Origin of the sequence: Bradyrhizobium sp. NAS96.2, assembly GCF_001908235.1 — a bacterium.
GTDB lineage: Bacteria > Pseudomonadota > Alphaproteobacteria > Rhizobiales > Xanthobacteraceae > Bradyrhizobium.
Genome location: NZ_LGHK01000162.1, coordinates 1 through 45,986 on the forward strand (window position 1 = coordinate 1; position 45,986 = coordinate 45,986).

At 65.2% G+C, this 45,986-nt stretch carries 36 protein-coding genes and 1 pseudogene; 21 read left to right on the forward strand and 16 right to left on the reverse strand.

Annotated elements, in window-relative coordinates; all coding sequences use genetic code 11:
* The first annotated feature begins 458 nt into the window (after positions 1 to 458).
* Genes AC628_RS30000 through AC628_RS30010 form a run of 3 tightly spaced genes read left to right on the forward strand, consistent with a single transcriptional unit; the run spans position 459 to position 4,370 of the window.
* Entirely contained in the window at positions 459 to 2,201 is a 1,743-nt protein-coding gene (locus AC628_RS30000) for an ABC transporter permease (protein WP_074130382.1), read from the forward strand.
* 24 nt (positions 2,202 to 2,225) lie between these two features.
* The gene (locus AC628_RS30005) at positions 2,226 to 3,251 is read left to right on the forward strand and encodes an ABC transporter substrate-binding protein (RefSeq protein ID WP_245321394.1); all 1,026 of its coding nucleotides are present in this window, start codon (positions 2,226 to 2,228) and stop codon (positions 3,249 to 3,251) included.
* A 15-nt stretch (positions 3,252 to 3,266) separates the two neighbouring features.
* A complete protein-coding gene (locus AC628_RS30010) occupies positions 3,267 to 4,370 on the forward strand; it encodes an ABC transporter ATP-binding protein (RefSeq protein ID WP_074130385.1) in 1,104 nt (367 codons plus the stop codon).
* Between the two features lie 7 nt (positions 4,371 to 4,377).
* On the opposite strand, the gene AC628_RS30015 is transcribed toward AC628_RS30010, so the two are convergent.
* Complete coding sequence (locus tag AC628_RS30015; RefSeq protein WP_074130387.1) at positions 4,378 to 5,358, reverse strand: Bug family tripartite tricarboxylate transporter substrate binding protein; 981 nt, start codon at positions 5,356 to 5,358, stop codon at positions 4,378 to 4,380.
* 45 nt (positions 5,359 to 5,403) lie between these two features.
* Positions 5,404 to 6,192, reverse strand: a complete 789-nt coding sequence (locus AC628_RS30020) for an IclR family transcriptional regulator (protein ID WP_074130389.1) — start codon at positions 6,190 to 6,192, stop codon at positions 5,404 to 5,406.
* 103 nt (positions 6,193 to 6,295) lie between these two features.
* Here AC628_RS30020 and AC628_RS46030 point away from each other — a divergent pair.
* From AC628_RS46030 to AC628_RS30035, 4 genes and pseudogenes are all read left to right on the forward strand, one after another.
* A pseudogene (locus tag AC628_RS46030) lies at positions 6,296 to 6,868 on the forward strand (acyl-CoA dehydrogenase family protein); the annotation flags it as partial.
* Positions 6,869 to 7,088: 220 nt separating this feature from the next.
* Positions 7,089 to 7,541 (forward strand): acyl-CoA dehydrogenase family protein, encoded by a 453-nt coding sequence (locus AC628_RS45565; RefSeq protein ID WP_502689791.1) that lies wholly within the window; start codon positions 7,089 to 7,091, stop codon positions 7,539 to 7,541.
* 47 nt (positions 7,542 to 7,588) lie between these two features.
* On the forward strand, positions 7,589 to 9,409 hold the full coding sequence (locus tag AC628_RS30030) for a flavin-containing monooxygenase (protein ID WP_083633199.1): 1,821 nt from the start codon (positions 7,589 to 7,591) through the stop codon (positions 9,407 to 9,409).
* 49 nt (positions 9,410 to 9,458) lie between these two features.
* Positions 9,459 to 11,402 carry an alkyl/aryl-sulfatase gene (locus AC628_RS30035; protein ID WP_074130390.1) on the forward strand — a complete coding sequence of 648 codons (1,944 nt, stop codon included), beginning with the start codon at positions 9,459 to 9,461 and terminating at the stop codon, positions 11,400 to 11,402.
* 168 nt (positions 11,403 to 11,570) lie between these two features.
* Here AC628_RS30035 and AC628_RS30040 read toward each other — a convergent pair whose 3' ends face one another.
* The 6 genes from AC628_RS30040 to AC628_RS30065 all read right to left on the reverse strand — a co-directional run bounded on the left by AC628_RS30040 (position 11,571) and on the right by AC628_RS30065 (position 17,523).
* Positions 11,571 to 12,275, reverse strand: a complete 705-nt coding sequence (locus AC628_RS30040) for an ABC transporter ATP-binding protein (RefSeq protein ID WP_074130391.1) — start codon at positions 12,273 to 12,275, stop codon at positions 11,571 to 11,573.
* On the reverse strand, positions 12,268 to 13,017 hold the full coding sequence (locus tag AC628_RS30045) for an ABC transporter ATP-binding protein (protein ID WP_074130393.1): 750 nt from the start codon (positions 13,015 to 13,017) through the stop codon (positions 12,268 to 12,270). Before AC628_RS30045 ends, AC628_RS30040 begins: the two co-directional genes overlap by 8 nt.
* A gap of 10 nt (positions 13,018 to 13,027) precedes the next feature.
* Entirely contained in the window at positions 13,028 to 14,014 is a 987-nt protein-coding gene (locus AC628_RS30050) for a branched-chain amino acid ABC transporter permease (protein WP_074130394.1), read from the reverse strand.
* Positions 14,014 to 14,883 carry a branched-chain amino acid ABC transporter permease gene (locus AC628_RS30055; RefSeq protein ID WP_074130395.1) on the reverse strand — a complete coding sequence of 290 codons (870 nt, stop codon included), beginning with the start codon at positions 14,881 to 14,883 and terminating at the stop codon, positions 14,014 to 14,016. Before AC628_RS30055 ends, AC628_RS30050 begins: the two co-directional genes overlap by 1 nt.
* A 16-nt stretch (positions 14,884 to 14,899) precedes the next feature.
* Positions 14,900 to 16,153 carry an ABC transporter substrate-binding protein gene (locus AC628_RS30060; protein WP_074130397.1) on the reverse strand — a complete coding sequence of 418 codons (1,254 nt, stop codon included), beginning with the start codon at positions 16,151 to 16,153 and terminating at the stop codon, positions 14,900 to 14,902.
* Between the two features lie 302 nt (positions 16,154 to 16,455).
* Complete coding sequence (locus AC628_RS30065; RefSeq protein ID WP_050423402.1) at positions 16,456 to 17,523, reverse strand: glycosyltransferase family 4 protein; 1,068 nt, start codon at positions 17,521 to 17,523, stop codon at positions 16,456 to 16,458.
* 311 nt (positions 17,524 to 17,834) lie between these two features.
* Between AC628_RS30065 and AC628_RS30070 the strand changes: the two genes are divergently transcribed.
* The 5 genes from AC628_RS30070 (at position 17,835) to AC628_RS30090 (ending at position 25,619) form a co-directional block, all read left to right on the forward strand.
* Positions 17,835 to 19,598 carry an ABC transporter ATP-binding protein gene (locus AC628_RS30070; protein WP_074130399.1) on the forward strand — a complete coding sequence of 588 codons (1,764 nt, stop codon included), beginning with the start codon at positions 17,835 to 17,837 and terminating at the stop codon, positions 19,596 to 19,598.
* Between the two features lie 84 nt (positions 19,599 to 19,682).
* The gene (locus AC628_RS30075) at positions 19,683 to 21,884 is read left to right on the forward strand and encodes an amylo-alpha-1,6-glucosidase (protein ID WP_074130400.1); all 2,202 of its coding nucleotides are present in this window, start codon (positions 19,683 to 19,685) and stop codon (positions 21,882 to 21,884) included.
* Between the two features lie 91 nt (positions 21,885 to 21,975).
* Positions 21,976 to 22,503, forward strand: coding sequence for a PRC-barrel domain-containing protein (locus AC628_RS30080; protein ID WP_074130402.1), 528 nt, complete (start codon positions 21,976 to 21,978; stop codon positions 22,501 to 22,503).
* 88 nt (positions 22,504 to 22,591) lie between these two features.
* Positions 22,592 to 23,830: an MFS transporter gene (locus tag AC628_RS30085; RefSeq protein ID WP_074130404.1), complete on the forward strand. Its 1,239-nt coding sequence runs from the start codon at positions 22,592 to 22,594 to the stop codon at positions 23,828 to 23,830.
* Between the two features lie 163 nt (positions 23,831 to 23,993).
* A complete protein-coding gene (locus AC628_RS30090; protein ID WP_074130406.1) occupies positions 23,994 to 25,619 on the forward strand; it encodes a L,D-transpeptidase in 1,626 nt (541 codons plus the stop codon).
* A 58-nt stretch (positions 25,620 to 25,677) separates the two neighbouring features.
* Here the strand turns inward: AC628_RS30090 and AC628_RS30095 are convergent, their stop codons facing one another.
* Positions 25,678 to 26,736, reverse strand: a complete 1,059-nt coding sequence (locus tag AC628_RS30095) for a class I SAM-dependent methyltransferase (protein WP_074130407.1) — start codon at positions 26,734 to 26,736, stop codon at positions 25,678 to 25,680.
* A 181-nt stretch (positions 26,737 to 26,917) separates the two neighbouring features.
* Positions 26,918 to 28,345 carry a glycogen synthase GlgA gene (gene glgA / locus AC628_RS30100; RefSeq protein WP_074130409.1) on the reverse strand — a complete coding sequence of 476 codons (1,428 nt, stop codon included), beginning with the start codon at positions 28,343 to 28,345 and terminating at the stop codon, positions 26,918 to 26,920.
* A 277-nt stretch (positions 28,346 to 28,622) separates the two neighbouring features.
* On the opposite strand from glgA, the gene AC628_RS30105 reads away from it, so the two are divergent.
* The 8 genes from AC628_RS30105 to AC628_RS30140 all read left to right on the forward strand — a co-directional run bounded on the left by AC628_RS30105 (position 28,623) and on the right by AC628_RS30140 (position 37,802).
* Positions 28,623 to 29,855 (forward strand): CaiB/BaiF CoA transferase family protein, encoded by a 1,233-nt coding sequence (locus AC628_RS30105; protein ID WP_074130410.1) that lies wholly within the window; start codon positions 28,623 to 28,625, stop codon positions 29,853 to 29,855.
* Between the two features lie 236 nt (positions 29,856 to 30,091).
* Positions 30,092 to 31,633 carry an ABC transporter substrate-binding protein gene (locus tag AC628_RS30110; RefSeq protein WP_074130412.1) on the forward strand — a complete coding sequence of 514 codons (1,542 nt, stop codon included), beginning with the start codon at positions 30,092 to 30,094 and terminating at the stop codon, positions 31,631 to 31,633.
* Positions 31,634 to 31,639: 6 nt separating this feature from the next.
* Complete coding sequence (locus AC628_RS30115) at positions 31,640 to 32,590, forward strand: ABC transporter permease (protein WP_050629654.1); 951 nt, start codon at positions 31,640 to 31,642, stop codon at positions 32,588 to 32,590.
* Positions 32,577 to 33,446 carry an ABC transporter permease gene (locus AC628_RS30120; protein ID WP_050423411.1) on the forward strand — a complete coding sequence of 290 codons (870 nt, stop codon included), beginning with the start codon at positions 32,577 to 32,579 and terminating at the stop codon, positions 33,444 to 33,446. Before AC628_RS30115 ends, AC628_RS30120 begins: the two co-directional genes overlap by 14 nt.
* The gene (locus AC628_RS30125; RefSeq protein WP_074130413.1) at positions 33,443 to 34,429 is read left to right on the forward strand and encodes an ABC transporter ATP-binding protein; all 987 of its coding nucleotides are present in this window, start codon (positions 33,443 to 33,445) and stop codon (positions 34,427 to 34,429) included. The genes AC628_RS30120 and AC628_RS30125 overlap by 4 nt, the downstream gene beginning before the upstream one ends.
* A complete protein-coding gene (locus tag AC628_RS30130; protein ID WP_050423413.1) occupies positions 34,426 to 35,394 on the forward strand; it encodes an ABC transporter ATP-binding protein in 969 nt (322 codons plus the stop codon). Before AC628_RS30125 ends, AC628_RS30130 begins: the two co-directional genes overlap by 4 nt.
* Before the next feature lie 126 nt (positions 35,395 to 35,520).
* Positions 35,521 to 36,591: an alcohol dehydrogenase gene (locus AC628_RS30135; protein ID WP_074130414.1), complete on the forward strand. Its 1,071-nt coding sequence runs from the start codon at positions 35,521 to 35,523 to the stop codon at positions 36,589 to 36,591.
* Between the two features lie 128 nt (positions 36,592 to 36,719).
* Positions 36,720 to 37,802 carry an isocitrate/isopropylmalate dehydrogenase family protein gene (locus tag AC628_RS30140; RefSeq protein ID WP_074130416.1) on the forward strand — a complete coding sequence of 361 codons (1,083 nt, stop codon included), beginning with the start codon at positions 36,720 to 36,722 and terminating at the stop codon, positions 37,800 to 37,802.
* Between the two features lie 73 nt (positions 37,803 to 37,875).
* Here AC628_RS30140 and AC628_RS30145 read toward each other — a convergent pair whose 3' ends face one another.
* The 4 genes from AC628_RS30145 to AC628_RS30160 are packed head-to-tail and all read right to left on the reverse strand — an operon-like array spanning position 37,876 to position 42,167.
* Positions 37,876 to 39,204 (reverse strand): hypothetical protein, encoded by a 1,329-nt coding sequence (locus tag AC628_RS30145; protein WP_143201878.1) that lies wholly within the window; start codon positions 39,202 to 39,204, stop codon positions 37,876 to 37,878.
* Positions 39,201 to 39,482: an acyl carrier protein gene (locus AC628_RS30150; protein WP_074130419.1), complete on the reverse strand. Its 282-nt coding sequence runs from the start codon at positions 39,480 to 39,482 to the stop codon at positions 39,201 to 39,203. The genes AC628_RS30145 and AC628_RS30150 overlap by 4 nt, the downstream gene beginning before the upstream one ends.
* The gene (locus AC628_RS30155; protein ID WP_168193476.1) at positions 39,479 to 41,053 is read right to left on the reverse strand and encodes an amino acid adenylation domain-containing protein; all 1,575 of its coding nucleotides are present in this window, start codon (positions 41,051 to 41,053) and stop codon (positions 39,479 to 39,481) included. The genes AC628_RS30150 and AC628_RS30155 overlap by 4 nt, the downstream gene beginning before the upstream one ends.
* 43 nt (positions 41,054 to 41,096) lie before the next feature.
* The gene (locus AC628_RS30160) at positions 41,097 to 42,167 is read right to left on the reverse strand and encodes an LLM class flavin-dependent oxidoreductase (protein ID WP_074130423.1); all 1,071 of its coding nucleotides are present in this window, start codon (positions 42,165 to 42,167) and stop codon (positions 41,097 to 41,099) included.
* 254 nt (positions 42,168 to 42,421) lie between these two features.
* Here AC628_RS30160 and AC628_RS30165 point away from each other — a divergent pair, with 254 nt between their 5' ends.
* Positions 42,422 to 44,188, forward strand: coding sequence for a carbamoyltransferase family protein (locus AC628_RS30165; RefSeq protein WP_083633200.1), 1,767 nt, complete (start codon positions 42,422 to 42,424; stop codon positions 44,186 to 44,188).
* Between the two features lie 53 nt (positions 44,189 to 44,241).
* Here the strand turns inward: AC628_RS30165 and AC628_RS44340 are convergent, their stop codons facing one another.
* Entirely contained in the window at positions 44,242 to 44,565 is a 324-nt protein-coding gene (locus AC628_RS44340; RefSeq protein WP_074130425.1) for a hypothetical protein, read from the reverse strand.
* Between the two features lie 240 nt (positions 44,566 to 44,805).
* Positions 44,806 to 45,986, reverse strand: a 1,181-nt coding sequence (locus tag AC628_RS30175) for a L,D-transpeptidase family protein (protein WP_083633201.1), incomplete at its 5' end; no start/stop codon positions are given.

Consider the following 45,986-nt stretch of genomic DNA (forward strand, 5'->3'; position numbering starts at 1 on the left):
TGAAGAGCCGATCGCGATCTTGCTCAGGAGCAGTCCAGGCAGACTGTGGTGCAAACGATCCGACGATCGACCGGCTCGATCCGGGTGGCCACCCGGATCGAGCCATTCCTTGCGGAACGCAACAAAGATAGCAGAGCCTTCCAGTACAAGGTGCGAGCGGAGCGAGCCTCGAAGGATGAATCGGCCCCGCTGGTGGCCGTCGATCCTTCGAGGCTCGCAAGGGCTCGCACCTCAGGATGACGGTCTGATGGCAAGGCATGTTCAGCTAGAATTCCGGCTTTGAAGAATTCAATTCGTGTTCCCGTGCTGTGTCACACAACCGCACGCAGACGACTTTCGGATAGCTTGCGTCACAGGCTCGATCGACTACCCTTGGTATACAAGCAGGGCCGACGTCAGATCGGGCCGCAAGAGGGAAGAGCGCATTGCACGGACAGGCCGACCGGCGTAGCGAAGCCATGCGAAGCGCCGGTGAGAGAACCCGGCGCCGCGCATTCGCCGGCCTCTGGGTCGCGGCATTGCTGGCGATCCTCACCTTCCTGGTCATCTATCCCGTCCTGATGCTGCTGCTCGGCGCGCTCACCGACACCAATCCGGTGGTCGACGGCATCCGTCTCAGCCTCAGTCATCTGTCGATCGCCAATTTCCTTGCCGTGCTTGCCAATCCGAATGTGGGGGAAGCGCTGCTCAACACGCTGATCGCCTGCGGCGGGGGCACGCTCATCGCGGTCGCGATCGGGCTGCTGTTCTCCTGGATCGTGGTTCGCACCAACACGCCGTTCAAGGGCTTCATCGCCGCGGCCAGCATCCTGCCGCTGTTCGCGCCGCCGCTGGTGGCGGGCGTGGCCTGGGCCATCCTCGGCTCGCCCAAGACCGGGCTGATCAACACGATGTTCAAGTGGATGGGCTCGGACCTCCGCATCGATCTCTATTCGATGTGGGGCCTGGTGTTCGTGTTCGGCATCTACTACGCGCCCTATGTCTACATGTTCACCTCGTCGGCGCTGCGCAACATGGACCCGAGCCTGGAGGAGGCCGCGGAAATCTCCGGCGCCAGCCCGTTCGCCACCCTGTTCACGGTGACGTTCCCGCTGATCATGCCGGCGATCGTTTCGGGCATGCTGCTATCGTTCATCGTGATGCTCGGCATCTACGGCATCCCGGCCGTGCTCGGCGCGCCGACCAATTTGAACGTGCTGACGACCTACATCTTCAAGCTCACCAACTGGTCGCCGCCGCTTTACAACACCGCAGCCGCCGTCGCGATCATCCTGATGGTGGTCACGGGGCTGCTGGTCTATCTGCAGCAGAAATTGCTGAGCGGGCGCAGCTACACCACCGTCGCGGGCAAGGCGTTCCGGCCGCGCAACCTCGATCTCGGGCCGTGGCGCTGGCTGACCTTCGCGCTCGGGATCGTCTATCTCCTCGTCGTCGTGGTGCTGCCCTCGCTGGCATTGATCGTCGCGGCGTTCCGCAAGTTCATGTTCATCCGCGACGCGGCCAGCCTGTTCGACATGCGGCAATACTCGCTGATGCATTTCGAGAGCATCTTCGACAATCCGCTGACCTTGAAGTCGATCTACAACGCGATCGAGGTCGGAATCATCACCGCCGTTGTCGGCGGCGCGCTGGCCTTTGCGATCGGATACACCATCCATCGAACCCGCGTCGCCGGGCGCGGCGCCATCGACCTGATCTCGACGCTGCCGGTCGCGATCCCAGGCCTCGTCGTCGGCGTCGCCTATCTCTGGGCCTGGATCGGCGTGCCCGGCGGGCTTTACGGCACGATCTGGATTCTCGCGCTGGCCTTCATCGCGCGCTTCATGCCCGACACCGTGAAGGCGCTGTCGACCTCGTTCCTGCAGATCCACCGCGAACTCGAGGAGGCCGCCTGGGTCTGCGGCCGGGGCATGCTCGGCACCATCGCGACGATCGTGCTGCCGCTGGCGCGCCCGGGCGTGTTGGCGTCGATGACGCTGCTGTTCGTGCTGGCGATCCGCGAGCTCGGCTCGTCGCTGTTCCTCTACACGAGCAACACCATGGTGATGTCGGTGCTGCTGCTCGACTACTACGAGGGCGGCAATATCGGCAAGACCGCGGCCTTCAGCCTGGTGCAGACGGTGCTGCTCGGGGTCCTGATCGGCGGCGCCAACTGGCTGTCGCGCGGGTCCGCACAGCGCAACGTCGCACGGACCGGATAACAATAAACGAGGGGAGGATTGGCGATGGACAGACGGACCTTCACCACACTGGCGCTGGCAAGCTTGGCGACGCTTGCGTTGGCGCCGGCGGCACGGGCGCAGGAGTTCGGCTCGGCGGAGCTGATCGCGGCGGCCAAGTCCGAAGGCAAGCTCGTCTACTACACGGCGAACTTCGCCGAGATCGAACAGCAGGTGATCAAGGCCTTCAACAAGCGCTTTCCCGAGATCACGGTCGAGATGGTCCGCGCGCCCGGCGGCCAACTCATCACCCGCGTGAAGACCGAGGCTGCGGCCGGCAAGCTGATCGCCGACGTCGTCGACCACTCCGATCGCGCGCTGATGCGGCCACTGGAAGATCTGTTCCAGGACTACGCGCCACCGAATGCGGCCGACTACGATCCGCATGCACTGATCTCACCGAAGCTGTGGCCGCGCGCCACCATCGCCTGGTCGATCGCCTACAACACGGAGCTGGTGAAGGATCCGCCGAAATCCTGGATGGACCTGACCAAGCCGCAATATGACAAGCTGATCGGCCAGGTGTTCGCGCAGTCCGGCGGCACCACTTGGACACGGATCATGTTCGAACGCCAGGTGCTCGGCGAAGACTATTGGGCGAAGCAGGCGGCGACCCATCCGGTGCTCTATCCCTCCGGCGCGCCGACCGCCGACGCGCTGGTGCGCGGCGAGATCGCGATCGCGCCGCTGCTCTACAACGTGGCCTATCAAAAGAAGAAGGACGGCGCGCCGATCGAAATCTTCTTTCCGCCGGAGGGAGCTCCGGTCAATCCCTACGCAAGCGGCATTCCGAAGACGGCCGCCCATCCCAATGCGGCCAAGCTGTTCCTGAACTGGTGCCTGTCGAAGGAGGGGCAGACCTTCATGGTCAAGGAGCTCGGCAATCTCACCTCGTTGAAGGAGCCGCCGGCGTTCCCGGAGGGATTCGATCCCAAGGTGGTCAAGCTCTGGTATCCGAACTTCGACGACTACGTGAAGCTGCACGCGGCGTGGGTTGCGGACTGGGACAAGACGTTTGGTTACCGGCAATAGGCGGCGAGGCCAGCGATGACGGCGACGCTCGAAGTCACCGATCTCAGGAAGCAGTTTGCGATCGGCCGCCCGGCGATCGATGGCGTCAGCTTTGGCGTGCCGGCCGGCGAGATCGTGGTGCTGCTCGGGCCGTCCGGTTGCGGCAAGACCACGACGCTGCGCTGCGTCGCCGGGCTCGAGCATCCGACCGGTGGCGAGATCGGCATTTCCGGGCGGGTGGTGTCGTCGCCGGCGCGCGGCGTCCTGGTGCCGCCGCGCGCGCGTAACCTCGGCATGGTATTCCAGTCCTATGCGGTGTGGCCGCACATGACGGTGCGGCAGAACGTGATCTATCCGCTGAAGCACCGCACGGTCGGGCGCACCGATGCCGCCCGCATGGTCGAGGAGGCGCTGGCGCTGGTTGGACTGTCCGACTATGCCGACCGGCCGGTGGTGGCGCTGTCGGGCGGGCAGATGCAGCGCGTCGCGCTGGCGCGCAGCATGGTGTACCGGCCGCAACTCTTGCTGCTCGACGAGCCGCTGTCGAACCTCGATGCCAAATTGCGCCTGCGGTTGCGCGACGACCTCCGCGTCATTCTCAAGCAGACCGGAATGACCGCGCTCTATGTCACCCATGACCAGGCCGAGGCGGTCGTGCTCGGCGATCGGATCGGCGTCATGCGCGACGGCAAGCTGTTGCAGATGGACACGCCCGACGTGATCTACAACCGCCCGGCCGATCTGTTCGTGGCCAATTTCACCGGCGCGACCAACGAGCTCGCCGGCACGCTCGTCGGATGCAACGGCAAGTATGGCGTGGTCGATTTCGGCGATGGCCGACAGGGTGAGGTTGCCCTGTGCCAGACGCTGGCGCCTGACGAGAAGGTGCGGATCGCGCTGCGGCCCGAGAACATCGCGATCGGCCGGCCCGACGGCGCCAACACATTTTCGGCGAAGGTGCTCGACCGCCGCTACCAGGGCACGCAGACCGCCTACGGCATCGAGCTGTTCGGCAAACGGCTGGAAGCGATCGAGCTCGGCACCGCCGCGCGCCATCAGGTCGGCGTCGAGGCGCAAGTCGCGTTGCCGCGCGAATGCCTGTGGGCCTATCGCGACACCGGGCCGTCATCGCAGGACTAACTTGAATCTACTGCAACGCCATTCCAGATGTCTTGATCACCGTCGTCAGCTTCTGCTGATCGGCGTTCATCAGCACGGCGAGCTCATCGAGTGACATCGGCTTGCCCGGGATGTTGGCGATCGAGAGTTGTCGTTGCACGTCGGGGTTCTGCAACGCCTTGTTGATCGCCGCATTGATCTTCGCAAGCAGCGGCGCCGGCGTCGCGGCCGGGACGTAAATGCCGTACCAGGGAACGTAGGCGGCCTCGGCAAAGCCGGCTTCCGCGATCGTCGGAACGTCCGGCAGGTCGGCGACGCGTTTGTCGGTGAACATCGCGAGCGGCTTGACGCTGCCGGCCTTGATGTGCGGCAGCGCGAGTTCGAGCGAGACGATCTCGAAATGCATCAGGTTGGTCATCAGGTCGATCAGCGCCTGCGGTTGGCCCTTGTAGCCGACATTGGTCAGCTTGATGCCGGCGACCTGAAACAGTTTCTGCGCGCTGAGGTCGATCGACGATCCGGTACCGGGATTGCCGAAGTTGAATTCTCCGGGCTGCTTGCGCGCCAGCTCGACGAATTCGCCGATCGTCTTCACCGGCATCGACGGATGCACCAGCGCCACGCTTTGATTCCAGACCGCAAGGCCGACGCACGTGAAGTCCTTGGCTGCGTTCCAGCCGGCATCCTTGTAGAGGTCGGGGTTGACCAGCAAAGCGGGGCCGGTGACGAGCCAGGTGTAGCCGTCCGGCTCGCTGCGCGCGACCGCAGCGGTGCCGATATTGCTGTTGCCGCCGGGGCGCGCCTCCACCACGACGGTCTGCTTCCAGTCGCGGCCGACCTGCTCGGTCACGGCGCGCGCGACGATATCGACGATGCCGCCGGCAGGGTAGGGCACGATGATGTGGATCGGCCGGCTCGGATAATTGTCCTGCGCCCGCACGCCGATGCTGCCGCACAGCGCCGTGATCGTGCCCGCGAGCAAGGCGATCGCGGTCGTGATGCCACGCATGTCTCCCTCCCCAGATGTGCCGCATCGTTCGTTGCGATGCGTGTTCTAGTAATTCGTCACCAGCGAGCGGATGCTGCGGGCGAGCCCGAGGATACGCGGCCCGCATTCGCGCTCGATCTGCTCGGCGCTGAAGCGGAACGAGGGGATGCCGCAATTGACCGACAGGCATTCGCCGGCGGGCGTGCGATACAGTGGCGCGGCGACGCCGAAAATTTCGCGCCGCCATTCGCCGAGCGAGACGGCGAAGCCGCGCTCGTTGCAGAGCTCGATGTCCGGCAGCGTGCGCCGCTCGACATAGTCGAGCTCCTCGGGGCGTTCGGCCTTGACGCGCGCGACATAGGCGTCGCGTTCCTCCTTGGTGAACAGTGACAGCAGCGCGCGCCCGACCGCGGTCGGCGCCAACGAGGAGACGAAGCCGACGTCAGGCACGTGCGGCACCGCGTCCGTGGTGCGCAGCGTCTCGACATAGATGAAGTCGAGCCCAAACGGCATCGCGATCGACACCGTGCCGCCGGTGTAGGCAGCGAAGTCGCGCATCAGCGGACGCGCGAGCTGGCGGACCTTGAGCGACGACAGCACCGGATAGGCGGCGGCCAGCACGCCCAGCCCGAGCACGAAGCGGCCCTTGGGGTCGCGCCTGAGATAGCCGAGCTGCTCCAACGTGTAGGTCAGGCGCGAGACGGTCGGCCGCGACAGGCCGGTGTGTTCGGCAAGCTCCGCATTCGACAGCGGACCTGCGTGGTTGCGGAAGGCGGCCAGCACATCGAGCCCGTGCGCCAGGGTGGTCGCAAAGGACGGATCGGTCTGGGGTTCGAGCGAGGACAATGCCGCCATACGAAATAATGGTCCTAAAGAGGCATAAATGTCAACATATCGAAATGAATTTGCAAATCGTTTCGATATAGGCTTATCTCTCGCCCAAAAGGCGGGAGGCGGTATGGATTTCGATCTGTCCGAACGATCGGAGCGTTGGCGGCGGGATCTGTCGGCCTTCTTCGAGAAGGAGGTGCTGCCGCGCCATCGCGCCTGGCTCGACCACGTCCGCGCGCAGAGCGACGCGCCGTCCTTCATGGCCGAGCTGCAGCAGAAAGCCCGCGCCGCCGGCCTGTGGAATCTCGGCCTGCCTGAACTTGCCGATGATGAGCCGGGCACGCGGCTTTCCAATCTCGACTACGCGCCGCTGGCGGAGATCATGGGGCGGCTGTTCTGGGCGCCGGAGGTGTTCAACTGCCAGGCGCCCGATGTGCCGAACATGATCGCGTTGCAGAATTACGCGACGCCGGAACAGAAGAAGCGCTGGCTGATACCGCTGCTCAACGCCGAGACGCGCTCCGCCTTCGGCATGACCGAGCCCGATGTCGCCTCGTCCGATGCCACCAACATCGCGACAAGGATGGTGCGCGACGGCGACCACTACGTCATCAACGGCCGCAAATGGTTCATCACCGGCGCCGCGGATCCGCGCTGCAGCTTCCTGATCGTAATGGGGGGTGACGGATGCCTCTGCCGAGCGCACCAGCCGGCATTCCTGCATCATCGTGCCGATGGATGCACCCGGCGTGCGGCTGGTGCGGCGGCTGCGCTGGATGGGCTGCGAGGATCATGTCGCGCCGATCGGCGAGCTCGTGTTCGAGAATGTGCGGGTGCCGGCGGAAAACCTGCTCGGCGCCGAGGGCGAGGGGTTCAAGGTCGCGCAGGTCCGGCTTGGCCCGGCGCGCATCCACCACTGCATGCGCTCGATCGGGCTGTGCGAGCTGCTGATCGAGTTGATGATGGCGCGCGCCGCAGAGCGCAGCGCATTCGGCCGCACCGTGATCCAGTACGACACCGTGCAGCGCTGGATCGCCGAAGCCCGCGTCGAGCTGGAGCAGGCGCGGCTGCTCGCGTATCGCTGCGCCTGGCGGCTCGATCAGGCCGGCCATCACGGCGCCTGGCGCGACGTCTCGCTGATCAAGGTCGCGGTGCCGGCGATGCTGCAGAAGATCGCCGACCGCGCCATGCAGGTGTTCGGCGCGATGGGCGGCTCCGACGACACGCCGATCCATCAGGCGCTGGCCTGGGGGCGGCTGCTCCGGATCGGCGACGGGCCCGACGAGGTGCATCTGCGGCAGATCTTCCGGATGGAGCCGATGCCGGACTGGTCGATCGCCAACTCGCCCTATCTTGCTGCACATCCCGCCTGAGCGCCGCTAGAGTATCCACCGAATTTCCCTGAACGAGGCGCCTTCCGATGATGATGACCGAGCAAGCCCGAGACGCAAAGCCCGCCGCGATCGACAAGGAGCGGCTGCGCCTGAAATATCGGGAGGAGCGCAACAAGCGGCTGCGTCCCGACGGCAATGACCAGTATCTCCAGATCAAGGGCCAGCTCGCGCATTATCTCGAGGATCCCTACACGCCGGTGGTGGAGCGCGCGCCGAAGACCGATCACGTCACCTTCGCCTTCATCGGCGGCGGTTTCGCCGGGCTCGCCACCGCGGCGCGGCTGACTGAGGCCGGCGTCAAGGATGTCCGTATTGTCGAGAAGGGCGGCGATTTCGGCGGCACCTGGTACTGGAACAGGTATCCCGGCGCGCAATGCGACACGGCGTCGATGGTCTATATGCCGCTGCTCGAAGAGACCGGCCACATGCCGTCGGAGAAATACGCGCATGCGCCGGAGATCCTGGCGCACTGCCAACGGATCGGCAGGCAGTTCGGTCTCTACGACAATGCGCTGTTTCATACCGAGGTGACGAGCCTCGACTGGGACGCGGCGCAATCGCGCTGGATCATCCGCACGACGCGGGGCGATGCCTTCACCGCGCAATATGTCGGCATCGGCACCGGCCCGCTGCATGTGCCGAAGCTGCCCGGCATTCCCGGCATCGAGCGCTTCAAGGGCCACTCGTTCCACACCAGCCGCTGGGATTACGACTACACCGGCGGTGATCCCCGGGGCGCGCCGATGGACAAGCTTGCCGACAAGCGCGTCGGCATCATCGGCACCGGCGCAACGTCGGTGCAATGCATTCCGCACCTCGCGCGCGCCTGCAAGGAGCTCTACGTGTTCCAGCGCACGCCGTCGTCGGTCGACGTGCGCGGCAATGGACTGATCGATCCCGACTGGTTTGCCGATATCGCAACGCCGGGCTGGCAGCAGCGCTGGCTGGAGAATTTCACCGCCAACCAGGCCGGTGGATCGGCCGAGGAAGATCTGGTGCAGGACGGCTGGACCGACCTCTCCAAGCGCATTCGCGCCAAGATCATGCTGCTGCCGCGCGAGCAGCGCAGCGTGGAAAACATGCGGGCGGCGTTCGAGGATTCCGACTTCGAGAAGATGGAGGAGATCCGCAACCGGGTCGACACCATCGTGCGCGATTCCGGCACGGCGAAAAACCTGAAGGCCTGGTACGGCCAGCTCTGCAAGCGGCCGTGTTTCCACGACGCCTATCTGCAGGCGTTCAACACCCCGAGCACCCATCTGGTCGATACCGACGGCAAAGGCGTCGAAGAGATCACCGAGAACGGGATCGTCGTCGCGGGCAAGGAGTACAAGCTCGACTGCATCATCTACGCGTCCGGCTTTGAGGTCGGCACCGAGTATAAGCGGCGGGCCGGTTTCGACGCGACGGGCCAGGACGGCCTCAAACTGTCGGAGTATTGGGCCGAGGGCATGCGCACCAAGCACGGCATCCATGTGCATGGCTTTCCGAACCTGTTCTTCGTGCAGCCGACGCAGGGCGCCAATTTGATCTCCAACGTGCCGCATAACCTGACCGAAGCGGCGCGCACCATCGCCCTGATGGTCGGTCATGCGCAGGCCAATGGCTTCAAGGAAATCGAAGTCAGCAAGGAGGCCGAGGACCGCTGGGTCGAGCTGCTGCTGACCGCGGTCGGCCGGATGATCGGCGGTCCCGATTGCACGCCCGGCTATTACAACAATGAGGGACGTGAGCCCGGGCCCGCGGCCAAGCTCAATGTCGGCTATCCGGCGGGCGCGCTCGCCTACTTCAAATATATCGACGAGTGGCGCCGCAGCGGCCAGTTCGAAGGCGTGCAATTCCGCTGAGCGGTGCGTGATCGAGACTGATTTCTGCCCAACGAGGGAGTGCCTGAGTATGACCCAGACAACCGCAGGTGAGACGTCGCACGAAGCTCCGAAGGCGGCATCCGCGCCGGTCATCGCGCAGCACGAGGCGACACTGAAGGCGCTGCCGTTCTCCGACACCAGAGACTTCGACGACGCTGCGCGCGGCTTTCTCGGCACCATCGAGAATGCGCGCATCACCTCGGCGCAGGGCAGGGTGGTCTGGAGTCTGGAGCCTTACGGCTTCCTCTCCGAGGAGAAGGCGCCTGCGACCGTCGATCCGAGCCTGTGGCGGCAGTCGCGGCTCAACATGCATCACGGCCTGTTCGAGGTGGTGCCGGGCGTCTACCAGGTGCGCGGCCTCGACATCGCCAACATGACGCTGATCGAGGGCGACAAGGGCGTCATCGTGGTCGACACGCTGACCTCGATCGAGGGCGCGCGCGCTGCGATGGAGCTGTACTTCCGGCATCGCGGCAAGCGGCCGGTCGCCGCCGTGATCTTCACCCATACCCACACCGACCATTGGGGCGGCGCGCGCGGCGTGCTCGACGACGCCATGCTGGCGGCAGGCGTGCCGATCATCGCGCCGAACTTCTTCATGGAGCACGCGGTCTCCGAGAACATCATCGCGGGACCGGCGATGCTGCGCCGCGCGCAATACCAGTTCGGACCGTTCCTCGCCAAGGGCGTGCGCGGCCATGTCGATTGCGGCCTCGGCAAGACCATGGCCGCGGGCGGCGTGGCGCTGCTGCGGCCGACCGATCTGATCATCGCGACTGGCGACAGGCGCGTGATTGACGGCGTCGAGTTCGAATTCCAGATGGCGCCGAACAGCGAAGCGCCGGCGGAGATGCATTTCTTCATCCCGCGCTACAAGCTGTTGAACCTCGCGGAAAACTGCACGCACAATTTCCACAATTTGCTGCCGTTCCGCGGCGCCGATGTGCGCGATGCTTTGGCCTGGTCAAAATATCTCGGCGAAGCCTTGCAGATGTGGGGCGGCAAGGCCGAGGCGATGTGCGGCCAGCATCACTGGCCGGTGTGGGGGCGGGAGCGGATCGACACCATGATCCGCGAGCAGCGCGATCTCTACAAATACGCGCATGACCAGACCATCCGGCTGATGAACCACGGGCTCAACGCGGCCGAGATCGCCGAGACGATCCGACTGCCGCAGAGTCTTGAAGGCGCCTGGCACGGCCGCGGCTATTACGGCCATATCAGGCACAATGTGAAGGCGATCTACCAGAAGTATCTCGGCTGGTACGACGCCAATCCGGTCAATCTGGATCCGCTGCCGCCGGTCGAGGCCGGCAGGAAGTATGTCGAGTATATGGGCGGCGCCGATGCGATCCTGAAATGCGCCGCGGCGGACTTCGCCAAGGGCGAATTCCGCTTCGTGGCGCAGGCCGTCAGCCATCTCGTGTTCGCCGAGCCCGACAATCAGGCGGCCCGCGCATTGCTCGCCGACACGTTCGAGCAATTGGGCTATGCCGCCGAGAGCTCGACCTGGCGCAACGCCTATCTGTTCGGCGCCCAGGAGCTGCGGCAGGGCATGCCGAAGACGCCGCCGCGCTCGCCGATGCCGCGCGAGACGTTGGCCGCGCTGCGCACCGGGCAGCTCTGGGACGTGCTCGGCATCCGCCTCAACGGCCCGAAGGCCGAAGGCAAGCACATCGTGCTGAACTGGAGTTTTACCGACACGGGCGAGACCTTCGTCCTCAATCTCGAAAACTCGGCGCTGACTTACATCGAGGGTGCGCAGGCCGCGGATGCGCACGCCAGCTTCACGCTGGCGCGCAGCGTGCTGGACGAGGTCATTGCGAAGCTGACCACGTTCCCGGAAGCCGTCGCCGCCGGCAAGGTCAAGGTCTCCGGCGAGCCGCTGCGGCTCGGCGAGTTGATGATGCTGATGGACGAATTCCCGCGGATGTTCGAGATCGTCGAGCCGAAGCGGACGGTGGTGAGGTAACGCCGCGCGTGCGGAATTAATGCCCGTCACCCTGAGGAGCGCGCTCTTGCGCGCGTCTCGAAGGGTCGACGGCCCGGCTGGTGGCCGATTCATCCTTCGAGGCTCGCCCAGCGGTGCAAGTGCACCGCAAGGCTCGCACCTCAGGATGACGGGTTGTTGAGTGTCGCCTCAAATCCCGAGATACGCCGCCTGCACCTGCTTGTTGTTGGCGAGCTCGGCGCTGGTGCCCTGCATAATCACGTTGCCGCTTTCCAGCACATAGGCGCGCTGCACCAGTGACAGCGCGCGGCTGACATTCTGCTCGACCAGGAGGATCGCAGTGCCCATCTTGTGGATCTCGCCGATCTTCTCGAAGGTCACGTCGGTCATCACGGGCGCCAGGCCGAGCGAGGGTTCGTCCAGCATCAAGAGGCGGGGTTTCAGCATCAGGCCGCGGCCGACCGCGACCATCTGCTGCTCGCCGCCGCTCATGGTGCCGGCGAGCTGCTTCCTGCGGTCGGCGAGTCGCGGGAAGATGCTGTAGACCAGCTCCATCGTGCGCGCGCGATCCGCCTTGGCCTTCGGCGTATAGGCACCGATCTCGAGATTCTCCTGCACCGTCATGTCCGGGAATACCTGGCGGCCTTCGGGGACATGCGCGATGCCGAGCTCCGGAATCCGGTACGGCGGCAGCGTCGCGAGGTCGACGCCGTCGAAGGTGACCTTGCCTGCGAACAGTTTGACGAGGCCGGAGACCGCGCGCAGCGTCGTGCTCTTGCCGGCGCCGTTGGCGCCCAGCAGGCCGACGGCTTCGCCCTCGCCAATGGAGATGCTGACATCGGTGATGGCAGGGACCGAACCATAGCTGGCGCTGACGCGGGAGAGCTCAAGCATGTCCGTCTCCCTGCGTCGGCGGATGCACGTAGGAGCCGAGATAGGCGCGGATCACTTCCGGATTTTCCACGATCTCCTTCGGCGCGCCCTCGGCGATCTTCTGGCCGTGGTCGAGCACCACGATGTGGCGGGCCACCGCCATGATCGCACGCATCACGTGCTCGACGATCACGATGGTCAGGCCGCTGGCAGAGAGTTTTTTCACCAGCGCCACCGCCTGGTCGATCTCGGCCGGGTTGAGACCGGCCATCACCTCGTCGAGCAGCAGAATCCTGGGCTGGGTTGCCAGCGCGCGGGCCATCTCCAGCCGGCGCTGGTCGATCGTGGTGAGATCCTTGGCCGGGGTGTGCTCCCTGGCGCCGAGGCCGACGAACTCGATCGCCTCGCGCGCCTTGCTGCGGGCGGCGGCGATATGCCGGTCGCGCAGGAAGGCGCCGGTCATCACATTGGCGAGCACCGTCATCGCGCCGAACGGTTTGGCGACCTGGAAGGTGCGGGCCATGCCGAGCGCGCAGACGTCGTGCGGCTTGAGGCCAACGACCTCGTGACCGAAGGCGAGGACCGAGCCGGAGTCCGGCCGGTGAAATCCCGTGATCAAATGAAAGCTCGTGGTCTTGCCGGCGCCGTTCGGTCCGATCAGCGCGACCGTCTCATTCTCCTGCACGGTGAAGCTGACGTCCTGCACGGCGCGGAGGCCGCCGAAGCGCTTGCTGAGACCCTTGATGACCAGTGCTTCCGCCATCGCAGCGACCTCAGGCGCGCGCCGGCTTGCGCCGGAGGGTGCGGTGATAGACGTCGCTCGCGAACCCGATCAACCCGGTCGGCCGCCACAGGATGACCGCCATCAGGATCAGGCTGTAGACCGTGAGCTGGATGCCGCCCACCGAGCTGCCGAGCCAGCTTTGCAGCAGCGCTGAGGTGGTCTCCAGCAGCACCGTGCCGATCACCGGACCCCACAGCGTGCCGATGCCGCCGACGATCGACACCAGCGCCGCCTCGATCGAGACGTTGAAGCTGAACGCGGTCGCGGGATCAATGAAGTAGATGTACTGGGTGTAGAAGGTGCCGGCGAGCGCGGTCAGAAACGCGCTGATCATGTAGATGTCGCGCTTGATCTTGGGGGCGTTGACGCCGACCGCTTCGGCGGCATCTTCATCCTCGCCGATGGCGACGAGGTAGTAGCCCATCCAGGATTCTTCGATCCTGTGGGTGATCCATAGTCCGACCGCGAGCAGTCCGAGCACGACATAGTAATAGGACGACTTCTCCTCGAACTGCATCATCAGCGGCGCGCTGCCGAGATTCGGGATCGTGGTGCCTTCGGCGCCCCAGGCGAAGTCGCGGAATTTGAGGAAGATCAGCATCAGCACCTGGGCGGTCGCAATGGTGGCGATGGTGAAATAGGGGCCGCGCAGGCGGAAACAGAGCCAGCCGATCGGCAGGCTCGCCAGCATCGCGACCACTCCGCCCGCGACCATCCCGATCCAGGGCGAGATGCCATAATTCACCTGCATGATGGTCGAGGTGTAGGCGCCGAGGCCGAAATAGGCGGCGTGCCCGAGCGACAGCTGCTTGGCATAGCCGCCCATCAGGTTCCAGGCGACGCCGATGAAGGAGAACAAGAGGATGCGGATGAAGATGTCGATCGCGAACGACGAGGTGACGAGTTGCGGCAGAGCGAGCATGACGACCGCCCCGATCGCCAGCCAAAGCCACTTCATTTTGCCTGAGGTCTGCATCAGCGGCCTCTTCTGGCGCCGAGACCGCTCGGCCTGAAGGCGAGCGTCAGCAGCAGCAGCCCGAACACCACGATGAGGCCGGAATCGGCGCCGACGAACTGGATGCCGAGCGATTCCGCGATGCCCATCATCAGGCTCGCGACCAGCGCGCCCATCACATTGCCGAGCGTGCCCATCACGACGGCGACGAACGCCATCAGCACGAACACCTGGCCGACGAAGGGATAGGCCGAATAGAACGGCATCAAGAGCGAGCCGGCGGCGCCCGCGAGCGCGAGCGCGGTGCCGAACGCCACCGCGAACACGCGGTTCGGATTGATCCCCATCAGCATCGCGACGTCGCGGTTCTGCGACGCGGCGCGCATGGCGCGGCCGAGATCGGTGGTGCGCAGGAACACCCAGAGCAGGCCGCTCAGCGCCATCGCGACCGCGAAGGCGATCAGCTTCGCCACCGGAATGTACAGCCCGCCGATGTGCCAGGCCGAATCCGAATAGGAGGTATGGACGGTGCGGTAGTTGGCGCTGAACAGCATCAGCGAGAGATTGAGCAGCAGCAGCGATAGCGCAAACGTCAGGAAGATCTGCGGCATGTCGTTCGGCCCAAGCACCCTGCGGATCAGGAAGTGCTGGATCACCACGCCGGCGAGGAACAGCACCGGCATCGAGACCACCAGCGAGACCAGCGGATCGATGCCGAACTGGGTGGCGAGGAAGAACGAGATATACATCCCGATCATCACGAACTCGCCCTGGGCGAAATTGACGATCTTGACCACGCCGAAGATCAGCGTGACGCCGATGCTGACAAGCGCGTAGATGCCGCCGATGAGCAGGCCGTTGATCACAGCCTGGGCCAGTGTCTCCCACATGCGATGCGACCGCGGTTCAGGTCTTCATCAGCGGGGCGCGGGCGTCTTCCTTGGGGAAGATGCTGGCGAGATCGGCATTCTGCCACTGCACGCCGACCGGACGGCCATAGACATTCTTGCCGTCGGGTCCGAACTTGACCTTGCCGCCGGGCGCCATTGCCGCATAGCCGGAGGAGACGTCGAGCGTCGAGAGCGCCTCGCGCACCTTCTTCGGATCGGCGGAGGCAGCGCGCTCCAGCGCGTCGGCCAGCATGAAGGTCTGCGCGACCAGGCCGCCGGCATATTCGAAGGCGAATTCGCCGGTGCGCTTCCTGAATTCGGCGTTGACCTTCTGGGCATCCTCGTTGACGTCGTGGTTCCAGTGCGCGACGCCCTGCAGGCCTTCGGCCGCCTTGCCGACATTCTTGTAGAAATCCGGCATCACGAAACCGCCCGAGCCGCCATTGATCGCAATGTCGAGCCCGACCTGCTTCACGGTGCGCACGATCAGGATGAGGTCGTTGAGATAGGACAGCGAGAACAGCGTATTGGCGCCGGAGGCCTTGACCTTGTTGATCAGCGGGCTGGCATCGGTGAAGCCGGCCGAGTAGGGCTCGAACATCACGATCTCGACGCCTTCGCCCGGCGCCAGCTCCTTCAGCCCGTTCGAAGTCGAGGTGCCGAACGCGGTGTTCTCGAAGATGACGGCGACCTTGGCTTGTTCGCTGACCAGCTTGGCCATCTGCAACTGCGCCTTGGCGAACTGTGAGGCACGTGCGAACGGCGTGAAGGTGTAGCTGCGTCCCTTGTTGAGCTGGTCGGAGCTCGATCCGGTGATGATCGGAACGTGAGCGCGCTCGCAGACCTCGCTCGCGATCAGGGTCAGCGCGCTGGCGTAGCAGCCGTGGATCGCCGACAGCTTGTTGCCGGTGATCAGGCGGTCGGTCTCGGTGCGCGTCACCGTGGTGTCGCTCTGCACGTCGGAGACGATGAGGTTGAGCTTGGCGCCGCCGAGCGACTTGATGCCACCGGCTTCGTTGACCATGTCGACCGCAAGCTTCGCCGCGGCAACGCAGCCGGTGCCGATCTGCGCCATGCTGCCGGTGGTCGGATAGAGCGCGCCGATATTGATCGCGTCGGCGGCCCAGCCGCGCAGCGGGACCGCGCCGAATGCACCGGCTGCGAGGACGCCGCCGGTCTTGGCCAGGAACTTGCGGCGGTTCAGCTTGGTCCGTGAGGCTTGGTTTGGTGCGGCATTATTAATGGCCGGCGGCTTGCGGTCCCCTGTCATGGCGTTCCCCCTGTGCGACGACGGCCCGGTTGCTCCGTCCGCTCGCTTATTATTTTTTGCTCAAGCGGGGCGCATAAGAGCACGTAATTCGGCAATCGCAAAGGCGATATCGGCCGGGCTCATGGGGAAACGAATTGCGACTGGTGCGTCGCAACAATCGTGTGACGCGCGCGTGTGTGCAGCTTCGTTGCGTGAGAGCTGCCGCCAGACCTGACGGCATTATTGACAATCGAATGACCCGACGAACCGGCACGGAGCGTGCCGTCCGGCCCGCCGGATCATTCGATCGGCCGCTGCAACTTCTATTCCGCGCTCGCCACCAGCTTGAAGCGCGGCTTGGCTTCCATCAGACTGCGATAGGCGGCGAGATAGTCGAGCGCCATCCGGCGTGCCGTGAAGCGGGTCTCGAACTGCTTGCGGATCGCGTCGCGGTTGAGCGTCGACAGGCGGCCGACGGAGGAGATCGCGCTGATCTCGTCCTCGACGATGAAACCGGTCAGGCCATCCTCGATGATCTCGGGTACCGAGCCGCGGTTATACGCAATGACGGGCGTGCCGCAGGCCATCGCTTCGATCATCACGAGACCAAACGGCTCCGGCCAGTCGATTGGAACCAGGAGCCCGATCGCGCCGCTGAGAAAATCCGGCTTCTCGCGGTCGCTGATCTCGCCGATGAATTCGACCAGCGGATTGTTCGTGATCAGCGGCTTGATCAACTCGTCGTAATATTCCTGGTCGGCGCGGTCGACCTTGGCCGCAATCTTCAGCGGAATGCCGCAACGGGTTGCGATCTTGATCGCACGATCGACGCCCTTCTCCGGCGCGATGCGGCCGAGCACGGCGAGATAGGACTGCCTGGCCGGTTGCGGCGTCAGCAAATTCTCTGGCAGGCCGTGATGGATGGTGCGCACCCAGTGTGCCTGCGGCACCGGCCGCCGCTGCGCATTGGAGATCGAGATCACCGGGATCTTGGAGAAGGTGTTGAAGACGGGCTGATGCTCCGGCAGGTCGAGCCGGCCGTGCAGCGTGGTCACGAACGGCGTCGGCTGCCGCGCGAACAGCGACCATGGGTAATAGTCGAGATGGCAGTGCAGGAAGTCGAATTCCTCGTCGTCGGCTTTCTGCCGGACCCGCTCCAGCATCACCATGTGCAGCGCATTGGGGTCACGGACGGAGCCGTCGAGCCGCAGGGCCTTCGGCCAGGTCGCATCGAGCTTCGCGGAGGTCTGTGAGTCGCCACTGGCGAACAACGTCACGTCATGTCCAAGTGTTACAAGTTCTTCGGTCAGCCAGTGCACGACCCGTTCGGTGCCGCCGTAGAGCTTGGGGGGAACAGCCTCCGTCAGCGGGGCAACCTGCGCGATGCGCATTTCTCCGTCTCCTGTTTGTGATGTGAGTGAACCCTCAGCCCTCTGATGGCACCGGACATGCCGAAGACGGGAACGTTCTCGCACGTGCGAGGTTCCTTAGATGTGGGAGATCTGTCGCTTCTTTCTTCGATCACACTCTGGTCTTGCTGATGCCATCACGCTCCAACACGTTTTTGCCGACGCCAGCGTTGCAAAATTGTTGCGCACTGATGGCTGCATCAAGGAATCCCACCGCCGCCCTTCACGTCATCGTGCACGAGAGCTTCGACTAAAATTTTCTCGTTCACCTTCAACAGGTTTTGCAGGACGTCATGGACCATCTGTCAGGATATGCGCATCGCCCGTTCCCCTTTGTGCTGCGCTATCTGCGCCGGCGGCTTCCGTCGCATGTTGTGATCTTGTCGGCCGTCGTCGCAGCGGTTGCCTGCTCGGTAGGCACGCAATACGGTGTGAAGAATCTGGTCGATGCGTTGTCGGCGGGGCCGTCGGCCGCGAATGGCGTATGGCTGGCATTCGCTCTGCTCATGTCGCTGATCGCAGCCGACAACTTCATGTGGCGGATCGCGAGCTGGACCGCGAGCTACACCTTCGTCAGCGTCACCGGCGACCTGCGCCGCGATATGTTCCGCCATCTCACCGGCCACGCGCCGAGCTATTTCACCGACCGGCTGCCGGGCATGCTGACCAGCCGGATCACCGCGACGTCGAACGCGGTGTACACTGTCGAGAACATGTTCGTGTGGAATGTGTTGCCGCCTTGCATCGCGACCTTCGCGGCGATCACCCTGGTTGGAACCGTCAGCGTGACGATGTCGGCGGTGCTGGTCCTGATCGCGGGAACCATGGTGGTGGCAATGTTCCGCATGGCCGCCGCCGGCAGGCCGCTGCATGACGATTTCGCCAGCCGGGCGGCCGCGGTCGACGGCGAAATGGTCGACGTCATCAACAACCTGCCGCTGGTGCGTGCGTTCTGCGGCCTCGGCTACGAGCACGATCGCTTCGACGCGACGGTGAATCGGGAACTCGTCGCGCGCGGCCGTTCCCTGCGCTATCTCGAAAAGCTCCGCCTCGTTCACGCCGCTGTGACCGTGATCCTGACCATCGCGATGCTGGCCTGGGCGCTCTCGCTCTGGCAGCAGGGGCAGGCCACCACCGGCGACGTCGTGCTGGTGTGCACGCTCGGCATCTCGATCCTGAGCGCCACCCGCGATCTCGCCGTCGCGCTGGTCGACGTCACCCAGCATGTCGCCCGTTTGACCGAGGCGCTGGCGACGCTGTTGCAGCCGCATGAACTGAAGGACCATCCGGAAGCCGAGGCGCTGGTGAAGAGCGGCGCGGCGATCGCCTTCAATAACGTCTCGTTCCGCTATCCCGGCGGCTTGCAGGTGTTCGAGCGCTTCAGCCTGCGCATCCAGCCCGGCCAGCGGGTCGGCCTGGTCGGCCAGTCCGGCGGCGGCAAGTCAACATTGTTTACCCTTCTGCAGCGCTTCTACGACGTCGAGCAGGGCCACATCACGGTCGATGGCCAGGATATCTCCCGCGTCACCCAGCAGAGCCTGCGCGCGGCGATCTCGGTGGTGCCGCAGGACATCTCGCTGTTCCACCGCTCGATCCTGGAGAACATCCGCTACGGCCGGCCGGACGCCACCGACGACGAGGTGTTGCGGGCGGCGATCGCGGCGCGCTGCGACTTCATCGAAAGCCTGCCCGAGGGCATGAACACCATCGTCGGCGACCGCGGCATCAAGGTCTCGGGCGGCCAGCGCCAGCGCATCGCGATCGCGCGCGCCTTCCTGAAGGACGCGCCGATCCTGCTGCTCGACGAGGCGACCGCGGCGCTCGATGCCGAATCCGAGGAGGCGATCCGCGAGGCGTTGTCGCGCCTGATGCGCGGGCGTACCGTGGTGGCGATCGCGCACCGCCTCGCGACGCTGCGCAGCTTCGATCGCGTGGTCGTGCTGCAGGGCGGCCGGATCGTCGAGGACGGTCCGCCCGATATCCTGGTGAAGGGAGGGGGCCCCTACCGCGACCTCGTGGCCCGCGAGATGGGCCGCCTCTCCACCAGCGCGGCCTGACCCCGCGGCATCAAGCGCGTTCTTGCGTTCCAGTGCGTTCGTTCGAGTCAGGAAAACGGCCAATAAAAGTCGCCAGAGGTTCAGATGGCAGCTGACGTCGTTACGCAGATCATTACTGCTCGCATCACTGAGCACGTCGCCGAATCGCCGTTCTACATTCCGATGACCGGGCCCGCGGCGCGGCCGCGGCGCTCGCTCAAGCATGACGACACCTTCATCGTGCTCGACAGCCATGGCGACATCGGCGCCTCGGCCGGCGGGCCCGACGGCCTGTTCAACGCCGACACGCGCTACCTTGCGCGGCTGGAAATGGTGCTGGAGGACGTGCAGCCGCTGCTGCTCGGCTCCAACATGCGCGACGACAATTCGGCGCTGACGGTCGATCTCACCAATTCCGACGTCTATCGCGACGGCCGTCTCACGCTGCAGAAGGACACGCTGCACATCGTGCGCTCGATCTTCCTGTGGCGCGGCACCGCCTATCAGCGCATCGGCCTGCAGAACCACGGCGAGCATGCCGCGAGCTTCGATCTCACGCTGCTGTTCGACAATGATTTCGCCGACCTGTTCGAGGTGCGCGGCGAGCGGCGGCCGCGGCGCGGCATCGGCTCGAGCAAGCTGCTCGGCCCGACCGACGTCGTGTTGGAATATTGCGGGCTCGACGAGGTATCGCGGATCACCGCGCTGCATTTCGATCCGCGGCCGACCCGGCTGTCGGTCAACGCCGCCACCTATCATTTCGACCTCGAGCCCGCGCAGGTCACCTCTCTGTTCGTCGCGGTGTCCTGCAACAAGCCGATCATGCAGAAGCCGGTGCCGTTCTTCCGCGGGCTCCTGGCACATCGTCGCGAGATGCGGAATTCGTCGGCCGGTGCGGCCTCGATCGAGACCTCGAACAACATCTTCAACGAGGTGCTGTGCCAGGCGATGGCCGACCTCAACATGCTGATGACGGAGACGCCGCAGGGCCGTTATCCCTACGCCGGCATTCCCTGGTACTCGACGACATTCGGCCGCGACGGGCTGATCACGGCGCTGCAGATGCTGTGGGTCGATCCGCGGATCGCCAAGGGCGTGCTGAAGCGGCTGGCGCTGTTCCAGGCCAAGGCGGTCGATCCGCTGGCCGATGCCGCACCGGGCAAGATCCTGCACGAGATGCGCGGCGGCGAGATGGCCTCGCTTCGCGAGGTGCCGTTCGCGCATTACTACGGCAGCGTGGATTCGACTCCGCTGTTCGTGCTGCTCGCCGGGCTCTATCTGCAGCGTACCGACGATGTGGAGACGTTGCGCGAGCTGTGGCCCGCGGTCGAGGCCGGCTTGCAATGGATCGACGGTCCCGGCGATCCCGATCGCGATGGTTTCGTCGAGTACCAGCGCGCGACCGAAGAGGGCCTCCGGAACCAGGGCTGGAAGGACTCCTTCGACGCCATCTTCCATGCCGATGGAACGCTCGCCGAGGGCAATATCGCGCTGGCGGAAGTGCAGGGCTATGTGTTCGCCGGCAAGCGGCTTGCCGCGCGTGCCGCGCGCCAGCTCGGCTTTGCGGACAAGGCCGCCAAGCTCGATGCCGAGGCGGAGCGGCTGCGCGCGCGGTTCGAGGAGGCATTCTGGTGCGAGGAGCTCGGCACCTATGCGCTCGCGCTCGACGGCGCCAAGCAGCAATGCAGGGTGCGCACGTCGAATGCCGGACAGACCCTGTTTTCGGGCATGGTGCGGGAAGACCGCGCGCGACGGGTCGCCGCCGATCTGATGAGCCAGAAATTCTTTTCGGGTTGGGGCATCCGCACCGTCGCCACGGGCGAGGCGCGCTACAACCCGATGTCCTATCACGACGGCTCGATCTGGCCGCATGACAATGCGCTGATCGCGCTCGGACTTGCGCGCTACGGCCTCAAGCATTCGGTCGCGCATCTGTTCAAGGGCCTGTTCGACGCCGCGAGCTATATGGAGCTGCGGCGCCTGCCGGAGCTGTTCTGCGGCTTCCGTCGCGAGCGCCGGCGCGGCCCGGTGCTTTATCCGGTGGCGTGCGCACCGCAGGCCTGGGCGAGCGCGACGCCGTTCACGTTGCTCGAGGCGGCGCTCGGGCTGGAATTCGACACCGCGCGCGGCGAGATCAGGCTGCGTGATCCGTGCCTGCCGGAATTCCTCAACGACGTGGTGCTGCGCGATCTCATGCTCGGCGCGTCCAGCGTCGATCTGCGGCTGCGCCGCCACGGCGACGAGGTGTCACTCGAAGTGTTGCGCACGCGCGGCCAGATCCAGGTGTCGATCGTGCTGACGCATTGAGTGTCGTCGCGCGGCGCGGAGTGTCGTCGCGCGGCATGGAGCGTCGTCGCGCGACATGCGCGCGCTAGGGAAATCGTGGGGAGAGAGTAACATGCGTCCGAGGGTCATGGTTATACTGGTCGCAGCGGCGCTGCTGACATGCGCTGGTGTCCGTGCTGCCGACGACGCAGTGCCGTCGCCCACGCCATCGCCGCCCCCGGCTGCGCAGGCAACTCCTGCGCCGCCGGCCGCTGCGGCACCGAAAGAGCAGGCCAAGGAGCCGTCGCCGCCACCTTCGGTGACCGTGATCGGGGCGCGCGATGCGCACGGCATTCTCGGGCGCGATGTTCGCAGTTCCGCCAATGAGGACATGGGCCGTATCGTCGACGTCATCGTCGACCGCGACGGCAAGGTGCGCGCCGCGGTGATCGATTTCGGAGGCTTTCTTGGCGTCGGCAGCCGCAAGATCGTGGTCGACTGGAACGCGCTGCGGTTTGCCGGCGTTTCCAGCAAGAGCGACAGCATCACGCTGGACCTCAACAAGCAGCAGGTGAGCGCTGCGCCGGAATACAAGGAAGATACGCCGCTGATCGTGCTGGGCGCGGCCGGCAATCTCCATCCATGGGATTACGAGCATTAGGGGGCAAAAGCTGGTCGCGCGTCCGAATTCTTCCTTCGAGACGGTTGGCGACGATCGTGGTGAGCGATCTGCCGGCAGCACCAATATTGTGTCGATTGTCCCCAATCAGCCCGGCCGGGAGCCGCCCCACGCGCCGTCGCGCGAAAGCCAGCGCGGGCTCGACTGGTTCATCTTCTTCCTGGCCGACGTGCAGACCGGGTTTGGCCCGTTCATTGCGGTCTATCTGACGACCCAGAAATGGACCCAGGTCGAGATCGGCTTCGTGCTCTCGATCGGCGGCATCATCGGCCTGCTGGGCCAGATGCCGGGCGGGGCGATCGTCGATGCGGCGCGCTCGGAGCGCATTGTTGCGGGCTGCGCGGTGGCCGCGATCGGATCCGCCGCGCTGGCCTACGCGCTGTGGCCGATCTTTCCTGTGGTGACGCTCGCTGCGACGCTGCACGCGCTTGCAAGCTGCGTGCTGGGACCTGCGATCGCCGCGATCAGCCTAGGCCTGGTCGGGCCGCGGGCGATCGGCGAGCGGCTCGGCCGCAATGCTCGCTTCGCCTCGCTCGGCAGCGGTTCGGCGGCGGCGCTGATGGGGGCATGCGGCTATTTCTTGTCGAGCCGCTCGGTGTTCCTCGTGACCTTCATCCTGGCGATCCCGACCTTGTTGTCGCTGGCACGGATCCGCGAGCGCGAGATCGACATCGCGCAGGCTCATGGTGAGGTGAAGCGTGAGGTTCCCGACAAGCGCGCCACCAGTGTCTTCACCCTGGTGCGGCACCGGACACTGCTGATCTTTGCCGGCGCGATGATGCTGTTTCAGCTGGCCAATGCCGCGATGCTGCCGCTGATGGCGGGCGTGGTCACCGCGCGGTCGAGCCAATGGGCGCCGGTTCTGATCGCGGCCTGCATCATCGTGCCGCAGGCGATCGTCGCGTTGTGCTCGCCGTCGGTCGGCCGCAAGGCCCAGGCCTTGGGCCGGCGGCCATTGCTCCTGCTGGCCTTCGCCTCGCTGGCGATCCGCGGTGTATTGTTCGCAACGGTGCGCGATCCCTATCTGCTGGTCGCGGTGCAGATCTTCGACGGCGTCACCGCGGCGATCTTCAGCGTGATGGTGCCGCTGATCGTGGCCGACGTGGCGTTCGGCAGCGGCCATTTCAACCTGGCGCAGGGGATTGTCGGAACCGCCGTCGGTATCGGCGCGTCGCTCAGCACGGTGCTCGCCGGCTATGTCAGCGACAAGCTCGGCAGCAGCACCGCCTTCATGGGCCTCGCCGGCGTCGCCGCGCTCGGGCTGTTCGTGATCTGGCTGGTGATGCCGGAGACGCGGCGGGCGGCATGACGCAGGCAGGTTTGGCTCCCGGCGCCCTTCCTCATGGATGCGCCGTCATATATGAGTGATTTGCTGCTGGAACGAGCTGGTAGTCCCCTGGATTAATCAATCCAAAATCGTGATCTGGTAGGGATCGGCGCAGCGCGGGCAGGCATTTCGACCGAGGAATGGCATGGAAAATCGTACGACAACGGCGCAAATCACCGAAGCGATGCGGCGTTGGGGGCCTCCCGCCTTTGTGACTTTCGCGGCCATGGTCACACTTGCGTCATTGACCGGCGGCGCCGCTGCAAAGCAGCAGCGCCTTGCGGGAACGATCGAGGCGACCGCGCCGCGCGCCGCGGGCGAGCCGATCATGGCGATCGTGTCGATCAGCGCCCAGAAGGTGACCTTCTACGACGCCGACGGCTGGATTTACCGCGCGCCGGTATCGAGCGGCGTCAAGGGACGCGAAACGCCGGCCGGCGTCTTTGCGCTGGTCGAGAAGGACAAGGACCATCACTCAACCATGTACGACGATGCCTGGATGCCGAACATGCAGCGCATCACCTGGAACGGCGTCGCGCTACACGGCGGGCCGCTGCCGGGATATGCCGCCTCCCACGGCTGCGTGCGCATGCCCTATGACTTTGCCGAGAAGCTGTTCGACAAGACGCGCATCGGGATGCGGGTGATCATCGCGCCGAACGATGCGGCCCCGGTCGACTTCACCCATCCAGCCCTGTTCGTGCCGAACGCCCAGGCTATGGCAGATGCTCCGGCGCGCGCTGAAAAGCTCTCGCGCGAGGCGGCGGATGCCGCCAAGGTGGCCGACGAGGCCAAGAAGGCCTCCGCGGCCGCGACCAAGGAAGCAGCAATGTTCACGCCGGCGTCGCTGCGCAAACTGCAACAGATCAAGACCCGTGCCGACGCTGCGGTTGCGCTGGCCGACAAGACGCTCGCCAATGCCAAGACCGACCAGGCCAAGGCACGCGCCGAGGACCTGAAGCAGAAGGCGGTCGCCAAGGCGGCGGAAGCAACCACGCAATACGAGGCAGCCCAGGGCGACGCCAAGCCGAAGCTCGATGCCGCGGCGGCCGCAAAGGACGCCGCCAAGGCGGCCGAGGCCAAGAAGACCGATACCCAGAAGGCGGCGACCGAGGCGAAGCTCGCGCTGGAGCCGGTCTCGGTCTACATCAGCCGCGCGACGCAGAAGCTCTACGTCCGGCGCAACACCCACAAGCCATGGGCTGACGGCGGTGAGGTGTTCGATTCAAGCATCGAGGTTCCCGTCACCATTCGCGATCCGGACAAGCCGATCGGCACCCATATCTACACGGCGATGGCGCGCAACGACGCCGGCCTGCGCTGGACCGAGGTGACGATCGACGACGGCGACAACGCCAAGGACGCGCTCGACCGCGTCACCATCCCGCAGGATGTGCTGGATCGGATCGCGCCGACCGCCGTGCCGCGCTCGTCGATCATCATCTCGGATGAGCCGTTGAGCGCCGAGACCAACTACCGCACCGAGTTCGTCGCCGTGCTGAGCAACCAGCCCCAGGGCGGTTTCATCACGCGCAAGCCGACCCGGCCCACGGAAACCGACGACATGGTTGCGAGCGGGGATGACGACGGCTTCGGCTTCTTCACCCAGCGCAGCTGGAATCCGCAGACACCGACCCGGTATGGCTATCCCCAATACGGCAACCCCCAGGCGCCGACCCAGTACGGCACGCCGTATTATGGCAATCCGCAGGCCGCCAATCCGCGGCGGCGCGGCGGCCAGTATTACTGGCAGTCGCAACAGGACTGGTAGTCGGGCACATTGTGAGCCTGGACGGCGGTTTTACCCGCCGTCCAATCGGGCAGCGCCGTTACGGCCGAGCTTCCAGGATCAGGTTGAACGGCGTTTCGGCCGCGCGGCGGAAGCGTGAGAAGCCGCCCTGGCGTGCCACCTCGCGCAACCTGGTCTCGCCAGCCTGCGCGCCGAGCGCAAGCCCGACCTCCTGGTCCAGCGACGCCGGCGTGCAGATCATCGTCGAAGCGGCGTAGTAGATGCGTCCGATCGGGTTGAGGTTGTCCTCCAGCCGGTCGTTGGCGAACGGCTCGATCAACATGCACGTGCCGTCGTCGGCGAGGGTGGAGCGGGTGTGCTTGAGGGCGCCGACCGGATCTCCCATGTCGTGCAGGCAGTCGAAGAAGCACACCAGGTCATACTTGTTGGCGGGGAAGTCCTTGGCGGAGTGCGTTTGGAAATGGACGCGGTCCGATAGTCCTGCCTCCCGCGCGGATTGCCGCGCCGCGTGGATCGAGCCGTCATGGTAGTCGAAGCCGTAGAAGGTTGATTTCGGAAACGCCTCCGCCATCAACCGCGTCGAGACGCCGTGTCCGCAGCCGACATCGGCCACGATCGCGCCTTTCGTCAGCTTGTCGACGACGCCCTCGAGCGCCGGCAGCCATTCCTGGACCAGATAGTGCTTGTAGCTGGTGCGGAAGAAGCGGGCCGTGCCGCAGAACAGGCACTCGCTGCGCCTGTTCCAGCCGACGCCCTTGCCGGTCTTGAACGCGTCGGTAATTTTCGGCTCGTCGAGAAAGGTCGCGCCGACCAGGTTTCCGATGGCGCCGAGGAAGACCGGGCTGTCCTCGTCGGCGAGCGCGAGCGCCTGCTCGGGCAGCATCGAGAATTTTCCGGTCGCGTTGTCGTATTCGACGTAGCCGGAAGCTGCCTGCGCCGAGAGCCATTCCTGAACGTAACGGCCGGCTGTTCCCGTCGCCTTGGCAAGGGCCGCGGCATTCATCGGTCCTTGCTGCGCGAGCGCCTTGTAGAGGCCGAGCTTGTCTCCGACCAGCATCAGCGAGGCGTTCAGGGCGGCGCCGAAGTCGCCAACCATCTTTCCCATGAATGAATTGAGACGCTCTTCGTTGACATCCATGATGTTTCTCCATCGCAATCGCGTTTGGCCAAAAGTCCATTATTCGCAATTTCACGCATGCGTCGTCGTCCAGTCGTGGGGCGACGCGGCCGCCTGAAAGGTTCGTTGCAATGACCCGATTGTTACCGGTGCGCTGGGATCCCAGAGCAACCAGGCTTCGCAAGCCTGCGAGGCGGGCTGCCTACGCGGCCGCCGGCGGCATCACCAGCCTCTTGTAGAGCGCGCTGTAGCAGGCGGCCGACAGGTCCCAGCTGTAGGACTTGGCCATCGCGCTGGCGCGCATGGCGTTGAGGCGATCCTTGGCGCGGTAGGCGTCGAATGCGCGCCTGACGCCGCCGAGGAAAGATTCCGCCGACGGCTGCGGGAACAGGAAGCCGGTCTCGCCATCGGCGATGGTTTCGGCAAGCCCGCCGGTCTGGTGACCGATCGGCAGCGAGCCGAAGCGCTGCGCGTACATCTGGCTGAGGCCGCAGGGCTCGAAGCGCGACGGCATCAGGGTGAAGTCGCTGCCGGCGAAGATGCGGCGCGCCTGGGCGTCGTTGAAGCCGATGATGACGCCGATCGCGTCCGGCCGGCGCCGATGCGCGGCGACCAGCGCGTCCTCGATCGCGGGCTCGCCGCTGCCTGTGACGACGATCTGTCCACCATCCTTGATGATTTCGTCGGCGGCCGACAGCACGAGGTCGACGCCCTTCTGGTGCACGAGCCGCGCGACCAGGCCGAAGATCGGCCCGCGGGAGACTGCAAGCCCGAATTGCCGGCGGACATAGTCGGCGTTGGCCTGCTTGCCCTTCCAGTCGCCCGCGCCGAACGGCTGCGCGAGCTGCGCGCAGTGGCGCGGGTCCCAGCTCTCGTCGATGCCGTTCAGGATGCCGGTCAGCTGGTCGGCGTCGGAGCGGACGCGGAGCAGCCCTTCCAGCCCGCAGCCGAGCTCGGTGGTCGTGATTTCCTTCGCATAGGTCGTGCTGACCGTGGTCAGATGCGAAGCGTAGACGAGCCCGCCCTTGAGGAAGGAGAGCTTGTCGTAGAACTCCAGCCCGTCGATGTGGAATGAGCTTTCCGGTGCGCCGATCCGCCGCAGCGAGTCCCGCGGAAACAGGCCCTGATAGGCGAGATTGTGGATGGTCAGGATTGACGGAATCCGCAGCTGACGCCAGGCGAGGTAGGCGGGTGTGAGCGCGGCCTGCCAGTCGTTGGCGTGAACGAGGTCGGCTGCCCAATTCTTGTCCAGCGTTCCGGCTGCAAGTTCGGCAGCGGCGGAGGCAAAGCGGCCGAACCGGATGTCGTTGTCGGGCCAGTCGCGGCCGGACTCATCGCCGTAGGGATTGCCCGGCCGGTCGTAGAGCTCTGGGCATAGCAGCACGTAGACCGGCAGCCCGTCCTTGGTCGATGCGCGCCCGAGCGCGCAAGCCGGCATCTCAGCAAGGCCTGCGCATTGTCCAACGATTTCAATATGAGTGAACTGCTCGACCACATCCCGGTAACCGGGAAGCATGATCCTGACGTCGCTCCAGGGGCGGAGCGCCCGCGGAAGCGCAGCGGAAACGGCGCCGAGCCCGCCCACGCGGACGAAATCGTCCATCTCCGTCGTGACGAATAAGACCTTCAACAAGCGCCCTCGTTCCAGCCCATGACAGGGCCATGCAAGATCGGGTCCAATCTGCCTTTGAGTAAAATGCAAGACGGCCCGCGGGCCCGGTCTGGACGAGGCGCTCTCCTGTCAGGGCGGCTCACTTGAGATCGTGATGCGTTTCCAAGGAATCGCATCGCGATCTCATCTCGTTGTTTGAGCATGATCTCCGCGCAAACGCGTTCCGCGTTTGTCGCGAGGGAAAACCGGTTTCCACTTTTCCGGATCATGCTCTAGGGTCACGCGACGCCAAACAATGACGAAGGTGGAGGAAGCCTTGCCCACGACAATAGCCGCTGACGATGAGGGGAATTTGACACGGAGCTTTGACGGCCTTCGCGTGCTCGATTTTTCGACCACGATCGCCGGACCTCATTGCACGCGGATGCTCGCCGACATGGGCGCGGAGGTGATCAAGATCGAGCCCAGCGAGGGCGAGACGATGCGGACGCGGCCGCCGCTGCGCAACAATTGCTCAACGGCGTTCGGCCAGCTCAATATCGGCAAGAACAGTCTGGTGCTCGACCTGAAGTCGCCGGCCGGCGTTGAGGCCGTGCGTCGGCTGATCGCGACCGCCGACGTGCTGGTCGAGAACTTCCGCCCGGGGGTGATGCGCCGGCTGAAGCTCGATTATGCGTCAATCCGCGACATCAATCCGAAGCTGATCTTCTGCTCGATCTCCGGCTACGGCCAGACCGGGCCGTCGGCGGAATTGCCCGCCTATGCGCCGGTGATCCATGCCGCCTCGGGTTACGAGATGGCGCATCTCGCCTACCAGCCGGGCCGCAGCCGGCCGGACTATTGCGGCATCTATCACGCCGATGTGCTGACCGGCGTCTACGCCTTCGGCGCGATCTCGGCCGCGCTCTATCAGCGCAGCGCCAGCGGCAAGGGCCAGCATATTGACGTCTCGATGCTGGAATCGATGCTGAGTCTTACCCTGAACGAGTTGCAGTGGTCGCAATTCGAGGTGAAGCAAACCCAGCGCCCGATGTTCGGGCCGATCGAAACCACCGACGGCTATGTGATGGTCGCGATCGCCAGCGAGAAGACGTTCCAGAACCTGATGCAGGTGATCGGTCGTCCCGAATGGGTGTCCGATCCGCGCTTCGCCAAATACTCCGATCGGCGGGACAACTGGGCAGGCCTGATGGAGGGCGTCGAGGCGTGGTCGCGCACGGTCAGCACGCAGGACTGCCTCGCCGCGCTCAATGAATATGGCGTGCCGTCGTCGGCCTATCGCACCGTGCGGGAGGCGCTCGCCGATCCGCAAATCGCCCATCGCGGCGCACTGGCCGAGGTCGCGGACGGCGGCGGCAGCTTCAAGGTGCTCAACCTGCCGTTTCGGATGTCCGGTGCAACGGTCGGTGCCCGGAAGCGGATGTCGACGCTCGGCGAACACACGCTGTCCTATCTGAAGGAGATCGGTCTCTCCGACGATCAGATCGCTGGCTTCGCAGCGCAACCGGCAAAGACGGCGCGCAATTAGCGCATGATCCGGACCTGGAAGGCCGCGTTCGCGCAAAGTCGAAACCGGTCTTCCGAGGGATCGTGCTCAAACGAGAAGATGTGATCACGATGCGATCTCATGAGATCGTATCGTGATCCCCCTGCGGCTTTTCATCCGTTTTACGGTCTTGTCGCGCGCTGCGATTCCGGACAATCTGCCGTCCGACATACGACGATCCGGAACACCGGACGTCGCCCACCTGGGAGGGAGCACGGATGAAGCTGGTCGGGCGCGCGCACGCAGTTGCGCGCATATTTCTTGTGGCGGGATTAGGTGCGGCGGCGTTCGCTGCACCGGCCAATGCGCAGAAGCAGGGCGGCACGCTCACCGTCGGCCAAGAGCTGGACATTCCGGGCTTCGACCCGCTTAAGGTCGGCGTCTACGACACATCGGCCAACACCGCGGCGGCTGCGATCTTCGACACGCTGATGACGCTCGACGACAAGGGCGAGCCGAAGCCGAAACTCGCGCTGTCCTGGGAGCATTCCGAAGACTTCAAGACCTGGACCATCAAGCTGCGGCCCGGCGTCAAATTCCACGACGGCACGCCGTTCAATGCGCAGGCGGTGAAGGAGAACTTCGACCGCCAGAAGGATCCGGCCAACAAGTGTCGCTGTGCGTTCTACATTACCAGCATTAAGAGCGTGGACGTCATCGATGATCTCACCGTGCGCTACAATTTCAGCGACCCGTCGGTGAACTTTCCGGCGACCCAGTCGATCCAGAGCTCCAATAACGTGATGCAGTCGCCGACGGCGTGGAAGACCAAGGGGGACGACTACAACCGCAACCCGGTCGGCACCGGTCCCTATATCCTGAAATCCTGGACCGCCGGCGACCGCATGGTGCTGGAGAAGAACCCGGATTACTGGGACAAGGGGAAGCCCTATCTCGATCGCATCATCCTGAAGCCGCTGCCAGATGCGCAGTCGCGCTTCGCCTCGCTGCAATCCGGCGAGGCCGACGTCATCTGGGACGACGAGGCCGACGCCGACAACATTATCAAGGCGCGCAAGGACCCGAGTCTGACCGTGCATACCTATCAAGGCTCGGGGGCCTCAGTCGCCGCCTTCAACACCAAGGTCCCACCTTTCGACGACGTGCGCGTGCGCCAGGCGTTGGTGATGGCGCTCGACCGCCAGAAGATGTCGCAAGCGATCACCAATGGTCTGGCGCGGCCGGCCAGCAATCCCTATGGCGACGGTTCCTGGGTAAAGTGCAAGGATGACGGCGCGTTGCCCTACGATGTCGAGAAGGCCAAGGCGTTGATCAAGGACTACGGCAAGCCGGTCGAGTTCAAGATGCTGGTCACGGCGACGCCGCGCGGTCGCACCGGCGGTCAGGTGTTGCAACAATTCTGGAAGCGCATCGGCGCCAATATGGAGATCGAGCAGGTCGATCAGGCGACCATTCCGCCGCGCGCCTTCATGCGCCAGTTCCAGCTCACACCGTGGCGCATCGTCGATCTCGCCGATCCCGATCCGCAGATGTACGCCAATTTCCACACCGGCAGTCCGGTGGCGCTGGCGAACTATTCCAATCCGGAGCTCGACCGGCTGCTGGAGCATGCAAGGACCACCGCCGACGTCGCCCAGCGTACCGACGATTATTGCGCGATCAGCCGCCTGATCAACAAGGAGGCGATCTGGTTCTGGACCTTCCAGAACACCTACTACGCAATGTCGAGCGTGAAGGTGAAGGGCGTGCCAAAGATGTTCAACGGAGTGCTCGACGTCTCCTACGCCTGGAAGGAATAGCCTTTCATGCTGTTCTTCGTCGCGCGCCGGCTCCTGTACCTGGTGCCGGTGCTGATCGCGGTTTCGGTCCTGACTTTCGTGATCGCCTCGCTGTTGCCCGGCGATCTCGCTTACGTGATCCTCGGCGACCAGGCGACGCCGGAGAATGTCGCGGCGCTGCGTCACGATCTGGGGCTCGACCAGCCGATCTGGCTGCGCTATCTCGGCTGGCTCTGGCACATCCTGCAGGGTGACTTCGGACGATCCTTCCGCACCGGGCAGACCGTGCTGCAGGCTGTCAGCGAACGCGTCCCGATCTCGTTCGAGCTGATGATCCTGGCCGAGTTGATCGGGCTTGCGATCGGCGTGCCGCTCGCGATCGCCTGCGCGGCCAAGGCCGGCAGCGCATTCGACCGCCTCATGACCGGATCGGCGTTCGGCATGCTCTCGGTGCCGACCTTCCTGTCCGCGATCCTCCTGATCTACCTGTTTGCGGTCGAGCTGCGCTGGCTGCCGGCGACCGGCTATGTGCCGTTCACCGAGGATCCGGTTGCCAATCTGCGCTTCATGGTGCTGCCGGCGTTGACGCTCGGGCTTGCGGAATGGCCGGGCATCATGCGCGTGCTGCGCTCCGACATGATCGCTGCACTCCAGGAGGATTATATCGCCCTCGCCAAGGCAAAGGGCCTGAAGCCGTCGCGCATCCTGTTCGTGCATGCGCTTAAGCCGTCGTCGCTGACGCTCGTCACCATCACCGGCATCAATATCGGCCGCCTGATCGGCGGCGCCGTGATCGTCGAGACGATCTTCGCGTTGCCCGGCATCGGCCGTCTCCTGGTCGGCGCGATCCTGACCCGCGACCTCATCATCCTGCAGGGCGTGGTGCTGCTGGTCGGCGCGGGCTTCGTCATCATGAACTTCATCGTCGATCTGCTCTACGCCTTACTCGATCCGAGGATCCGCCATGGCCACGCTTGAGCTCAGCCTCGACGAGAGCAGTGCCGCACCGGCGCGGCGCAAGCGCCGGGTTGGCACGCTGTTCTGGTTCGCGGTCGGATGGACAGTCGTGGTATTTGCGGTCGCGATCCTTGCCGACCTGTTGCCGCTGCCGAGCCCGACCGACATGGACATGCTGGAGCGGCGCGGGCCGTTCTCCGCAGAGCATTGGCTCGGCACCGACGGTCTCGGCCGTGACGAGCTGTCGCGGCTGATCTATGGCGCGCGGATCTCGCTGATCGTCGGCCTCTGCGCGCCGATGATCGGGGTCACGATCGGCGGCGCGCTCGGCATGCTCGCCGGCTATTTCCGCGGCCGCTTCGAATCCATCGTGGTCGGCAGCATGGACGTGCTGCTGGCATTCCCGCCGCTGATCCTGGCGCTGGCGGTCACCGCCTATCTCGGCCAGTCGATTTTCAATTTGACCTGCATTCTCGGCGTGCTCGGCATTCCCGCCTTCATGCGGGTGGCGCGGGCGGCGACGCTGACGCTGGCGCGGCGCGAATTCGTCATCGCGGCACAGGCGCTCGGCGCCACGCATACCCGCATCCTGCTGCGTGAGCTGCTGCCCAATGTGCTGCTGCCGCTGCTTGCCTTCTTCCTGCTCGGCGTCGCCGTCACGATCGTGGTCGAAGGATCGCTGTCCTTCCTCGGCCTCGGCGTGCCGCCGCCGATCTCGAGCTGGGGCAGCATGATCGGGGAGGGGCGGGAGAGCCTCGACGTAGCGCCGCGCCTCGCCTTCATTCCGGCGGCCGCGATGTTCCTCACCGTGCTCGCGTTCAACCTGATCGGCGACACCATGCGCGCGCTGACCGACCCCAGGCAGGGTGCGCTATGAGCAGTGCGCTGCTATCGGTCGAGAACGCGGTGGTCGACCTGCCGACGCCGCGCGGCAACCTGCGTGCGGTGGATCATGTCGATCTCGCCGTCGGCGCCGGCAGGACGCTCGGCATTGTCGGCGAATCCGGCTGCGGCAAGACCATGCTGTCGCGCGCCGTCCTGCAACTCCTGCCTAAGAAGGCAAAGCTATCCGGCCGCGTGATGTTCGACGGACAGGATCTGACAACACTGTCGGCGGAGAAATTGCGCAAGCTGCGCGGCCGCTCGCTTGCGGTCGTGTTCCAGGATCCCATGACCTCGCTCAATCCGGTGCTGACCATCGGCACCCAGCTGATCGAGACCATCCAGGAGCACCTCGAGCTCGATCTTGCCGAGGCCAGGCAGCGCAGCATCGAACTGCTGGCGGCGGTCGGCATTCCCGCGCCCGAGCAGCGCCTCGCGCAATATCCGCACCAGCTCTCCGGCGGCATGCGCCAGCGCGTCGCGATCGCGGTGGCGCTGTCCTGCGAGCCAAAACTCCTGATCGCGGACGAGCCGACCACCGCGCTCGACGTCACGATCCAGGCGCAGATCCTCGATCTCCTGGCGCGCGAGCAGCAGCGCCGCCACATGGCGATGATCATCATCACCCATGACCTCGGCGTGGTTGCCGGCCGCACCGACGAGGTCGCGGTGATGTATGCCGGGCGCGTCGTCGAGCGCGCGCCGACGCCGGCCTTGTTCAAGCAGATGCGGATGCCCTACACCGAGGCGCTGCTGGCCGCCCTGCCGAAGCTCGACGTCGCGCCGCATACGCCACTGCCGGCGATTTCGGGACGGCCGCCCGATCCGACCCGGCCACTCAAGGGCTGCTCGTTCTCGCCGCGCTGCCGCTATTCGGCCGGGCGCTGCGCTTCTGAGAAGCCGCAGCTCTGCTCGGCCGAGACGCCTGAGCATCTCTACGCCTGCTTCCATCCGATTGCCGCGAGGGTCGGCGCATGATGTTGCAGGCCGCTCCTAATCCGCTGATGAAGGTGGAAAACCTCGTCGTCGAATATTCGGTGGGAGGCAAGACCATCCATGCCGTCTCCGACGTCAGCCTCGAAATCGCGCGCGGCGAGACGCTGGGGCTGGTCGGCGAATCCGGCTGCGGCAAGTCGACGCTCGGCCGCGCCGTGCTGCAATTGCGCCAGGCCGTCTCCGGCAAGGTGCTGTTCGACGGCCACGATCTCACCACCCTGAAGGGCGAGGCGCTGCGCCAGATGCGCCGGCGCGTGCAGCTGATCTTCCAGGATCCCATTGCCTCGCTCAATCCGCGGCGGCGGATCGGCGACATCGTCGCCGAGCCGCTGGTGATCGCGGGCGTCAAGGATCCCGACGAACGCCGGCGGCGGGTCGCCGAGGTGCTGTCGGCGGTCGGCCTCGATCCCACGCTGGTGAGCGGACGATTGCCGCACGAATTCTCCGGCGGACAATGCCAGCGCATCTGCATCGCCCGCTCGCTGGTGCTCAATCCGGAATTCGTGATCTGCGACGAGCCGGTGTCCGCGCTCGACGTTTCAATCCGTGCCCAGATCCTCAACCTGCTGGAGGAGATGAAGGCGCGTTACGGCCTGACCCTGCTGTTCATCGCCCACGACCTCGCGGTGGTGAAGGCGGTCTCGGATCGCGTCGCGGTGATGTATCTCGGCCGGCTCTGCGAGGTCGGTCCGTCTGAGCAGCTGTTTGCACGGCCGGCGCATCCTTATACCGCGCTGCTGATCGAGGCGATCCCGGTGCCTGATCCGGATGTCCGCCCGACCCAGAGCGTCCCGGTCGGCGAGCCGCCATCGCCGATCGCGCCGCCGTCCGGCTGCCGTTTCCGCACCCGCTGCCCGCGGGCCGATGCGCGCTGCGCCAGCGAGGTGCCGGAACTGCGTCTGGTCGCGACCGGCCAGTTCGCGGCTTGCCATCATCCACTGATCTGAATAGTGACGCCTTGACCGTCGAGCGGGCTGCATGGCGGCTCGCTCGAAAATGGGGTCATGAGCGTTTGTCCCGGGCGGGCAGGCGTGGCAAGGTCCGCCGCAACAACAAGCTTCGGGAGAACAGCGATGAAGAGTTTCCAGGTCGTCGATTTCAACGCCCCCTTGAAAGAGGTCGATCAGCCGACGCCGCAACCGTCGGGCACGCAGGTGCTGATCAAGGTCAAGGCCGCCGGCGTCTGCCACAGCGACCTGCACATCTGGGAGGGCGGCTACGATCTCGGCCATGGCCGCAAGCCGCTGTCGCTGAAGGATCGCGGCGTCTCGCTGCCGCGCACGATGGGCCATGAGACGGTCGGCGAGATCGTGGCCTTCGGGCCCGACGTCAAGAACGCCGACAAGGGCGGTCTCAAGGTCGGCGACGTCGCGCTGGCCTATCCCTGGCTCGGTTGCGGCAAATGCCCGACCTGCCTCGGCGGCGACGAGAACATGTGCGCGATCAAGCCGAATGCGCTCGGCGTCTATTGCGACGGCGGTTACGCCGATCACATGACGGTGCCGCATCCGAAATACCTGCTCAACCTCAAGGGGCTCGATCCGGTCACGGCCGCGCCCTATGCCTGCTCTGGCGTCACGACCTACAGCGCGCTGAAGAAGGTCGAGAAGGATCTCGACACGCCGATCGTGATCTTCGGCGCCGGCGGTCTCGGCCTGATGGCGCTCTCGCTGTTGAAGGCGATGGGCGGTAAGGGCGCGATCGTGGTCGATATCGATGCCAGGAAGCGCGAGGCGGCGGAGGCCGCCGGTGCGCTCGCGACCGTCGACGGTAAGGCGCCGGACGCGCTGGAGCAGCTGATCAAGAAGGCCGGCCAGCCGATCCGCGCCGCGATCGACCTGGTCGGCAACGCCCAGACCTCGCAGCTCGGCTTCGACTGCCTGACCAAGGGCGGCAAGCTCGTGATCGTCGGCCTGTTCGGCGGTGGTGCGACCTGGGCGCTGCCGCTGATCCCGATCAAGGCGGTCACCATCCAGGGCAGCTATGTCGGCAACCTGCGCGAGACCCAGGAACTGCTCGACCTGGTGCGCGAGAAGAAGATCCCGGCGATCCCGGTCACGCCGATGCCGCTCGCCAAGGCGAACGAGGCGCTGACCAATCTGCAGAAGGGCCAGCTGGTCGGACGCGCGGTGTTGACGCCGTAATAACCGCCGCCGTCATTGCGAGCGAAGCGAAGCAATCCATCTCTCCGCTTGCTGCGACGTGGATTGCTTCGTCGCTTCGCTCCTCGCAATGACGGCCGGTCTTCTCTCATTTGTCTCGAGGAATCCCCATGTCCGCCAACAACGCACTCCACATCGCCGTCCTCGGGGGCGATGGCATCGGCCCTGAGGTGATGGCGCCGGCGCTTGAAGTGCTGCGCAAGGTCGAAGCAACGACGGATCTCAAATTCCGCTTCACCGAGGCGCCGGCCGGCGCTGGCCATTACAAGGAAACCGGCAAGTCGATGTCGGAGAGCACGATCCGGCTGTGCGAGGAGGCCGACGCGATCCTGCTCGGCGCCTGCGGCCTGCCGTCGGTGCGCTACCCCGACAACACCGAGATCGCGCCGCAGATCGAATTGCGCGTGATCTTCGATCTCTATGCCGGGGTGCGGCCGGCGCGATTGATCCCGGGCGTTTCGAGCACGATCGTCGGCGCCGATCAGAGGGGCATCGACCTCGTCGTGATCCGGGAATCGACCGAGGGCCTGTTCGCCTCGATGGGCAAGGGCGTCGTCACCGACAGCGAGGCGCGCGAGACCATGGTGATCACGCGCCGGACCTCCGAACGGCTGTTCGAGTTCTCGTTCCGGCTTGCCGAACGCCGCAAGGCGCGCGGCAAGGTTGGTGGCGGGCTGACCTGTGTCGACAAGGCGAACGTGTTCAAGGCGTTCGCGTTCTTCCGCAGCATCTTCGACGAGACTGCGAAGCGTCATCCCGATGTCAGGGCCGATCACCTCTATATCGACGCGACCGCGGCTGCGCTGGTGAAGCGTCCCTGGGACTTCGACGTCATGGTGACCGAGAACATGTTCGGCGACATCCTGTCGGATCTCACCGCCGGCCTGATCGGCGGCATGGGCATGGCGCCGTCGGCCGACATCGGCGATCGCTACGCGGTGTTTCAGCCGTGCCATGGCACCGCGCCCGACATCATGGGGCAGGGCAAGGCTAACCCGACCGCGATGATCCTGTCGGCCGCGATGATGCTGGACTGGCTCGCCGACAAGCACGGTCTCGAAGGTGCGGCCGAAGCCGGCGAGCGGATCGAGCGCGCGGTCGACAAGGTCTACGCCGGCGGCATCAAGCCGTTCGAGTTCGGCGGCAGCAACGGCACCGCGGATGTTGCGAAGGCCGTGCTGGCAGCGCTTTGAGCGAGGTGCGACCCGTCATGCCGAGGTGCGAAACCGGTCCACCTCGCTCCGCCGCGCCGGCTGACCGGAGCCGTCACGGCAGCAGCGTTGCGTCGCCATCGAACGGGCCGGCGTACCAGGCGTTCTCATCTGCGAGGGTCCGGGCAAGGGCCTCGTCCGTCGTCTTGTAGACGAGCGGGTCGGTCGGGTACGTCCTGACGTAGGGATGCCATCTCATCAGGATCTGCCTGACGTGTTCAGGCAAGCCGATCACCTCGAAGAGATGACCGCCCGAGGCGACCGCGTTCGAATAGACCGCATCGAGCAGCGCCTCGGTCACGTCCGGGTCGTCCTGCTCCACCAGGATGTCGGCGAGCATCGACCGTCGCAAGCCGGTTTCGCGATCGACCGCATGCAGCACGACGGCATACCCTGCCAAGCGCTGGAATCGATGGCAGCAGAGCACTGCGACCGTCGAAGTGCTCCCCGGGAGCGTGAAGTGCCATCTGAGAGAGGCGGGACTTCGGTCCGCCAGCAACCGAGGCGCCTCGCCCAACTTGCGCCGCCACAGCGCTTCAAATTCGTCCCCGATGTCGTTCACGTCGATTTGGGTTATTTTGCTTGGCGGATGGCTCTGTGGTCCGCGACGGAGCGAATCCAGCCGCAGGGCCGATGAAGCGAGGAAGGCTCCGGCCGCCTCCATTCCGCTCGCCAGGCCGAGCTTCGCCGCGAGCACTCGCGCGAACTCATGGACATTCAGGATCCAGAACAGCACCTTGTCGTAGTCGCGGCGGGGCAGCGACCTCGCATGAAGGGCTTTTGACTGATTGATCACGGACGCGGTCGAGTGCGTGATCACGAACAGGGCAACATCTCGCTGTCGGTAGAACGACGCCAGCAGGCCGATACAGCGCGTGCGGTACGCCGGCTCGATCACCAGGCCAGCGGCTGTCGCGGCGATCATGGTTCGGTTCTCGAATTGATAGAGTACAAGGACGCTTCCCTGGTATCCGACAATCCCTTCGGCGGTCTCCAGCACCCACCCCATGCTGGGTTGCGATTTGACGGCGACCATCGCGGGATTTTGCCGCCATAGCCGATCCCAGTTCTCGATAGTGTCTTTCGCAAGTCCGCCACGTTCCTTCAGCCGTGCGATGCCCGCGAAATCCGCGAACTGGACCTCGCGCTGCTTCGCCGGCGCCAACGCGCTTCCGAACAGCGGCGCCGTTTCGGTTTGAGCGGACGAGGGACGCCGCCGGCTCTCGAGGAACCGGAGCAGGATGTCGGCGGCATGATACTTTGGGTGCGTCAGAATCCGCGCCGGCGCAGTGGTCCCTGCCATCAATCCCTCCCTGGGCACGGTGCGTTTCCCATCACGGTACCGTCCGGTATGCGAGCCCCGGGGCAGTTCCAGGTGCGTCATGACGGATGCGGCCTCAACTGCTCCGACACGAACAGGCACAAGGGTCCGATCAGCGTCATCTGTTCGGGGTCGAGATTCTCGAAATCGATCTCCCGGTCGAAGTGCTCGCCCGCTGCCATCATCATCTCGACGAAGGCCAGCGAATCGAGCGCCCCCGACAACAGCAGGTCGTAGTCGTCGGGGAGGTCGCGCAGCGGATGCCGTCCGCGATCCTCCAGCTTCCGGTTGAGGAAGGCTCCGAAGAACGCGCGGACGTCGTCGGTGGTCGGTCCGTTCATTGACTGTCTCCCAAGACCGCCGGCATGGCCTTGCGGTCGTATTTGCCGTTGGCGTTGCGGGGCAACCGGCCGCGGACGTGCCATCGTCTCGGGACCATGTAATCCGGCAGTCGCGCGGCGATCGCCGCGCGAAGCCCGTCGAGATCGACCGGCCCGCCTTCGATGAGCACCTCGATGCCGCCATAGCCGCTCGACGTGATGGGCCAGCCGATTGCAACGATGCCGTCGATGCCCGAAGCTTCGCGCACCACCGCCTCGACCTCGCCGAGTTCCACCCTGTGCCCGAGGATCTTCACCTGGGAATCCATCCGGCCGAGATGGGTGAGAGGACCATCGCCGGCAGGCCGGCGCACGCGATCGCCGGTGCGGTAGAACACGTCGCTTCGTCCAGGCGGGACGACGAACGCCGCGGCGGTCTTTCCGGGATCCTGCCAGTAGCCGAGCGACATCTGCGGACCGCGCATCAAGAGCTCGCCGTCCGCGCCCGGTCCGACCTCGTCCAGGTGCTCGTCGACGACGAGCACCTCCATGCCCGGGAATGGCGCGCCGATCGGCACGATCCCCATCTCAGACTGAGCCGGCGTCCGCTTCGGATTCCACCGGTAGCCGGTGCACGCGATGGTCAATTCGGTGGGGCCGTAGACGTTTTCCACGATGCTGTTCGGCGCGGCCGCCGCCCAGGCCTCGACAGAGCTTAGCGGCAGCGGCTCGCCGCAGAACAGGCTCAGCCTGAGCGAGGGAAATCCGCCCGGCTTCAAGAGGCCGGCCTGCTTCATCAGCGCGACCATCGAGGGTACCGAGAACCAGACCGTCAGCGCCTGCTCGCGGATGAACCGGCCTGGATTAAGCAGCGTCTTCTGCGACGGGCAGCACACGCACGCGCCGCGTTCCCACGCCACGAACATGTCGGAAGCCGACAGATCGAACGTCATGTCGAAGGTCTGCGAGACGACGTCCCGCTCGGTGATGGCGAAGCGCTCCGCGGCATGATCGACATAGGCTATGACGTTGCGGTGCGCGACCATCACGCCTTTGGGGACCCCGGTGCTGCCTGACGTGAACAGCAGATAGGCGATCGCGTCCTCGGGCACATCCGGCTCGCGCCAGTCGGCATAGCCTTCGAGATCGGGGGCGCCGACGACGGTGTGCCGCGGCCAGCGTTCGCGGTAGGGGCGCGGATCCGCGAGATCGGGCGCTATCACCAGCAGCGGTTCGTCCGCGCCCGCCATGAGCGCGTCCATTTGCGGCAGGGATGCCGCGTCGACGATGATCGACCGGCACTCCGAGCGCACGAGCATCGACCTGGTGCGCTCGACCGGGAAGGTCCGGTTCAGCGGCACGTAGCCGTTTCCGGCCAGGAGCGAGCCGAGCACGCCGGCGAACGCCGTCGGGCTGCGATGTGCGAACACGGCGGTGAGGGGCGTCCACGACCCCAAGCGATGCGCCTGGATGCAGGCCGCGATTCGGACGGCAAGCTCGCGAAGCTGCCGATACGACAGCGAGGTGCCTTGCGCGACGACGGCGGGACGGTCGGGAAACAGTTGCGCCGAACGCAGGAAGCCCGTCCACAATCCCCGCCCTGATCCGTGCGCGCACAACTCCATTGACGATTGCCTAGCCTGCGAGGCCCTGACGCGCCGGATCGCGAAGAGCGAACGACTTCAGACGCCGGGCCTTCGTCAGCGCCTGTCCGAAGACCTCGCCCGTATGGATCAGTTCCTCGCGGGTGGGTGGAATGTCCAGGATGAACGTTCCGTAGCCGGCCGCCGCGTAGCGCGCGAGCTCGTCGGAGACGACCCCGTAGTCGCCGACCAGATACGGGCAGAAGGTCTTGTAGTTCTCGAACGGCACCAGCCAATAGGGCGTGTCCTGGGCGGCGGTCTCGGCCGCGAGATCGGACATCTGCTTGTGCCACGCCGAGTCCGAGACCTTCATGGCCAGCTTGTGCGCGAGTTGTCCCTTCTTGTCGGTCGGGAAGCGCGTGTGTGCGACCTGCCAGGCCTCCTCGGCGCTCGCGCGGGCGATGATTCCGACGCGGATGCCCGAGCCGGTGCAGTCGGCGGCGTCCGCCTGCACGTACTCTGCGGCCGGCTTGGGATACTTCACAGGCGTCGCGCCCAGCGCCTTGGCGGCCGCGAGCCCCGCTTCAGAGGAGCCCGACACGAACACGCCCGGCAGCAGCTCCCGCGGCAGCGGTGGCGTCATCCGCAGATTACGGATGGCGTGGGATTCCCCTTCGAAGGTCACCGGTTCGGCGTTCTCGAGCAGCAGCTTGATGATGCCGGTGTACTCGATGAGCCTTTCGTAGCGCTTGTCGTGCGCCGTCGCGTCGCCGAGCGCCGCCAGCTCGGTCGTGTAGCCGCCTGCGACCATGTTCAGATAGAGCCGGCGCCCGTACATATGCGCGAACGAACTCACCATCTTGGCGACGCTGTACGGATGCATGTAGACCGGCTGCACCGCCACCAGCGGACAGAGCTCCCTGGTGCTCTGCAGGATGACCTGCGAGACGAGCCAGGGATCGACCAGGGAATTCTCCGTATAGACCAGGATCCCCTTGCAGCCTGCCTCTTCGCTCCAGCGAGCGACCGACTGAACCCGTTCGACATAGTCCGCCGCCGGGACCGCGCTGGATTGCGGGCACGTGCTGAAGACTTCGAAGCGAATATCGGACACCGCATCCATCGTCCACCTCCATGCGAAAGGCGTACGGACGCCGTGATTTGGCGGAAAACCCCGTGACGGTAGCATATGCGTTCGGAAGCTCCCCCGACGCAAAGGTGGTACTCCGTCAAGCCATGGGAACGGATGCCCGGCCGACTATTCCGGGCGGCGGCGCGGCACTTTTGCGGACTTTGATTTCCCCGCCCTCTCTGCAACGATGCCGCGGAACCTGCTCGAATGTCCCTTGAGCGCAATCCGTCCAGGGGTTGTTGAATATGGCGAAAGTAATCGGCATCAGTGGATTCGAGAGCTCGATCCCCTTCAAGAAGCAGCACTGGCCGGGCCTGGAGGAACGCGAATATCGGATCTCCCAGGGCCACGATTCGGCCGCGGTGCTGGTGGTCGACGGCAGGATCGTCGCCGGTGCCGCCGAGGAGCGCTTCAGCCGCAAGAAGCACACCGGTGATTTCCCGATCGGTGCGATCAGATACTGTCTGGAGACCACCGGCCTGAAGCCGGCCGACATCGACGTGATCTCCCACGGCTTCGACTATTCGCCTTACAAAGCCGCCTTCATGCTGGATCCGACCTCCGCCCGGCAATACAGGGAGGTGTTCTCGCGCGAAAAACTGCTCGCGCAAGTTGACGAGCACCTGCCCGGAATTCCCGCCGGCAAGGTTCACCACGTCAACCATCACCTGTCCCACGCCGCCAGCGCCTACTACACCTCCGGATGGGACGAGTGCCTGGTGGTGGTGCTCGACGGGATGGGCGAGGTCCACGCCGTCACCGTCTATCACGCGCACGACAACGCGATCGACAAGCTCGCGGAAATCACCGCCCAAGATTCCATCGGCATCCTCTATTCCACCCTGACGTTGCATCTCGGCTTCGATTTCAACTCCGACGAATACAAGATCATGGGTCTTGCTCCCTACGGCGAGCCCGCCCGGCACCGTGCTTTCTTCGAGCGGACGGTGGAACTGCGCGACGACGGCCTGATCCGGATTCCGCTGCTCCGCCTCAATACCGAGCGGCACGATCGCGAAACCTACGGTGCGACGCGACGTCATCTCGGCGAGCACCTGATCCCGGCCCGCGCACCCGATAGCGACGTCACCGACGACCATCGCGACGTCGCGGCGGCGCTGCAGGAATGTCTCGACCGGGTGATGCTCCACATCTGCGGTCATTTCGGCCGCAGTACCGGCCTGCGCAGGCTCGCGATGGCGGGCGGCGTTGCGCTCAACTGCACCGCCAACGGCCGCCTGTTGCAGTCCGGCCTGTTCGACGAGATCTACGTTCAGCCGGCCGCCGGCGACGACGGGTCCGCGCTCGGCGCCGCGCTCTGGTCGGCATCGCGCGATCGCGGCGTGAAGAATGTCCGGATGCCGGTGCCCTTCCTCGGGCCGGCACATGCGCAGACCGAGATCGACAGGGCGCTCGCCGAGACCACCGGCCGCCTCGAGATCACGCGTTTTCCGGATCTCGACGAGACCTGCGCAGTGGCGGCGAGGCTGATTGCGGCCGGACGCGTGCTCGGCTGGTACCGCGGACGCATGGAGTTCGGCCCCCGCGCGCTGGGGCACCGCAGCATCCTGGCCGATCCCGGCCATCCGGAGATGCGCGACCGCATCAACGCGATGGTCAAGATGCGCGAAGCCTTCCGCCCGTTCGCGCCGGCGGTCAGTCTCGAAGAGGTGCATCGCTGGTTCGAGGTGCCGAAGGGGCTCGAGCTTCCCTACATGATCATGACCGCCGACGTGCGTCCCGAGCATCGCGCCGCGCTGCCGGCGATCACGCATGTCAACGGCTCGGCCCGGGTGCAGACGGTCGACGTCAGGGACAATCCGGAATTCCACGCGCTGCTGCGGGCCGTCGGCCGGGCGACCGGCCGCGAGATGGTGCTGAACACGAGCTTCAACGTGAAGGGACAGCCGATCGTCAACACGCCGCGCGAAGCCATCGACACCTTCCTCGGCACCGGCATCGAGTATCTCTTCCTCGAGAACGCGCTCGTTCGCCGCGCGGGACAGAGGTAGCCGGCATGCCCGGGCGCTAAAAGGTGAGGGGGCCGAAGCCCCCTCGCAAATGGTTAGCGCCAGTGGCCGCCGTGGTGCCCGCCGCCGTGATGACCGCCACCATGGTGTCCGCCGTGATGGCGATGCCCGTGATGATGGCGCGGATAGAAGTGCGGGCGATGATGCCATCCGTGACGGCGCGGTCCGTAGCCGTAGCCCGGTTGCCAATAGCAGCGGCCCCAGCGATCGCAGACCTGGCGCACCTTGTCGATATTGGACGTTTCGCCTGCGATGTGGCTGGCCTGCGGAAGCCCGTTCGGCAGCGCCGATGCCGCACCGGACATCAACGCTGCGCTTCCGAGCGCGGCCAATCCAATAACGGCAAGCTTGATATTCATCGAAATCTCCTTGGTTGAAGCCTGAAAACGTTCATGCGGCCGCCTGGTTGCTGCGACAAAAAAGACAGGCACGTGCACTTGGTTCTGGCGCGGCCGGTTCAACGCAGGAAATGCGGGAGTTGTGAGGTCGCCTGATGTGCGGGCGACAATTGGCCGCGCGACACAATGGCGAGGCGCAAGCAAGCGGCTAGAGCGTAATGACGTTCGGATCCAGTCGCATCGCTTTCCCGCGAAGGCGCTCTACTGCGTGGTCAGCGGATGTTCGGCGGCCTTGTTGAAGAAGGCCGCTTCCTCGGCGGTGGCTTCGAGGAGCTGCTGGTCCTGGTCGTAGACGTCGTTGCGGAACTGGATGATGCGGTCCTTCGTCATCCACGCGGTGAGATAGATCCAGGCCACCGGCACCTTCTTCAGCATGCGGATGTCCTGACGCTGTCCGGTGGCGATCGCGGCGTCGATGGCGGCGCGGGTCCACTGCGGCTGGTCTTTCAGCAGCCATGCCGCGAGATCGCGGACATTGTCGACGCGCGAGCAGCCATGCGAATCGAAGCGATAGTCATCGCTGAACAGGCTGCGCTGATTGGTGTCGTGCATGTAGACCGAATAGGAGTTCGGCATGTCGATCTTGACGGCGCCGAGCGCATTCCATGCACCGCTCTGCTGACGCACCGTGACGTTCGGCGCGTGATCGGCGGACCAGTCGACCGAATGCGGATCGATCGGGTTGTCGTGAGCGTCGAGCACGTCCATGTGCATGCGCGACAGATAGGTCGGGTCCTTGCGCATATGCGCCGCGATCTCCGTCTTCGTGATCGATGACGGGACTGTCCAGGTCGGATTCAGAATGACGTCGGTGATCTCGGACGTCAGCGTCGGCGAGGGCTTCTCGGTCTTGCCGACGATCACGCGGTAGCGCCGCACGACCTTGTCGTCCTCGACGGCCTCGGCAAAGGTGGCGGGAATGTTGACGACCACGTAGCGCTGTCCGAACTGGAAATCCATCTGGTCAAGCCGCTCCAGCGAGGCCTCGAGCTGCTTGATCCGCTTCTGTACGGGGACGTTGAGCGCAGCCAGCGTGCGCGGCGTCACCGTGCCGGTTGCCGCGAGCCCATGGCGTGTCTGGAAGTGCTTCACCGCCTCGGCCACGACTTCGTCGTAGGCGCCGGTGGTCTTGTCGGCGGCAAGGTCGCCGGTGATGATCAGGCGCTTGCGCAGCAGATCGTCACTGGCGCCCTGAACGCCCAACGCAAATTTCGCGTCCGCGGCGATCGTCGGCCAACCGCCGCGAGCGGCGAGGTCGGAATAGCTCTTCACCACGTCGCGAATGCGTTGGGCGCTGCCCTGGTCGTAGGTCGGCTCGTGCGACAACGCGAGAGCGGCAGCCGACCGCGTCTCCGCGACCGAGGCCGACGCAGCCGGCTTGG

Coding starts and splice junctions, on each gene's coding strand:
- AC628_RS45565 (WP_502689791.1), top strand. CDS start 7,089: ATGCGCTCGATCGGGCTGTGCGAGCTGCTGATCGAGTTGATGATGGCG.
- AC628_RS30095 (WP_074130407.1), bottom strand. CDS start 26,736: ATGGATGTCAACGAAGAGCGTCTCAATTCATTCATGGGAAAGATGGTT.
- AC628_RS30075 (WP_074130400.1), top strand. CDS start 19,683: ATGGCAGCTGACGTCGTTACGCAGATCATTACTGCTCGCATCACTGAG.
- AC628_RS30065 (WP_050423402.1), bottom strand. CDS start 17,523: ATGCGCATCGCGCAGGTTGCCCCGCTGACGGAGGCTGTTCCCCCCAAG.
- AC628_RS30105 (WP_074130410.1), top strand. CDS start 28,623: ATGACGAAGGTGGAGGAAGCCTTGCCCACGACAATAGCCGCTGACGAT.
- AC628_RS30040 (WP_074130391.1), bottom strand. CDS start 12,275: ATGCTTGAGCTCTCCCGCGTCAGCGCCAGCTATGGTTCGGTCCCTGCC.
- AC628_RS30090 (WP_074130406.1), top strand. CDS start 23,994: ATGGAAAATCGTACGACAACGGCGCAAATCACCGAAGCGATGCGGCGT.
- AC628_RS44340 (WP_074130425.1), bottom strand. CDS start 44,565: ATGAATATCAAGCTTGCCGTTATTGGATTGGCCGCGCTCGGAAGCGCA.
- AC628_RS30135 (WP_074130414.1), top strand. CDS start 35,521: ATGAAGAGTTTCCAGGTCGTCGATTTCAACGCCCCCTTGAAAGAGGTC.
- AC628_RS30165 (WP_083633200.1), top strand. CDS start 42,422: ATGGCGAAAGTAATCGGCATCAGTGGATTCGAGAGCTCGATCCCCTTC.
- AC628_RS30120 (WP_050423411.1), top strand. CDS start 32,577: ATGGCCACGCTTGAGCTCAGCCTCGACGAGAGCAGTGCCGCACCGGCG.
- AC628_RS30050 (WP_074130394.1), bottom strand. CDS start 14,014: ATGCAGACCTCAGGCAAAATGAAGTGGCTTTGGCTGGCGATCGGGGCG.
- AC628_RS30035 (WP_074130390.1), top strand. CDS start 9,459: ATGACCCAGACAACCGCAGGTGAGACGTCGCACGAAGCTCCGAAGGCG.
- AC628_RS30115 (WP_050629654.1), top strand. CDS start 31,640: ATGCTGTTCTTCGTCGCGCGCCGGCTCCTGTACCTGGTGCCGGTGCTG.
- AC628_RS30020 (WP_074130389.1), bottom strand. CDS start 6,192: ATGGCGGCATTGTCCTCGCTCGAACCCCAGACCGATCCGTCCTTTGCG.
- AC628_RS30015 (WP_074130387.1), bottom strand. CDS start 5,358: ATGCGTGGCATCACGACCGCGATCGCCTTGCTCGCGGGCACGATCACG.
- AC628_RS30000 (WP_074130382.1), top strand. CDS start 459: ATGCGAAGCGCCGGTGAGAGAACCCGGCGCCGCGCATTCGCCGGCCTC.
- AC628_RS30070 (WP_074130399.1), top strand. CDS start 17,835: ATGGACCATCTGTCAGGATATGCGCATCGCCCGTTCCCCTTTGTGCTG.
- AC628_RS30060 (WP_074130397.1), bottom strand. CDS start 16,153: ATGACAGGGGACCGCAAGCCGCCGGCCATTAATAATGCCGCACCAAAC.
- AC628_RS30160 (WP_074130423.1), bottom strand. CDS start 42,167: ATGGATGCGGTGTCCGATATTCGCTTCGAAGTCTTCAGCACGTGCCCG.
- AC628_RS30130 (WP_050423413.1), top strand. CDS start 34,426: ATGATGTTGCAGGCCGCTCCTAATCCGCTGATGAAGGTGGAAAACCTC.
- AC628_RS30030 (WP_083633199.1), top strand. CDS start 7,589: ATGATGATGACCGAGCAAGCCCGAGACGCAAAGCCCGCCGCGATCGAC.
- AC628_RS30045 (WP_074130393.1), bottom strand. CDS start 13,017: ATGGCGGAAGCACTGGTCATCAAGGGTCTCAGCAAGCGCTTCGGCGGC.
- AC628_RS30010 (WP_074130385.1), top strand. CDS start 3,267: ATGACGGCGACGCTCGAAGTCACCGATCTCAGGAAGCAGTTTGCGATC.
- AC628_RS30080 (WP_074130402.1), top strand. CDS start 21,976: ATGCGTCCGAGGGTCATGGTTATACTGGTCGCAGCGGCGCTGCTGACA.
- AC628_RS30145 (WP_143201878.1), bottom strand. CDS start 39,204: ATGACGCACCTGGAACTGCCCCGGGGCTCGCATACCGGACGGTACCGT.
- AC628_RS30125 (WP_074130413.1), top strand. CDS start 33,443: ATGAGCAGTGCGCTGCTATCGGTCGAGAACGCGGTGGTCGACCTGCCG.
- AC628_RS30150 (WP_074130419.1), bottom strand. CDS start 39,482: ATGAACGGACCGACCACCGACGACGTCCGCGCGTTCTTCGGAGCCTTC.
- AC628_RS30055 (WP_074130395.1), bottom strand. CDS start 14,883: ATGTGGGAGACACTGGCCCAGGCTGTGATCAACGGCCTGCTCATCGGC.
- AC628_RS30140 (WP_074130416.1), top strand. CDS start 36,720: ATGTCCGCCAACAACGCACTCCACATCGCCGTCCTCGGGGGCGATGGC.
- AC628_RS30110 (WP_074130412.1), top strand. CDS start 30,092: ATGAAGCTGGTCGGGCGCGCGCACGCAGTTGCGCGCATATTTCTTGTG.
- AC628_RS30005 (WP_245321394.1), top strand. CDS start 2,226: ATGGACAGACGGACCTTCACCACACTGGCGCTGGCAAGCTTGGCGACG.